A 42,219-nucleotide genomic window follows, 5' to 3' on the forward strand; every position below is an offset into this window, starting at 1 on the left:
AGCTCCTTGAGCCTTTTTTCATCCACTACTGCGTCCATTGATAAACTCCTGATTTACAGTACATCAATGGGCAGTTACACAAATCTCAGGACAGTCCCGGAATACCGACCTGAGCCGGGATTTCGGTCTCCGGGATCAGCTGCAGCGATCGGCGGTTTCGGTGATGGCCAATATCGCCGAGGGGTTTGAGCGAAAGAATCCCAATGAATTCAGGCATTTCCTCCGTGTTGCGCGCGGATCGTGTGCGGAGGTGCAATCCCACTTGTACGCCGCACTGGATACGGGTCAGATCGAAACCGATCAGTTCGAATTCCTGCAAAAACAGGCAATTGGAACCGCGCGCCGGATCAGTGCATTTCAGCGCTACCTCAATACCAAGTAGCAACAAACCCAGACGCGCCGAACCAGCCAACAAGCGAACCAGCGAACCAGCAAACCAGCCAACCAGCCAACCAGCCAACCAGCCAACCAGCCAACCAGCCAACCAGCCAACCAGCCAACCAGCCAACCAGCCAACCAGCCAACCAGCGAACCAGCGAACCAGCCAACAAACCATCGCCGTCAGGCGCCACCCCCTCGGACTTTTCCACAAACGTGAAACCGGCTACAATGGCGGGCTTGCTCCGGCGGCCTGGTCGCGGGCTACCGGTTCTTCAACCCTGATAAAGAGACAACTGTCATGTCGAAGAAATACAAGATTCCGGCAGAAATGCGTACGGACGTGGGGAAAGGTGCGAGCCGCCGCCTGCGCCGTGCGGGTCGGATCCCCGCCGTGGTTTACGGCGGTGACCGAGATCCTGCCAGCATTACCATCGACCACGACTTCCTGCTGCACGAAGCCGAGGAAGAGGCGTTTCACTCCTCAGTCCTCGAGCTGAGCGTCGGCAAGAAGAAGCAGGCCGTCGTCCTGCGTGATCTGCAGCGCCATCCGTTCAAGCCGCTGCTGACGCACGCCGATTTCCTGCGCGTGTCCGAGGATCAGGAAATCCGCATGCACATCCCGCTGCACTTCACCAACGAGGAGAAGTCGCCGGCCGGTAAGGAAGGCGGCGTGGTCATTTCCCACCAGGTGGTCGAAGTGGAAGTCGAGGCCCTGCCGCAGAACCTGCCCGAGTACATCGAGATCGACCTGTCGAAGCTCGAGCCGGGCGAGAGCGTGATGCTCAGCGACATCAAGCTGCCCGAAGGCGTGATCCTGCCGGTGCTCGAGTACGAAGGCGAAGAGCACGACTACTCCCTGGTTTCCGCGCTCTACATCCGTGCCGGCCAGGGTACGGGTGAAATGGCCGCCGAGGCCGATGCCGCGCTGGGTGAAGCCGGCGAAGTCGAGACCATCGGCGACGAAGAAGAAGCCGAAGCCGCCGAGGGCGAAGAAGCCGAAGGCGAGGAAGGCGAAGAAGGCAGCGACGAGAAGTCCGAGGACGACGACGAGTCCAAGAAGGACTGAGTTTGTGGTCCTTCAGCCCGATAATTGCGAATTCAGCGTTCTTGTGGCGTTTCGCTGCAAGGCGCCGTGCGCAGGTAATGGCCGTCGCCCTTGGCAAGCGCGGCAACGCCGCAGCGGGACGCCACAGGAGCGCCCGAAGGGTTGGTCTGTCAGCGTCCATGGCGGCGTTCCGGCTCTTGGAAAGGGCTACGGCCATTCCCTGCGAGCCGCGCCTTGCCATGAACGCTGACAGACCAACTGAATCCGTAATTATCGGGTTGAAGGACCACTAGTGAGCGATCGCTGGCTGATCGTCGGCCTGGGCAACCCGGGCGCCAAGTACGAAAGAACCCGGCACAATGCCGGGTTCTGGTTTCTGGACGCCCTGGAGCGCAAGCAGCCGCTGGGCCTCAAGCCCAACAAGAAACTGCACGGCGAGGCGGCAAAGACGCCGTTTGCCGGGGCCGACTGCGTATTCCTGCGCCCGGATACCTTCATGAACGAGTCGGGCCAGGCCGTGCGCGCGGCGGCCGATTACTTCGGAGTTGAACCCGAGCGCGTGGTCGTGGCCTACGATGACCTCGACCTGCCGCCCGGCACCGTCAAGCTCAAGCAGGGCGGCGGCCACGGTGGTCATAACGGCCTGAGAAGCACCTTCAGCCACCTGGGCAGCCAGAATTTCTGGCGCGTGCGCATCGGCATCGGCCATCCCGGCATCAAGGAGGCCGTCACGCCCTGGGTGCTGGGCCGCGCCCCCGCCGAGGACGAAAAGGCCATCCAGAGCGCCGCAGAGCGCGCTGCAGACGCCTTGCCGGACCTGCTCGAGGGCAACCCAGGCGAGGCCATGAAAAGGCTGCACACAAGGATATGAGTTGGCTGGTTTGCTGGTTAGCTGGTTCGGCATTAGCCAGCAATGCAAGCCAACGAGCCAACAAGCCAACAAGCCAACAAGCCAACAAGCCAACCGAGCAAAGCGAGTTTAAGTCATGGGCTTCAAATGCGGCATCGTCGGCCTCCCCAACGTGGGCAAATCGACCCTGTTCAACTGCCTGACCAAGGCCGGCATCCAGGCCGAGAACTATCCGTTCTGCACGATCGAGCCGAATGTCGGCATGGTGCCCGTGCCCGACCCGCGACTGGACGCGCTTTCGGCCATCGTCAAGCCCGAGAAAGTCATCCCGACGATGATGCAGTTCGTCGACATCGCCGGCCTGGTGGCCGGGGCGTCGAAGGGCGAGGGCCTGGGCAACAAGTTCCTGGCCCATATCCGCGAGACCGACGCCATCGCCCACATCGTGCGCTGCTTCGAGGATGACGACGTCACGCACGTTTCCGGCCGTGTCGATCCGGTCTCCGATATCCAGACCATCGACACCGAACTGTGCCTGGCCGATCTGGACGTGGCCGAAAAGGCGCTGGACAAGATCAGCCGCCAGACCAAGTCGGGCGACAAGGAGGCCATCCGCCAGGCAACGTTGCTCGAGCGCGTCGTCGCTCACCTGGGGGAGGGCAGTCCGCTGCGCACTTTCGAAATGGATGAGGACGAGCGAAAGACGCTGCGCACCTGGCAGTTCATCACCCGCAAACCGGTGCTTTACGTGGCCAATGTCGACGACAGCTCGAGCGAGGACAACGACCACGTCCGGGCGGTGCGCGAACATGCCGCGGCCGAAGACGCCGAGGTGGTCGTGCTGTGTGCCGCCATGGAAGCCGAGCTGGCCGAGCTCGACGAGGACGAACAGGCCGAGTTCCTGGCCGACCTGGGCCAGGACGAGCCGGGCCTGCACCGCCTGATTCGCACCGGTTACGCGCTATTGGACCTGCTCACCTTCTTTACGGCGGGCCCGAAGGAAGTGCGCGCCTGGACGGTCAGGAAGGGCTCGACCGCCCCGCAGGCCGCCGGGCGCATCCACACCGACTTCGAAAAAGGCTTCATTCGCGCTGAAGTCACCGCCTACGACGACTACATCGCCTGCAACGGCGAAGCCGGCGCCAAGGCCGCCGGCAAGCTCCGCCTTGAAGGCAAGGAATACATCGTCCACGAAGGCGACGTGATGCACTTCCGCTTCAACGTCTGACTATCTGTCGTTACGGCACCCCGAACCCTTGTCGTCCCCGTACGCCAAACCCCTGTCGTCCCGGAATTTGCGCCAGCAAATATCCGGGACCCCGCACGGTTCGGGGAGCACGGCCTTGCTCAGTGCCGGCACCGAGCGTGCGAGATCCCGGCTCTACGCTGCGCTCCGGCCGGGATGACAGGGAAACGCGGGCCAGATGCTCTGCGCCTGTCGTCCCGGAATTTGCGCCAGCAAGTATCCGGGACCCCGCACGCTACGGCGGGCACGGCCTCTCTGAAGGCAGCGCCCAACGTGCGAGATCCCGGCTCAAGGCCGGGATGACAGAAGGGCTTCCTCCACGAATTGCACCGGCTCCACGACCCGGGCCCAATCGGGCCCACATTCCAGCAAGAGCTGATCGCCGGTCACAAGCAAACCTTCGGGCAGCTCAATGAGCATCTGAAACAGAAACGCGTCATCGGGATCGGCAAGGTCGACTTGGCATTGACCGGGTTCGACCATGATGGCCGGAAGCGCCAGCTCTGTAAGGAAGTCGTTGATTGCCGCATCGGACAGGCCGTGTAGTCGGGCGACCTTGGGGTAGCGCAGCACGCGGTGATACTCCGCCAGAAGCTCCATCGAAAGCGCGAACCTGAATCGAGCAGTCAGCATGCCATCCACGATTCTGGCAGTCGGTGAATCCGGTCGACGAGTCAGAAGCCCCGCCACCAGTACGTTGGAATCGATGACGGCGACGCCGGTCATCGCTCATCAGCGCTGGGCGCTGTCGCCTCTGACTGCCCGGGTGGCCTCCACGCCCAGCGCGACTGCCTCCGCCTCTTCCAGGCCGGCATTCTCGCGCGCCTGGCGAATTAGCGCAGCGGCTTCCTGTCGAGTCTTGACGCCGTAGAACTCGAGGCTTTCCTCTACGAGCTCGCCCATTGTCTTGCCGCGCTCAGCCGCCGCCTGCTTGAGGGCTCGCTGCCGCTCTTCGGAGAGATTGATGGTGAGTCTGACCATGGATGCGATTGTACGACTATATGACAAAGCATACAAGCACGAGGCAATCAAGGCTTTATAGTCGCCCCGGCGCCCCGCGATAGCCTGTCGTCCCGGAATTTGCGCCAGCAAATATCCGGGACCCCGCGCTCTACAGCGGGCAGGGCCTCGCTGAGCAGCATCGTCAATTGTGCGAGATCCCGGCTCAAGGCCGGGATGACAGACTGCTCGCCAAGCTCTTGTTCCATTGGCAGCCTTGAATAGAATGACTATAATGAAATGGTCATTTCAGGAGGCGCCGATGAAAACCGAGATTTCCAAAACCCGCTTTAAGGCGCAAGCACTGAAGATATTTCGCCGACTCGAAAAGACCGGTGAGCCGCTGATCGTTACGGATCGTGGGCGTCCGGCACTGATCGTCCGTAAGTACACCCGTTCCCAGCCAGATCCTCTCGAGCGACTTCGCGGCTCGGTCCAACGATATGAGCAGCCATTCGAATCAGTCGGCGAAGATCATTGGGAAGCGCTGAATTGATCGTTCTCGATACGCATGCCCTCATCTGGTGGGTCAACGGCGACAGCCAGCTCTCGAGCCGGGCTGCCGCCACCATCGACGAGGCACTATCCGAGGAGCGGCCGGTCATGATTTCTACCATCACGGCATGGGAAATCGCCCTGCTGTTGGATAAGGAACGGTTGGTCCTGACCATGGACCTGGATGAATGGCTCGATACCGTTGACAGCATCTCGGGCGTCGAATGGGTGCCGGTGACCCGTCAGGTCGCAGTTGACTCTGTGAACTTGCCAGGAGAATTCCATCAGGATCCCGCTGATCGACTCATCGTGGCGCTGGCCCGACACGAAAATGCACAACTGATCAGTGCGGATGGCCGAATCCATGCCTACCCGCATGTCAGATGCCTCTGGTGAACCGGAAAGATGCGTTGCGCTTGCACTCTACGCATCCTACTGGGATTTCTGAGTTCAGCGCTTGACCCGGTTGCGCCAATACCCCGGCTTTCTGGAGTGGTGCGCAAATGCAACTACAATAATTTCTAGAGCGCTTTCAAGGACAACAATGTCAAACGGAAAGCGCCGAAGAATTAGTCGTTTCGCACCTTGCGAACCGGCACGGCCCGGCATGGGGGAGAGTGGAACAATCCCCTCCTCAATTAAGTAAAGCCCAGCATCAACAGCGTCGATGAAATCGGTTCCCAGGCCGCGTCGTTCAGTTTCGTACCAGGCAGCAGCTGCCTCTACTTCTTCGCTGGCCTGCCTGAGAACACGCACTCTTGGCACTAAGCGCTCTCGATTTTGGCTTGTAGCCGTCGTCGGAACTCAGCCCGGTCAATCAATTCAGCCTGCCCCTGCTCGATTTCATTGATGCGAAGCGTGATCTCTCGATCCCAAGCGTCTTCGACATCGTTGTCTCGGGGCGCATCCAGGCTTTGAAGTAGCTCATGAGCCAACTCTGCCCTATCGGCTTCGGAAAGCGCCAGAACCTCGGAACGTAATCGATGAAGTGGTTCTGTGGCCATGGGGCCTCCGGATCTTGATGGTGAGCCTATGTTATCGCCCATTTCCAGTCGCCACAATCGGCTCTCCCCACAGTGCCGCAGGATGCGTGAAGGCGAAGCCGTAACGCATCAAAACCAGCCAACCAGCCAACAAGCTAACCAGCAAACCCGTCAGGAATACAACCAAAACTCCACAATTGGCTCGCCCCACAGCAGGGCGATCCAGCCCGCGGCTGCCAGGTAGGGCCCGAAGGCGATTGGCACTTCCTTGCCCCGGCGCGTGGCGATCATGATGGCGATGCCGGAGATCGCGCCCACCAGTGATGCCAGCAGGATGACCACCGGCAGCACCTGCCAGCCCATCCAGGCGCCCACGGCCGCCAGCAGCTTGAAATCGCCGTAGCCCATGCCTTCCTTGCCGGTCAGCAGCCGGAACAGGTGAAACACCGCCCACAACGACAGGTAACCGGCCATGGCGCCGATCAGGGCATCTTCCAGGCTGGCGAACAGTCCCAGCCACAGGTTAAGCCCCAGGCCCAGCCACATCAGGGGCAGGGTGATCTGGTCGGGCAGCAATTGGTGGTCGAAATCGATACCGGTGGCGACGATCAGCATCCAGGTGAATACCAGCGCGGCCAGCCCCTCCGGCGTGGCGCCGAAATGCACGATCACCGCCGCCGAGAGAATAGCCGTGACCAGTTCGCCCAACGGATAGCGCCAGGAAATCGCCTCCCCGCAGTGCCGGCACTTGCGTCCCAGCACCAACCAGCTCACGACCGGAATATTGTCGTACCAGGCAATGCCCTTTTCGCACTTCGGGCAGCGCGAGCGCTGGACGACCAGCCCGGGCGGGGCCGCTTCGGCTTGGTCGATCTCCAGCAGCTCGCGGCACTGGCAGCGCCAGTCGTGAAACAGCCGCGCCGGCAGGCGCAGAATCACCACGTTCAAAAAGCTGCCCACGACCAGCCCGAAAACGAAAACGGCGGTCGCAAGGACCGCCGACGGCAATGCATTCAAGCTTTCAAGAAATTCCACCCAAATCACCCTCTATCATTGGCCACCGGAGCAAACGCCCCGGCGCCCGAACCCTTCACACTTAACACTTCACACTTAACACTATCTTCCTTACATCACCGCAGCCATCTGGAAGATCGGCAGGTACATGGCAACGACCAGCCCACCAACGATCACGCCGACGAACACGATAATGATCGGCTCGAGCAGACTAGAGAGCGCATCGACGGTATTGTTGACCTCTTCCTCGTAGAAGTTGGCCACCTTGTCGAGCATGGCATCCAGCGAACCGGCTTCCTCGCCGATGGCCGTCATCTGGATCATCATGGGCGGAAACAGGCCCGTTTGTTGCATGGCCAACTGCAGTGAGTGGCCTGTGGCGACATCTTCCCGAATTTGCATGGTGGCGTCTTCGAAGACCACGTTACCCGTCGAACCGGCCACGGTCTTGAGCGCCTCGACCAGCGGCACGCCCGCGGCAAAGGTCGTCGAAAGCGTGCTGGCAAAGCGGGCCAGCGCCGATTTTTCCAGCACCATGCCGATAACAGGAATCTTGAGCGACATGCGGTCCATGAAATGCGCGAATTTCTGGTTTCGCTTTCGTAGCTGGATAATGCCGACAATGGCGCCAATGAAAGCGACCAGGAGTAGCCAGCCCCGGGCTTGCATAAACTCCGACATACTGATAACCATACGTGTAAACGCCGGAAGGTCAGCTCCAAAGCTCTGAAAAATCTGCTCGAATTGCGGGATAACCATCACCAACAGCAGTGCAGTCACGCTGATTGCGACCCCGATGACGGCAGCTGGATAGAACAGGGCCTTCTTGATCTTGCCCTTGATGGTCTCCATACGTTCCTTGTAATTGGCGATGGAGTCCAGCACCTGGTCGAGCACACCAGCCGACTCCCCGGCCTCGACCAGGTTGACGTAGAGATCATCGAAATACAGGTGGTGCTTGCCCAGCGCTTCGGCCAGGGTGCTGCCCGATTCCACGTCATTCTTGATATCGTTGATCAACTTCTTCATGCGCGGGTTTTCGGACGCCTGACCGATGATGCCGAAGGCCTGGACCAGCGGAATGCCCGAGTAAAGCATCGTCGCCAGTTGGCGGGTAAAAATCGCGATATCCTTCGGTTTGATGCGCTTGCCGGCACTGCCGAACATCGGTTTGGGCTTGCGCTTGACCCGGCCGGGAACGATCCCCTGCTGTCGCAGCTCGGCCTTGACGATCATCTCGTTGCGGCCGAGCCGCTCGCCCTTGAGTTTCTTACCGCGCTTGTCTTTCCCTTCCCAGAGGAAAGTCTGCATCTGTTCCTGGGTTGTTGCCATCTGGCCGAGCTCCTGGATATTGACCTGCACGGCAGCAATTAAGATCAGCGTGCAAAATTGATTGTGCTTCGGTGATTTTGCGCAGTTTATGCATTAAATTCAAGCAGCCGAAAATTGATGTGATCAATCTAGCTGCCTTTGAATATACGAGCAACCTCTCTGAAGTCCGATGCCTTGGCCATCTGATAGGGCGTGCTGCCGGCCAGGTGAACGTTACCTCGCACATCCGGCTCGCTTTCGTTAAACGTCCGCAAGCTGGTTCTCGCGCCGCCGGCAATCAGCACGATTACCATGTCCGGATTATTGGCGCGTACGGCCGTGTGAAGTGGTGTTTCGCCGACCGCGTCATCTCGCACATTAGGGTTGGCGCCAGAAGTCAGAAGAACGCGAGCTATCGAAGTTTGACCATGCCAGGCGGCTACGTGTAGCGGTGATCTACCTTGCCGATCCTGAACATTTGGGTCAGCGCCGGCCTCGATTGCTTCATACGCCTTGGCGATATCGTCGGTTCTCGCCGACGCGAAGAGTTTGCGCTCGTCCAGGCTGATACTGAAGAATATGGACAAGCCCCAAGCGAGAAAACCGACGACGATCAGCGCCGGAATCAGCGAAATGATGGCCTTTTTGCGTTTCCGTTTTTTCTCTTCTTCGTACTCGTAGCCCCACACGGCACCGATCCCTCGATTTCGGTTAGCCCCTTGGAAACGTCACTTTGGCTTGGCTGCCGCCCCTCGGCTGGGCCACTATAACCGCAGACTATACCAGAGCCGAAACCCCAGGCGCACTCAGTCTTTGGTTACCCGGTTCATTTCCGCCAGGCTGATCTTGCCGTCCTTGACCTTGTTAAGCGCCGCCCGTCGCAGGTCGATGACCCCGTCCTTCGCGGACTGCTTCTCCAGCTCTAGCGAGCCGCCGCCTTCCAGGATGATCTGTTCCATCTCTTCCGAGATGGGCATAACCTGGAATACCCCCGACCGGCCCTTGTAGCCGCCAGTGCACTGGTCGCAGCCGCCGGCCTGGAATACCTTGATGCCTTCGCCCACCTCTTCCTCGGTAAATCCGAGCTTGAGCAGGGCGTCGTCGGGCACCTCCTCGGGCTTCTTGCACGAGTGCAGCGTGCGCGCCAGGCGCTGGGCCAGCACCAAGTGCACGGTCGAGACGATGTTGTAGCTCGGCACCCCCATGTTCATCAGGCGGGCCACGGAAGCCGGCGCGTCGTTGGTATGCAGGGTCGAGAGCACCAGGTGACCGGTCTGGGCGGCCTTGATCGCTATTTCGGCCGTTTCCAGGTCACGGATTTCCCCGACCATGATGATGTCGGGATCCTGCCGCAGGAACGAGCGCAATGCCGCCGCGAAGGTCAGGCCCTGCTTGACGTTCTGCTGGACCTGGTTGACGCCTTTCATGCGGATTTCCACCGGGTCCTCGACCGTGGAGATGTTGCGGCCGTCGTCGTTGAGGATGCCCAGGGCGGTGTAGAGGGTGACCGTCTTGCCCGAGCCGGTCGGGCCGGTAACCAGAACCATGCCATAGGGCTTGGAGATGGCCGCAAGGTAATTTTCCTGCTGCTCTTTCTCGAAACCCAGCTTTTCCGGGCCCAGGAAGGCTCCAGATGAGTCCAGGATACGCAGCACGATCTTCTCGCCCCACAGCGTGGGGCAGGTTGACACACGAAAATCGTAGGCCGAGCCCTTGGAGACGTTGAGTTTGATGCGCCCGTCCTGCGGCACGCGGCGTTCGGCGATGTCCAAGCTGGCCATCACCTTCAGGCGCGCCGATAGCCGGGGCGCCATGCGCTTGGGTGGGCGGACCTGGGTGACCAGCACGCCGTCGACGCGGAAACGAACCCGGTATTCATCCTCGTAGGGTTCGAAATGGATGTCCGAGGCGCCCTTACGGATGGCGTCCACAAGCACCTTGTTGACAAAGCGCACCACCGGCGCCTCGTCGGCACCCGCGGCTTCGCTGCTGTCTTCCTCCTGTTGCTCCCCGGAGTCGAACTTGAGGTTGTCGAGGTCGTCCTCGTCCTCGGTCAACTCGGTAAAGGCCTGCGCGGATCCGGCTAGCGCACGGTCCATGGCCGGTTCGATGGCGCTGTAGGGCGCCAGGATGGCTTCCACGGCCAGACCGGTCGAAAAGGCGATCTCGTCGATGCCCGCCTTGTTGCCCGGGTCGGCGACGGCGACGAAAAGCCGCTTGCCGCGCTTCATGATGGGCAAAATCAGGTGCTTGCGCACCAGGTCTTCACTGACCGCGTCCATCGGAGCGTGCTTGAGGTTGACCGCCGCCAGGTCGACCAGAGGCATGCCAAAGTCCTCGGCCGCCAGATGAGCGAAGCCCATGGCGTCCACGGCCTTTTCCCGGACGATGTGGCTGGTGAACGTGCGCCCCTTCTCCGTAGCCTTCTCGGCGACCTGCAGGGCCTTGTCTTCGGTCAACAGGCCGGCTTCGACCAGTTTGCGGCCGAGGGTGGGCAGTCGCATTAGTGAGGCGGGTTGGGCGGGCATAGGCCGGCGTCTGCGTGAGTCTGGGTCAAATCCTAGCTGTCAAGCTCTGATTTTGCAAAGGTTTCCCGCATTCTAATGGGAAGCCGTCGCATCCTTGATCAGATCAATCTGCGCACGCGCTCTCTCTACCCGCGTCTCGACCGGATGGAGCCAGTCCTTAAAAGCCGGATAGGGGGCCTCCCGAGCCAGCTGCAGCGCTTCTTTGGCTCGATCAAACTCACCGACCCGGGCAGCGAACAACGCCTCGTTGATCGCAACCTGCGGATCCGGCCTGGCCTCGAAGGATTCTCTGAATGCATCCAGCGCCAGACGGGGGTTATCGATGTCCAGAAACATCAACGCCAGTTGATAGTAGAGGTAGCCCACAGCATCGGTTCGCTTGGCAATTTCAGGGTTGTGAACGAGGTGAAGAACGAGTTGCTCGTATCTCTGTGGGGTAATCGCCTCGCCGCAATACTCTGAACCAATGTGTTCCCGCATGGCCGCGATGACATCCGGTATCACCCGACCCCAGTTTGTCTCGTCTGAAAACTGAATGAGTTGGTCGATGTCCTCGGCGCTGGCCTCTCCGTAGAGGCAGTCTAGCAATACCCGCTGATATCTCATCGCACCGGACTGCCGCAGGTCCCGGGCTCCCTCCGACAGGATTCTTCTCGCGGTCAGGTAGTCACCGATTTCCACGTACGCGGCGGCAAGGTTTTGCGTAGCCCGCATCGAATCAGGGTGCGATAGCTTCCACACTTCGGCCAGTTCTAATCTGTCTCCCCATGTTCTTGCGGTTTGGTGTGTAAGGAAGGCTGACAGCGATAACCAGCCGGCCAGGCCGATCAGCAGCCATCTTCGATTCTGTTTTCCGCAGTGAAATATTCCGGCAACGATCGCCAGGAAGGGTCCGAACATGGCGAGGTAGTTGCGGTGCTCGAAATACAGCTCGAGGGGGATGATCGTGGATTCAATCAGGTGTCCGGCCAGGAACCACAGCACGGCGAAGGCAAAGTAGGGGCGAGTTTTCCTCAGGAATATCGCCGCGGCCAGGAGGATCAGTAGTGCTGGGATAGCCACGGCCGTCGTCCAAGGATCGATCAGGCTCCGGGAAATCGGGAAATCATCGTGAAAGATGCTCGTATTCATATTGGGAAGGAGTATGTTGAATACATAGTCCCAAAGAACTCGCGCCTCCGTGAAAAGCCGCTCCATCAAGGTGAAGTCCCGGGTGGCATAGGCCTCGGACGGATCCCGGACATTCCAGAGCATCGCGAGCACCATAGCAACGGCCATCCCGGCCGTAGCCGTCCAGATTGCGAGCTGGTGGTTCCTGTGAAGTCGCGCGATGGTCGATCGGGCAAGTGTCAGGTTGATTGCAGTTGCGTAGGCAAAGATCAGCAACCCGTTTTCCTTTGTGAGAAAACCAAGCCCGCCGAAGACGAAAAGCGCCGTCACGGCGCCAAAAAACGGCAGCATTGACCGGCTGCTCTGTCGCGTCAGACACGTCAGATAGAGTAGAAGCCCGCCAACCATGAAACCGTTGGCAAGTATCGTCATTCGCTGCACAACCAGCATCGATGCCGACAGTTGGTAAGGGTGGAGCAGCCAGGCGGCCATGACCAGGAGGGCAACCGTCTCAGTGAGCTGCCGGCTGGCGCTCGGATCGTGCATTCGAAAGAGCAAGCGAGACAGTGAAAATACGCCGATACCGACTAGTAGGTGGAATAGCAGGTTGTTTCGCTTGAAAGCTTCAGGGTCAGATGGCCAGGCATGGTCCTCGATCAGAAAGCTCAGCGCTGCTAGTGGCCGACCCGGATTGCCCTGCCAGACAGCCAGATAGCGGCCCAGTGATTCGCGCGTAAACTGATCGCCTAGTTCGCCCAGGTTCTTCAGGTTGGTGAAATCATCGAAAATGAAAGGGCCTGAGAGGGCTGGCCACGCCAACCACAGGTAGGCGGGCAAAAGCAATATGAGTAGGGCGGCAATTGAATTTACACGGGTTAGCGTGTGGAGGCGCGAACTTGTCATTAAGAGATTTAGGTCGTAGAAAAAAACAGGGGCCCGAAAAGGCCCCTGTAAATCAATATGTTGATTTCTTGATTCTTACCGACAAGCGGACGGGAGATATTTGTCGTCAACACCGTCGCCAGCGCACGTCCACGAAACTGAGCCACCTTCATCGTTCGGGGTGAAGGTAATGGATTGGGTGTCAATTGCTGGATTAGCATCATTGCCATAAGTGACGGTGATGACGCCACTTGCGCCAACGCCGACTGACGCAGTGTAATTACCCTGGATACTCCCGGACGCAGGGAGACCGGCCGATGCATTTGATCCCGGGAAATTGCCAGTTTCGTCAAAAACCTGGGCCACGGACATCTTGGCTGAGGAGACAAGGTTGGCGCCTTCGGACACCTGACTACGAATGGTGTAATCCTGGTAGGCCGGAATAGCGATTGCCGCCAGAATGGCGATAATGGCAATCACGATCATCAGTTCGATAAGCGTGAAACCTGACTGTTTGCGCATGGTGTTCATCTTTTGCTCCTTTAGAGGTATTGCTCTGTCGTACAACGTTAAATCTGGCTGGGGAACCAGTTCGAAGGGAATCTTTCCCTCTCAGGGATGATTGTTGCACAACTCGTGCCAACTGTGGCAACAGCTTGAGTGGCCGGCCGAATATTCGCTGCGGAATGAATTCATTCTGCAGTTAATGAGGGGAATTGGCCACATTTCCGGGGGTGGGGTGACAAAAAATGTCACTTTTTGACGAGATAGGTCAAAACGCTGTCCTCGTGGCGGCGGATTTTGTGAAATGCCTCACATGATGTGGTGGGAGAAACATCTTCGGGATTCTCCCGCCCATAGAGGCTTCCGGCCTCAGGATGAGGCATGTTCGAAGGCATCGATGCAGCTCTTGGCGATAGGACTGTTCTAACGAGGGTAATCGTAGAGCATCTCAAAGTCGTCGAAACTAGAGGAGCGAGCCCAGCTATCGATGGCTACTCTCAATCGGCGAACCCCCGCGGCATGGTGTACACGACTACCCTGGGCGGATGTGAGTCCCGGATCCTGGCTGGTCTGGTCCCGTGGTGGCTTGTAGACCTATGCGTAGAAGCCGCTTCGCGAGACCCTGAGCACCCAACACATGGTCGCCACCCTGTATTGGTCGCGGTGCTCGAAGATTAATTGGTAAAATACTCGGGCTGCATTGCAAAGTAGCGCGCAATCCTTGTAACGATGTCGCAATCTTCTTCCGTGCGCCGCAGCTGGTCACGGAACTTGAGAACCTCGCTGCGGGCTTCGATCAGTTCCGAGGCCGCTGCTCGGTGTTGTCAGCTTGACCGGCTTGACTCACTGATACAGGCTGTAGGAAGACATGCCAAGCCGCCCCGATACCTCGGCAACCGAGTGCCCGCGATGGACCACCTGGCGAACCGCTCCGCCCTTGAAATTTGGGGAATTACTTTGACTGATTACATCACTTCCAGCTTTGTTCAATTATAGTACAGAAGTTCTGCGAGACCGAAGGAAGTGTGGTTCAACGGTGAGCAGGATCGCAAAGGTTTACGATGCAAACTACAAGGCCTGACACTTGTCCCATCAAAAATGCAGCTATAGTCCTTGTGACCACGTCTTTTCCAACTTCGGGTGATGGAAGCGAGGCCGCCGGCTCTTTTGTCGTTGACCTGGCCGAGGAAATTGCACGGAATGCTCCTTGCCACGTCGTGGCGCCGGGCGCTGCTCCCTCATTGGAAGAGTTTGGGGCAAATCTTAAGGTTTTTCGATTCAAGGTCCCTGGGCAGCCACGGTCGACCCTAAAGCCGTGGTTTCCGCGAGATTTAGTTCAAATTATCAAGGTCATGCGCGTTGGGAGACCCGCAACCTCGGCGGCCGTCACCGCAGGACCAACCCGAATGATTCTGGCGCTTTGGGCATTTCCCGGCGGCCATTGGGCTCGTCATTGGCAATGACTGAAAAGTTACCTATGTGGTTTGGGCGCTAGGAAGCGACATCTGGTCGTAGGGGCGCATTCCCCTCGTGCGAGGCGCGATCAGGCGCGTGCTTCGGGACTCGAAAACCGTTTGTTCTGACGGAATCCGCCTTGCCGAAGACGCTAGCGCGCTCTCCGGTCGAAATGTCGAGTTCCTGCCGAGCACTCGCTCCATCGATCGCTCCAGGGCCCAACCGTCCCGCGAGAGCGCGCTATATCGAATGGCATTTCTTGGCCGCTGGCATCCGAACAAGGGCATTGACCTGCTTCTGGAGGCTTTGGAGGGTCTCAATGCGTCGGATTGGGAAGGTGTCGAGTCTTTTCATATCCACGGCGGTGGCCCGCTGGAATCTTAGGTTCACCGCCGCGCCGCCGAGAATCATGCCGTGGCCCTAGATACGGCCCAGATAATGATTGACAAGCTCAAGGATTATGAAACTGGTCAAGGCCGCTGAACTGGTCGAGACCAGTATCGGAGAGACGCTGGCCTACTAAAGCTTTCCGTGAACGCATTGGCGCTAGATCCGGACCAACAATCCGCTTGAACAGATCATGCGAGATGTCCGGCGACGAACAAAGGCGGTTGGCGCTTTCCCTGACGGTGAGTCAGGCCTGATGCTGTGTGCCGCCAAGCTCAGACATGTCGCGGGCACCGTGTGGGGAATGCGTCGCTAGCTCACCGTGAAAGCACACAAACAACACGAAGCGGAGAAGCAATCGGTTGCCTCAGAATCAGACTGGAACCGCCGCCTCCGAGAAAGTGCGCAAGAATCGTTGCACTACCCATGCAAATCCAGCACCTCGGCAATTGTCCTGGTGGCGACATGCGTGCAGCCCTCAGGGAAAGTCCATCGAAAAGTTCTGTAACTCGCGGTCTCGATTGCTCCTTGGCTTGCCCGGCTTCCCACGGATTATGTTCTACTGATAGATCACACCTAGCGTTACAGTATTATCCTGTGCGGCGAGGGAGGACAGTAGCCCGGCGCCTTGTTGGCGTCTAGGAAACATACCCCGATGAAAATTTGCTTCCGATTCGACATAGATACGGCGAAATGCCTACAGCAAGGCGTTCCAGCCCTGCGCCGGTTATCCACGAGCCTTGGCGTACCGTTCACGTTCTATTTCAATCCCGGGCGCGCGGTGTCCTGGTCGAGCCTGATGAGGCGCCGCCACCGGCCGGCGCCTTTCGCACCCAAATTGAAGCCCCTGAGAAAACTGGGTGTTCGCGAATGGCTGAGAACCGCCCTGCTCAATCCGGAGCTTAGGAGGCTGGCCGGAGTCTCGGAGCTGCTCGCGGCTGCTGAGTCAGGGCATGAAATCGGCTTGCATGGTGGCAGGAATCACGCCCAGTGGCAGCTAAATGCGCAATTGTGGTCGCGCGAGCGCCTCGAGTCAGAGATCAATTGGGGGATGGATGCCTTCCGGCGGTTGCATCTGCCCCCCCCGGTGAGCTTTTCCTCTCCGGGCTGAAACGGACCGGTGGCCCTGCCGGAGGTGCTTGCGGGGATAGGGATCAATGCCTTGGCAGATCGCCGGTCGCCGGACGGGCACGCGGTTGCACGATCGGAGAAAGGCCCCGTCGCCCTGATTTCAACTCAGTTTGCAGGAGAGCCGGGCGGGGTCGGATTCGTCGAGAATGCGGTCGCCGATGGAAAGTCGGTTGCGGAGACGGTTCGCAATTTCCTGGCGCAACTTCGTGGGATCGATGCGCCGTCCTGCGTTCTCTACGACCATCCCTGTTTCGCCGGTGGAGAGGGGCAGGGCTACCTGCGAGCACTCGTTGAGGCCTGTCAGTCCGAAGGCGTCGAGTTGACGACCATTCGCGATATCTCGCGCGAGGTCCTTGCCCGGGCCGAGCCGGATCAGGTGTAACCGAGCTCCCGATCCACGGCATTGAGCTGGTCCCGCAATGAAGAGTCGATCCTTGCCATCCGTGTCTCAATCTCATCGGCCATTCGACGGTGCTCTGAGTCAGGACGCGCGTTGACGCGTGGTAGCCCGGCTGAACCTAGCTGGAGGCGGCTTGAATCAGGGCCATCGATGAATCTGGCGATCTTTTCGAATTCCTCGCCCGGCTTCAAGGCGAGTCTTTCCAGGCTGACTCTCAGTACGGGGGGCGCGCCTGTCTTTCTAAAATGCCCGAGCGTCGCCCGCTGAATAGCCATCCACTGAAAGCAAACGACTTCGGCGAGAGGGTGCGAGCGCAATTCCTCCCAGCCACGTGGCAGTGCGAAGTTCCACTGATCGAACGGATAGTCGGGGATCTGCAGCCCGCCGGGAAGTTCGTACGTGAAAAATCGCTGCGGGTTGAGCCACCCGGAAATCATGGACGGAACGGCCGAGGCGGAGCGCCTGGTAATGTGAATGAATCGGGCATCCGGAAAAACCTGCTGGACCAGATCGAGGAATAATGGTGCATGCACGGATTTGTCCACGATTCGAAGTGGTTCGGCAGAGTGACTCGAAGCGGACCTTATTCGGTTGGTGACTGAAGCAAAGGCCTTGTAGCCGGCCTTGAGGACGGGACGGAACAGGCGCGATTTCTGGAGTCTCTGGACTCCGATTGCATTGCTCCTTCTCCAGACGCTTGCCGGGACGGCATATTCGTCGAAGCGGAAATGAAAACTGGCCTTCTCTTCTCGGGTTATCTGGCGGCCGTTCCATCCCTCGAACGACCAATCATTGTTCTCCGGATGAGTGTAGGGTTGCCAGATGAAATCTGATTCCTTGGCGACCGAACGGAAACCATCGCATTCGCGAACAATTTTCTGGAGAAGCGAAGTGCCAGAGCGCGGCGCGCCGATTATGATGACCGGATCCATCCTCTTCATTTCCCTTGCCCTGTCCCGCGATCATGAGAATCGTTCCAAAGCGCCTGGGGATTGACCAAGAAATTCATCAGTAGGGCGATGGGGGTAATGACCATCAGCCCGGTGATCCGGTTCAGGGCGGCGGCGACGAAGGCCGCTGCTGGCGCCACACCGACCAGTGCTGCCAACCCGGCGGCCGTCAGTTCCGTCAAGCCCAATCCCGCCGGTGCAATACCAACAAAAGCCGAGGCAACCGGGGCGAACAGGAGCACGAGGATCTGATCGAAGGCTGCAACTTCACCGAGCGCCTGAAAGCAGAAATAGAGCCTCAACCCACCTGTGATTGCGAGCCCGAACTGGGTGGAAGCCAACGCGCCGAGATGAATGACACCTGAATTGTTGAAACCTCTTAAACCCGAAAGGGCGATCGTTGCGGCAACGGAGGCCAGGAGAGCGGCGATGAAACCGTAGGAGTGCAGTTCAAGAAAAAAGAAGCCGGCCGATGCAATGGCTGCTGCGATTCCCAGCCACGCCATTCCCACCAGCAGTGTGAGCGCAACGGCTCGCTTGTACCCGATCCCGTCAGAGGCCAGCGCGACTGTCCGCACGGCAGCGCCACCTGGCAGCGGAAGGAGATTTGCTGCGGTGCTCATGATCGTGACCACCAGGGCGCGTCCGGTATTCATTCGAACCGAACCGACACGCGCTGTGATCAGGAATACGAGGGCGTTCATGCATATCGTGACCAAGACCAATCCGACAACCATCAACCAGGCGTCGATGGCAATGTCATCAAAGAGTCCCGGTTGCGCCCTATGCGCCAGCCAGAGGCCGCCCGCAAATAGAAGCGTAGCGACGACTAGTGCGACTCGCCTGAATTCGGGCTTCTTGACGAATGCGCTTCGACTCCGAATGAGACCGAGTAACTCCTGTGTCCGTTGGGATGGATTCCGGATCATCTCTTATGGCCGACGTTGCGGATGTGCTCTACGATGAAGTCGGACGGGGAAGGTGAATTCGATATGCGTAAACGGTCTGAATTGCCGGACAAGGCTTGTGAGACGAACGACCTCAGAGCATTGAAGTCGAAGCTGCACAGCAGAGCGAGATCACCGATCCCTTCTTGCCTTTCGGTTGTATCCCGCAGCAGTAGGGTCGGTTTGCCAAGGTAGTGCAGCTCTTCCTGGTTGCTTCCGCCGTCCGTTATGACGAATGCGGCACCTCTCAGGAGCTGGACGAACGGGATGTACGACATCCGGTTCCGAGTGCGGATCCCAGGCAACGAATCAATCGAATCCCGCAGCCCATAGTGTGCCAACCGCTTTTCCGTCGCCGGATGCAGAATGAATTCCACGTTGACCTTTGTGGCGATCCAGGCCAGGGCTTTCGCCAGCCAGCGCATTCTTTGGCGTGAGAAGATGTTCTCGAATCGGTGGATGGATACCACGCAGTAAGGCATGATAGGTTGCGGGTCTGGAATCAGAACCGCGCTGGCAAGCGCATGGCGAAGCGAGTCGAGCAGGGTGTTTTCCCGAGTATCGACTAGCAGGCCCCGTTGTCCAGGGAGATTGCCAGCCGCCCAGGACCCGGGTGCATAGTGAAGCTGAGTAAAGCGGGAGACCAGAATCCGCGTCAGCTCCTCTGGGAAGGGGTCAGTGAGTTTGAACGACCGCAGGCCGGCTTCGATGTGTGCTACCGGGCACCCTGCCAGTCGACCGGCTATCGCTCCCGCCAGCGTCGAAACAGTGTCGCCATGGACGAGCACGAGGTGCGGGTTGCCCGATCTGTCACGAAGAATACGGTCCCTGAGTCTGAACAATCGAAGCACGACTTGCGGTAGCCAGAGCAGCATTTTTCCGATTCCGCTGATTTCCGTGCCCGGGAAGAGTTCTGTTGGTTTCGTTTCAATCTCGAAATCCGCAAGAATCTCGGGGATCGTGATCTGGTGTTGGCCCGTCAGAACCAGCTGATACGGGTGCTCGTGCGCTTCGAGACTTCGGAGAACGGGGGCCATCTTGATGGTTTGCGCCCGGGTGCCAAGAACCACGGTAACAGCCCGCTCTTTAGTGCCAAGCCATCTTCGCAGGGATCTGCCGCGCGGATAGCTGGATCTGGTTCCGGCTTCTTCCCGCGCGATTGTCATTCAGTAAGCTCCCTTGAGATCGTTGACATACAGGCTAGGTACCCAAGTTTTCTGGGGGGGGTCATGCCAATCGAGATTGGGTGTGGCTCAATCAAGAATCGCGTTCTTCGGGCTATTTCGTGTCGACAAGGGATGTGACGACTTTTCGGAAATAGGGCATGTCCCCTTCGATCAGCAAGCATTCCGTATTGTCGAGCAATTGCGAGAAAGTGTCTCGTTCGTTATCGATAGCGTCCCGTACCTGGTTCGTGTCGTGCAGGTAGTCGAATGCGCAAAACAAGGGGCTGTTCATGAACGTGAACTCGGTCCGGTTGGAAGCCGTCAGTAGGGAGTGTGCTGTGTCCGACTCGATTGGTCTTGTCGAACAGGTGGGCGAACGTCTCAGAAAGACGACGTGGGTGGCTTGCGTGGGTTGCGCCATTTTTTGCTCACCGACATGCGAACAGATGGGGATGCGTTTGGTGGGGCCGAAGTTGCCGTAAAAGGGAATATTCCTGAACAGCCATTGAGAGCCCCTCGAGCCCAGGCTGGAAAGTTCGCTCGGAGATACATTGGTTGCCGTATAGGGGCAAGCATAGATGTTTCTCCCGTCGGTGGCCACAAGGTCGTCGCCAAAAAGTTTGCATGGTCCGTTCAGAGTCAGGTCAAAAGAAGTAGTCGACTTGCCGGTGTTCGAGAGCCCGACTGCGACCACGCACGCCGTGTCACTCTGTATCGCTGCTGCATGCAGCAGTGCAAAGTGCTTTAGGAGGAGTTGGATATTCAGGAGGTCCCTGAGGAGCCAACCCACCGAATGCATATTCCCCAATGTCATGCGACCCAGCTTGTGATACGTCGGGTTGACTTCGAGGGTGGCGCGTCCCGGTTGGTTCGTATAACTGCACTCGATCTTTGCGAACCGGCTGATCGGCACCTCGATGGATATCTTATTCCTAGCATCACGTCGATATAGTTTTCCAGCCGGAATCAGCTTGTTATCCTGAGGTGTTCTGACTTGATAAGCCAGGTTGATCCCGGCCTCTCGACCCTCCACTCGTATTTTCGGCAGTTCGCTGATTCGACTGCAGGCAAGCGGGAAGTTAGGGATTCTCTGCCGATTTGACCGGAGGTTTAGCACGCCTGGGATCAGGTCGATTTCGAATTCAGCGCTTTCCGTGTTGGCAGTCATTGGCGAGTGTTCGGATATCCGCTCATGGTGAGGTCGCAAGTTTCCGTCGTGCGAGCTCGTTCAAGGTCGGTCTTGGTAGATCAAGGTCGTTATCTGTTCGGAAATGAGGCCGATCAGGAAAATTATGACGGCCGCGCTCATCAGGAGTACTGTCATGTTCGTGAAGCGGCCCATCTCGAGGAAAGTATAGATGTAGTATCCCAGTCCGATCAGGAAGAACACCCCACTGGCTGGAAGGAATAGCTTGAGAGGCGAATAGAGCGTGGCGATTTTGAAAATGATCAGCAAAAATCGTATGCCGTCTCGTATGGGGCGAATATGGCTCCTCCCCGTACGCTGAGCAGTCTGGATCTCGACGAATTCCACTGGAAAGCCCGAACGCATGAATGCCATGGTGATGGTGGTCGGGTAGGAAAATCCGTTGGGTAGCAGGTACAGGAACTTCCGAAATTTTCTGGAGCGCACGGCGCGAAAGCCAGAGGTGAGATCTGGAATCGTGTGGCCGGTGACGATCGAGGCGACGAGATTGTAGATGCCGTTGGCCATCAGGCGTCCGGCGTTGGCGTGGGAGCTGGCGCTGGAACGCGCGCCCACGACCATGTCGAAGCCCTGGTCAAGCTTTTCGAGCAGGCGCGGGATGTCGGTCGAGTCGTGCTGACCGTCGCCGTCGAGGAAAACCAGGATTTCTCCTGTTGCTCTGCGGGCGCCGCGTTTGACGGCCGCACCGTTGCCGAGTGCGTGCGGGTGGCGCTCCACAGTGGCGCCGGCTTTCTGGGCGATTTCTGCCGTTTCGTCGGTGGAGCCATCGTCGACGACGATGATCTCGGCTTCCGGCAGATGCTTGCGTACGCCTTCGACGACCTGTCCGATGGCGGCTTCTTCGTTCTTGGCCGGGATGATGACCGAAATGCTGCCTGGGGCTGGTTCCATGCTCGCCTGCGTTATCTAGAGTTGCGCGTCTGTTTCCTGCGCCGGGAAGGCACCCTTGACATCGTAGACGACGTGGCGCGGCTGGGCCAGTGTTTTGATGGCCTGGATGCCGTTTTCGATGAAGCAGTTGTGGGCGACGGCGATGACGATGCCGCCGTAGGTGCCGGCCTGTGGTGTGTTGACCATTTCGATGCCGTACTCGTCGCGGGCGTATTCGGCTTCCACCCAGGGGTCGTAGACATCGACTTTGATGTCGTAGGTCTGGAGTTCGCGGACGATGTCGATTACGCGCGTGTTGCGGATGTCGGCGCAGTTTTCCTTGAAGGCCAGGCCCATGACCAGCACGCGGGCGTCGCGAGTGTCGATGTCCTTTCGGATCATGTGCTTGACCAGCTCGCCGGCGATGTAGCGGCCCATGCCGTCGTTGATGCGCCGGCCGGCCAGGATTACCTCGGGGTGGTAATCCACCGCTTCGGCCTTGTAAGTCAGGTAGTAGGGGTCGACACCGATGCAGTGGCCGCCGACCAGGCCTGGCCGAAAGGGCAGGAAATTCCACTTGGTGCCGGCGGCTTCCAGGATTTCCGTGGTGTCGAGATTCAGGCGGTTGAAGATCAGCGCCAGTTCGTTGACCAGGGCGATGTTGAGGTCGCGCTGGGTGTTTTCGATGACCTTGGCGGCCTCGGCCACGGCGATTGAGCTGACGCGGTGGGTGCCGGCCTCGACGACGCTGTTGTAGAGCGCGTCGACGAACTCGGCGGCTTCGGGGGTGCTGCCGGCTATGATCTTGACTACGTTGCGCAGGCTGTGGGCGGTGTCGCCGGGGTTGATGCGTTCGGGGCTGTAGCCGACGAAGAAATGTTGGCTGGTTGGCTGGTTAGCTGGTTGGCTTGTTGGGGTCGGCTCGCCTTCGGCTTTGCCGTCCGGCCCGCTGTTCCAGGCGCAATGGAGGCCGCTTTCGTTTTCCAGTATGGGGATGCAGACTTCTTCGGTGCAGCCGGGGTAGACGGTGGCTTCGAAGATGACGAGGTCGCCGGGTTTCAGGTGGGGCGCGATGGCCTTGCAGGCGCCTTTCAGCGGCGACAGGTCGGGCCGTTTGTTGAGCGTGACCGGTGTGGGGACGGCGACGATGTAGACCTGGCAGTCGGCCAGGTCTTCGGTGTTGGCGCTGAAGCTCAGCTGCGTTGCGCCGGCGAGCAGCTCCGGGGTGACCTCGCGCGTGGCGTCCTTGCCCGCCTGGAGTTCGCTGATGCGCCTCGTGTTGATGTCGTAGCCGAGGGTCGGCTGGCGTTCGCCGAAGGAGATGGCCAGCGGCAGGCCGACGTAGCCCAGGCCGATAATGGCAATCCGGGTCTCGTCGGGACGGGACAAGTGGTCATTCATTGGCTTGAATTCGGACGTCTGAAAACCGGGACGAAGTGTATGACAGAAAACCGCCAAGGGCCACAGGAGCTATTTTCCGGTCCTGATGCGAGGGTATATTTTTCGGAAAAACATAAAGTTACAAAGCTTTTGTGATGTGCTTCACAATCTGCTATTGTCAACGCCTTGAAGGCGGCTGACTTGGGAGGTGGCTGCAATGCTGACTCGCGTAAGCACTCCGGTGAGGGAAAATGAGGATCATCAGCCGATGACACGGGACAGGGATCTGCTCGGCCCGGCAAGGGATCTATGGAAGGGCGTCGGTGGTGACGAACTGTCGAGCATGCTGCTCGATGTTATGCCGGGCATCTTCTACCTGGTGGATACGCGCGGGCGGATTCGATTGTGGAATACCCACCTTGAAGCCATGACCGGCTACAGCGGCGATCACATCGCCCGCATGTCCGTACTGGAGTTCTTTGCCGAGGCCGACCGGGATTCGGTCGAACTCGCGCTGGAAAAATGCCTGGTGGACGGCCAGTCGGCGATCGATGCATCGGTTTTGACCGCGCGTGGTGCGAGCCCGCCGCATCATTTCCAGGGCCGCAGGGTCGAGCTCAACGGCGAGCAGATGGTCGCCGGCGTGGCGCTGGATGTCTCGCGCCTGAAGGCCGTGGAGGCCGACCACGCCCGGCAGCGCATCCAGCTCGAGCGCCTGGCCAACCATGTGCCCGGTGCGGTCTACCAGCTTCAGCGCGACGTCGATACAGGCCGGCTGTGGTTTCCCTATGCCAGCGCCAAGTTCCACAAGGTGTTCGGGTCCGACTTTTCTGCGGTGGCGGAAGATGCGATGCCGTTGTTCGAGCGCATCCACGAGGCCGACCACGATCGAGTGATGAGCGCCGTCAGTCGCAGCGCCGAGACGCTGGAGCCGTTTTTCGAGCAATTTCGAATGTTCCCCATGAATCGGCCGAGAAACGAGCAAAACCTCGAGTGGGTGGAAGTCGATTCCGGGCCGGAGAAATTGTCCGACGGAAGCGTCGTGTGGCACGGCTTCGCGCGGCTGGTGACCAAGCGCCGGCAACTCGAGCGCAAACTCACGCGGCTGGCCTACTATGATGATCTGACCGGTCTGCCCAACCGGGCCCACCTGCAGTCGACCCTGCGGGACGAGATTGCCATCGCGGCCTCGGCGCGCGAAGAACTGGCCGTACTCTATCTCGACCTGGACAATTTCAACGACATCAACGATGCCTGGAGCCACACCGCCGGCGATCGCCTGCTCAAGGAAGTGGCCGAGCGGCTGGATTCCCTGCTTGGCGACGACGGCCTGCTTGGACGCGTCGGCGGTGACGAGTTCCTGATCATCCTGCGGGGGCGTGGCGTGCGCAGCCGGGCCGAATCCCTGGGCGACGAGATCTGCCGCACCATGGAAGCCCCCATGCGGATCGACGAGCGCCAGGTTCGCATGACGATTTCCATCGGCATCAGCCTGTTTCCGGACGATGCGGATTCGGCCGAAGACCTGGCTCGGCATGCCGATGCCGCGGTTTATAAAGCCAAGTCGCTGGGGCCGGGTCGTTGGGCGAGGTACTCGCGCAAGTTGACCGAGGCGGCGCGTGCCCGTCGCTATCTTGAAACCGAATTGCGCAATGCCATCGAGCGCGAGCAGATCCAGGTGGCCCTGCAGCCGATCGTTGCACTGGCCGACGGCAGGCGGGTTGCCGTCGAGGCGCTGGCTCGCTGGTACCACTGGGAGGACGGCTGGCTCTCGCCGGATCGGTTTGTCGCCATGGCCGAAAAGCGCGGACTGGTGGCGGCACTGGGTGAACAGGTCTATCGGCGTGCCATGCAGGCCGTGGCGGGCATGGACGGCACCAACCTGGCCATCAACGTGGCCCCCGGCCAGCTGCAGGATCCGGATTTCTGCGTGCGCTTGCTCGAGATGGGCGAAAAGGCCGGTCTCGGGCCGGAGCGAATCGAAGTCGAGATTACCGAGCGCGCCTTCATGCGTGACAGTACCGACACGCTCAAGCAGATCAACCGGCTTCGCGAGGCCGGAATCAGTGTGACCATCGACGATTTCGGCGCGGGGTTTTCCTCGCTGGGGTACCTGCGGCGCCTGCCGGTGCAGCACCTGAAGATCGACCGTATGTTCGTGCGCCACATCGAGGACGACAACGCCAGCGCGGCCATCGTCCGCGCGGTGACGAGCCTGGCGCACGACCTGGGCATGGCCGTCACCGCCGAGGGCGTGGAGACTGCCGCAGAAGCGGATTTCGTGCGAAGCGTGGGCTGCGACTACGCCCAGGGCTGGTACTACGGACGGCCGGATTTGGTGGAGTAGTCAGGTTGGCTGGTTAGCTGGTTGGCTTGTTTCCGCGTTCTGGAAACGCTATTCCATCCTGTCATCCCGGAAACGCCTCTCCAGACTGTCGTCCCGGAAACGCCGCAGGCGTTATCCGGGATCTCGCACGGTTCGAGTGGCACTCAGTTGAAGCCCGGACGACAGGTGAGGGGGCTTTACGCGGGCTCTCCGGCCGGGACGGCGCGGGACTCGGGTGCGCGCCGCGCCCGCCACTGGCATTGCAGGCAGCGGGCGATGGGGTCGACCTGGCGCGACGCTTGGCTGGCAAGGAGCGATTCGGCCGGCGGTGCCACGTGGTCCGGGTTGCTGGCGGTACGGAATCCCAGGCGCTCCCAGACCTTTTCATGGAAGAAGTAGGCAATGGTGTTGACGGCCGGCTCGATCATGGCCACGGCGCCGCCAAGGGCCAGGCTGCCGGTCATCAGGTAGACGACGGCGAAGGCCACGGTCATGTGCATGATGGCGAATGTGAAAGTTTTCCGGCTGGCCATTTTCGATATCTCGTGGAGCTTGAATTGGAACAATAACGATTCTCGCTCATACAGACAAATGATTATCGGGATTGTTTCAATAGCATCAGTCTATTGACCGGTTGTGAGGCGGCAACTCACGGATGACCCGGCTCGCCGTCTGGCGTAGCATTTCGCCTCACACCGCTATCTGAAGGCCGACGCCATGACCGAATCCCTCGAAATCCGCCCGGCGCGACACGGCGATGAGCTGCTCCTGCTCGATCTCATTCGCGAGCTGGCCGTCTACGAAGAACTGGCCGACGAGGTGGCGGCTACGCCGGATGATCTGGCCGAATCGCTGTTCGGCGCGAGCGCGGTGGCCGAGGCGGTGGTTGCCGAGTGGGACGGCGAGCCGGTGGGTTTCGCGCTGTTCTTCCGTAATTACTCCACCTTCGTCGGGCGCCCGGGCCTGTACCTGGAAGACCTGTTCGTGCAAGAGCCGTATCGCGGCAAGGGCATCGGCAAGGCACTGTTGCTGCACCTGGCCGGCATTGCCAGGGCGCGCAATTACGGTCGCATGGAGTGGAGCGTGCTCGACTGGAACCATCCGGCTATCGATTTCTACAACAGCCTCGGGGCGCGGCCGATGTCGGAGTGGACGGTGTTCCGGCTCGACGAGAAGGCGCTGGCGGATTTGTAACCGCGTTCGATGCGCTCCCGCATCCCACGAATGCTGTCGTCCCGGAAACGCCGGAGGCGTTATCCGGGATCTCGCAGGGACCGTTTGGAACTGAGTTGAGGCCGTGCCTGAAGTTAAGTGCGAGGTCCCGGATATTCTCTATGCGAATTCCGGGACGACAGATTGGGGGGGCAGCTTAAGCGTGCATTAAGGCAGAATGTGGCACACTGCGTATCTCCAATTAAACGAAAAATCGGGCGCGATCGTGTCGACTTCGCAGGATGTCATTTCGGAAGGGGAGGTGACGAGGATGCTTTCGGAGCTGCGTGAGCAGCCCGATACGATTGATCGCATCCTGCCCTTGATCTACGACGACCTGCGCGAAGTCGCACGCTGTCAGCAGGCGCGTTTCGGATCCACCCCCACGCTGCAGACCACCGAGCTGGTGCACGAGGCCTTTCTGAAGCTGCGTAACAGCGCTGATCAGAACATCCGCAACCGGATGCATCTCAAGCGCCTCAGCTCCCTGGCCATTCGCCAGCTCATCGTCGACCATGCCCGCAGCAAGCTGGCGGCCAAGCGCGGCTCCGGCCAGACGCCCTTGAGCCTCAATGAGGAACTGGCAGGTGCCGCCAACGGCAGCGAGGAGACGGTGCTGATGATCGACGAGGCCCTGGCCCGCCTCGAGGAAGCCAACCCCAGATTGGCCGAAGTGGTCATCGCGCGCTTTTTCGGCGGCCAGACGGCCGACGAGATTGCCGAAATGCTCGATGTTTCCGTGCGCACGGTGCAGCGCGACTGGGAGCGCGCCCGCGCCTGGCTGCTGGTGGAAATGCAGAGCTGAGGCGTTGTGGACCGGACTGATCGCAAGCCCACCGGACGCCTGACTCCAACCCGCCGGCGTCTGCTCGACCGCCTGCTCGACGATCTTTTTGATCGCCCCGAAAACGAACGCGAAGCCGCGCTGGCGCAGGTGCGCCAACGCGCGCCGCGACTGGGCGCCTGGCTGGAGCGCCTGCTGGCCGCCAGCACGGAACCCGGTGGCCTGCTCGACGAATCCGCTCGCCCGCTGGTTGCCGACGCTCTGGATGCGAAAACGCGCGGGAGTGAACCGGCGCTGGAACCGGGCACGCGCCTGGGGCCGTGGCGACTGACCGAGCTGGTCGGTACCGGCGGCATGGGCGAGGTCTACCGGGCCGAGCGCGCCGACGGTACTTTCCGTATGCAGGTGGCCGTCAAGCTGATTCGCAGCCACAGCGACGACCTGGCGCGCCTGCTGACCTACGAGCGCCAGACCCTGGCGATGCTCAATCATCCCGGAATCGCCCGCCTGCTCGACGGCGGGGTCACCGAAGACGGGCGGCCCTACCTGGTGATGGACTGGGTCGAGGGCGAGACGCTCGACGAGTGGATTGAGAATCAGCGCCCGGAGCCGGCCGAAATACTGCGCATTTTCCGGGAAGCCTGCGAGGCTGTCGCCGCGGCCCACCGCGAGCTGGTTGTCCATGGCGACATCAAGCCGGCCAATCTCAAGGTGACCGATAGTGGGCGGGTGTGCCTGCTGGATTTCGGCGTGGCCCGGCTACTCGATCGAGACTTTCAGACGGACCTGCCGGCGGCGGTGACGCCGGGCTTCGCGGCACCGGAAGTGCTCGAAGGCCAGTCGGTTTCCACGGCGGCGGATATCTATGGCCTGGGCGCGCTGCTGCACTGGCTGGTTTACGGTTGTTCGCCGGAGCGCCGGGCGGATCGGCGAGTCGCCGCCCGCTGGCGCGGCTACCGGCGCCGGCGGGATCTCGATGCCATCGTCGCGCGCGCCACCGATGCCGACCCGGCCATGCGCTATGCCACGGTCAACGCCCTGGCTCTGGACGTCGGTCGGCTGCGGGAAGATCTACCCGTTCGCGCTCGCCGCGTGGGTCTGGTTGAACGCACCATCCTGTGGTCGCGCCGCCATGTCGTCGGTGCGGCACTCGGCGCCCTCGCGGTCGTATTGCTCGTCGGCGGCGTGTCGGCCGTCGCCTGGCAGGCCCGCGTAGCGGCGGTCGAGCGCGATCTCGCGCGCGCCGAGGCGGCGCGGTCCAATGCCCTGCGCGAGCACCTGACCCTGCTGTTCCGCGAAGTCGGCAGTTTGTCGGAAGACACCGAGAATTTGACCGCGCGTGAGCTGCTCGATCGAACCGCCGATGTTGCGGGCGAGTGGCTGGCCAATGATCCGGACCTGCGCCAGCAGGTCAACGCCGTGCTGGGCGAGATCATGATCGCGCTCAACGATTACTCCGCGGCCGAGCCACTGCTGGCCGATTTTGCCGAAAGCGACGAAGGGACGAACAACCCGCTGCTGCACTCCATTGCACTGCTGGACATGGCGCAGGTCCATCATCGCAAGGGCCGGGTGCAACCGGGCCTGGCGGCCGCCGAAAAGGCGGTGGCCATTCTCGAGTCGCTGCCGGGCACGCATCCGGCGCGGATGTCCGATGCGCTTCAGATCCGCGGCCGGATCCGGCGCGACCTGGGCCAGTGGGAAGGTGCGCTGTCGGATCTCGAGCGCGCGCGCGAACTCGCGCTGGACGTTTCGGCCGGCCCGCGCCCGCTGATGGCGCGGGCGGAAAACAACCTGGCCACGACCCTGCTCATCGGCGGCCGGCTGGAAGCCGCCGCGCAGCATTTCGAGGCGGCCGAGGCATTGTGGTTGGCGCTCGACCGTGGCGACGCCAGCGACGCGCTGTCGGTGACGGCCAATCTTGCCTCGGTGCTTGATCGACTGGGCCGTACCGAGGAAGCCGAGCAGCGCCTCAAGCGCGTCATCGAAATTCGGAAGGAACAATACGGCCCGTCAGGAGCAATGGCCGCGGCCCGGCTCAACCTGGGGCGGCTGCTGGTGGTTCGCGGCGCCCTGGACGAAGCTGAAACGAACCTGCGGCGTTCCAGTGAGGTGTTCGCGCGTTTTATCGGCGACGAGACGCCGGATTACGCCGCCGCCCAGTTGGGGCTGGGCGAGCTCGCGGAAGCCCGTGGTGATCTGGAGCGGGCCCGGGAGCGCTACCTGCGCTCGCGCGAGATCATGACCGGGTTGCTCGGAGAGCGTCATCCTTACAGCCTGCAGACGCGATTGTCCGTGCTCAACGTACGGCGTCGACTCGAAGGTGAGTTCGACCCGGAGGCCTATGCCACGCTCGCGGCCGATGCGGAGGCGGCCGGAGGCGCCGCCCGTTCGGTGCTTTCCTCCATTACCTGTGATCGTGCCCGGTTCGAGATGGAGCGCGGAAGGCGGGAAGCGGCCCTGGCGCAGGCCCGCCAGTGCCTGGAATTGCGCGAGAGTCTCGGGCTCGGCGGCTGGCGCATTACCGAGGCCCGGGCGTTGATCGCCGCGGCCGATTCGCCCGCCGGGCCCAGCGGGGAGGGATCCAGCGAAGTGATCGAGCGCCTCGCGCAGGAAATGAATCCCGATCATCCGGCCGTCACCTGGTTCGGGCGCCGCTTGAGTTCCGGATCGTGACCCTCATTCAATAGGCAGCGAACCAAGTTTCCCCAGGCGGTTGCAGGCATGAAATTCAAGGATTACTACAAGACGCTGGGCGTCGAACCGGACGCCTCGGCCGATGACATCAGAAAGGCCTACCGCAAGCTGGCGCGCAAGTACCATCCCGACCGCAACAAGGAATCGGGATCGGAGGACCGGTTCAAGGAAGTCGGCGAGGCCTACGAGGTTCTCAAGGACTCTGAAAAGCGCAAGCAGTATGACCAGCTGCGTGCCGGCGGCTGGCGCGGGGGCGAGGACTTTCAACCGCCGCCGGGCTGGTCGGGCGGCGCCGGCGGGCAGGCGCGCGGTGGCCAGGGTTTTGGCGACTTCGGCGATTTCAGCGATTTTTTCGAAACCCTGTTCGGCGGCGGTCTGGGCGGTATGGGCGGTGGCATGGGTGGGCGTGCCCGCCGCCAGGCACGAGCCAAGGGCCGCGATATCACCGCCAGTGTCGAGATTGACCTGGATACCGCCTTTCACGGCGGCAAGCGCCGCATCACCCTCGATCGCGGCGGCCAGCGCCAGAACCTGGATGTGAACATTCCGGCCGGCGTCACGCCCGGGCGAAAGATCCGCCTGTCCGGGCAGGGCGAGCCGGGCGTCGGCGGCGGTCCCTCCGGCGACCTGTACATGGAGGTGAAGATCGCGCCGCACCCGCTTTTCCGTCTGGAGGGTCGCGACATCCATCTCGATCTGCCCATTGCGCCGTGGGAAGCCGCGCTGGGCGCGGAAGTGCGCGTTCCCACGCTCGGCGGCAAGGTCACCACCAAAGTCCCCGCCGGCTCGTCCAGCGGCAAACGCCTGCGCCTGAAAGGCCGAGGCCTGCCCGGCAAGCCCGCTGGCGACCAGATCGTCAACCTCAAGGTGGTCGTGCCCGAGCCCAAGACCGAGCGGGAGCGGGAGCTCTATGAAGAGTTGGCTGAAGCCAGCGGCGAAAATGTCCGGAAGGGGCTGTGACTGAAAATCAAAACCTTTGAAACGCAAAGACGCAAAGCAGCAAAGGACGCAAAGAGAAACAAAACCCAAAAATTGAACACCAATAACCACGAAAAACACGGAAGCCACACTGTTTTCCGTTGTCATCTGTTTTTTATATTTTCCAATCTTGGCGTTCTTTGCTGCTTCGCGTCTTTGCGTTTTAAAGATTTTCCCTGACGACCTTGATGATCGGAAACCGACTTTCCTAAAACCTCCCGTCCTTCCCCGGGCATAATGGGGGCCCTTCCATACGCCAAGGTATGCCGTGACCGAAGCCACCCCCGCCGCCTACCCAAACATCTTCCGTCCGCTCGATCTCGGGCATGTGACGCTGCCCAACCGGATCCTGATGGGTTCGATGCATACGGGGCTGGAGGACCGGTTGTGGAACTGGCCGAAGCTGACTGCCTACTTTGTCGAGCGTGCCCGTGGCGGCGCCGGGTTGATGGTGACCGGCGGTATCGCCCCCAATCGGCGCGGCTCGCTGGCGCCGCTGGCCTCCAAGCTCACCAACCGGCTCGAGGCCCGTCGGCATCGGCGCATGACCGAAGCAGTCCACGAAGCCGGCGGGCGCATCTGCATGCAGATCCTGCATGCCGGGCGCTATGCCTATCATCCGTTCTCGCTCGCGCCTTCGGCCATCCAGGCGCCGATCAATCCCTTCAAGCCCAGGGCGCTGACCTCGAAGGGTGTCGAGAAGCAGATTCGGCATTTCGTGCGCGCGGCGAAACTCGCGCAGCGTGCCGGCTACGACGGCGTGGAGGTGATGGGCTCGGAAGGCTATTTCATCAACCAGTTCCTGGTGCCGCGTACCAACAAGCGAACCGACGAGTGGGGTGGGGCGTTCAAAAATCGCATGCGCATTGCCGTCGAAATCGTGCGGCGTACGCGCGAGGCGGTGGGCAGTGACTTCATCGTCATCTATCGCCTGTCCATGCTCGACATGCTCGAAGACGGCAATAGCTGGGAGGAAGTGGTCGAGCTGGGCAAGGCCATCGAAGCCGCGGGTGCGAGCATCATCAACACCGGCATCGGCTGGCACGAGACGCGCATACCCACGATCGCCACGTCCGTGCCGCGCGCCGGCTATGCCTGGGTCACGCGCAAGTTCCGCGACACGGTAAAGATTCCGCTGGTGACCACCAACCGGATCAACATGCCGCACACCGCCGAGGAAGTGCTCGAGCGTGGCGATGCCGACATGGTGTCGATGGCACGGCCCTTCCTGGCCGACCCGGAGTGGGTCAACAAGGCGCGAGCAAAGCGCGCCGACGAGATCAATACCTGCATCGCCTGCAACCAGGCCTGCCTGGACCACGTATTCGAAAACAAGAAGGCGAGCTGCCTGGTCAACCCACGCGCCGGGCACGAGACCGAGCTGATCATCCGCCCGGCGGAGAAGAAGAAGCGCGTGGCGGTTGTCGGCGCCGGTCCGGCCGGCCTGGCCGCGGCCACCACGGCTGCCGAGCGCGGTCACGATGTCGTGCTGTTCGAGGCCATGGACCGTATCGGCGGTCAGTTCAACATGGCCAAGCGCATTCCCGGCAAGGAAGAGTTCGTTGAGACGCTGAGATACTTCGGCCGACAGATCGAGCTCAACAACGTCGACCTGCGCTTGAATACGAAGGTTGATGTGGCGGACCTGAAAGAAGAAGGCTTCGACGAGGTGATCGTCGCCGCCGGAGTGCTGCCGCGCGATCCGGGGATTCCCGGCGAGGATCATCCATCGGTGCTCGGCTACATCGACGTGCTGCTGCACGACAAGCCAGTGGGCAAGCGCGTTGCCGTCATTGGTGCCGGCGGCATCGGCTTCGACGTTTCCGAGTTCCTGGTCCACGGCGCGGTGCCGGGCGAGCCCGATCCCGACGAACCCACGCCGGAGAATTTCTTCGAGCAATGGGGCGTGGATATGTCGATCGAGCGACGTGGCGGCGTCGAGGGGCTCGAGCCCGACTTCCACGAACCGGCGCGGGAGGTCTACCTGCTTCAGCGCAAGACCACCAAGCACGGCAAGGGCCTGGGCAAGACCACCGGCTGGATCCACCGCAAGTCGCTCAAGGAGTTCGGCGTGAACATGCTCGGCGGGGTGAGCTACGAATCCATCGACGACGAGGGCCTGCACATCCGCATCGACGATGAACGGCGGGTGCTGGAAGTCGACAACATCGTCATCTGCGCCGGCCAGCTCTCGCGCACCGAACTGGTCGAGCCGCTGGAGGCCGCGGGCATGAACGTCCACGTCATCGGCGGCGCCCACATCGCCGCCGAACTGGATGCCAAGCGCGCCATCGCGGAGGGCACCCGTCTCGCGGCCGAGCTTTAGGCCGGGCAGGAAAACCTTTGGAACGCAAAGACGCAAAGCAGCAAAGAACGCTAAGAAATAAAAAGCAACAAGGCAGGTAACCACGGAAGAACTGTAAGGCTGGTGTTAACCCAGTTCGGTGTTTCTTGGTTTTCTTTTGATCATTCAACTTTTTGTTTTTCTTTGCGTTTTAAAGATTTTTATCCCGCTCAGTCGTCCGCCGCGGATGCGACTGCAACCTATGCCAACCGCGCGCCCGGCGCATCGACTGGGGACATGATGGCGGTGGCCGCCAGCCCGGGCTTTTCGAAGGCCTCGACCATGGCTGGTGCGGCGACATGGGCTTCCGGGGCACTGCCGAACCAGGCGAAAACGCTTGGCCCGGAGCCGGACAGGCTGGCGCCCAGGGCCTGGTGATCGAGCGCTGCTTGCTTGACGGTCTCGAAGCCGGGAATCAGGCCGGCGCGTCGCGGCTCGACCAGCACGTCCTTCAGGCCCGCGCGGATCAGGTCGAGATCGTTGCCGTAACAGCCCGCCAGGACGCGCGCCAGGTTGGCCTGGGCGGCGGTGATATCGGTCAGTTTGAACGGTGCCTCCAGTGCTTGCCGGGTTGCCCGCGTTTCGATCGTCATTTCCGGTGTGACCACGACGGCCGTCAGTCCGTCGGGCACGGGAATGCGAATCAGGTCGGCGCCGGCGGCCAGCAGCAGGCCGCCGAGTAGCTGCGGCCCCACGTTGTCGCCGCAGTCGGCGCCCGAAGCCACCCGTTCGCCTTCCAGTGCGTAGGGGTAGAGCGCTGAATGCGCCAGCGGTTCGTCGAGCAGCGCGTTCGCGGCCACCACGGCCGCCACGGCACTGGCCGCCGAGCCGGCCAGCCCCGATGCCAGCGGGATGCCCTTGTCGATGAGGAGTTCGATGCCGGCGTCCGGCGCGTGGTCGGCCAACAGCGAAGCCACGGCGCGCGAAGCGGTGTTTTCGTCGCAGGCGGTTGGCAGGTCGGTGGCCACGCCCGTGATCTCGACGATGCGTACACCCGGTTCGTTGGCAAGGCGCGCCGTAACGCGATCACCAGGGCCTTCAATGGCATGCCCGAGCAGGTCGAAGCCGACGGCGACATTGCCGACGCAGGCGGGGGCGGTTGCCGTTGCGGTTGTCGTTGCCGTTCGATTGTTTGTCATCGTGCTCTGCTCCGCGATTTCTTTCGACGGTTCGCTGGTTGGCTTGTTTGCTTGTTGGCTAGTTCGACATCCGAGCGATCAGGAGAGCGGCCTCGCCGCGTGATCCCTTGAGACAGACTGACAGGTCGACGCTCAGGTCGGTGGCATCTCGGCATTTGCGGCGTAGCCGCCCCGCAATGCCATCCGCGCCGAACCAGCCAACCAGCAAACAAGCGAACCAGCGAACCAGTCGTCCGGCTAGCGTCTACCAGCCAATATAAGTCTCCGCGTATCTACGTGTAATTGATCCAGATGACGGATGTGCCGAACATGATCGCCGCGGCGGTGACGGCTGCCACGGCCGGTTTCCAGCCGTGGGCCTTGAGTTCGGAGGGTTGCACGGTTGTCGCTAATGCCGCCATGGCCATGGCGAAGGCGAACATCGAGGCCTGGGCCACCACGGTCAGGAATCCATTCCAGAGTGCATGATCGGGGCCGAGCAGGGCATCGACGCCGCTGCGTACACCCGAGAGCAGGATGAAAGCGACGATGAACAGCGGCAGGCTGACTTTAGTCGAGCCGCCTTCGTGCCGACGCGAATACAGCCAGACGAGGCCGGGGATCATGACCAGCATGCCGGCGTTGCGCATCAGCTTGGCCACGGTGGCGGCCACCAGCGTGCCCTCGGATTCCCAGGCTTGTTCATGCAGGGCCGCGGCGGCGGTGACCTGGGCGGTGTCGTGGATGGCCACGCCCATGACGAAGCCGATCTCCTGCGGTGTCTCGAACAGGTGATTCAACGCCCAGGGGTAGAGCAGCGTCGCGGCAAGGCCGATCAGTGCGATGCAGGCGATGGCATAGCAGATCTCGTCGCTTTTCGCCTTCAGTCCGGGTGCGGTGGCGGCAATGGCCGAGGCGCCGCAGATGGACGTTCCGGCGGCCAGCAGAATACCCAGTCGTGGTGCGGCACCGGCCAGGCGGGCGAGCAGCAGGGTCACGCCCAGCCCCACCAGCACCACCAGGATCACCAGCGGCAGGGCCTGCGCACCGAGTTGCCCGAGATCGGCGAGGCTCAGGCGCAAGCCGATCAGCGCCACGGCGGTCTTGAGCAAGGGGCCGCGGGCGAAATCCAGCCCCGGCTTCCAGGCAGGCCGACGCTGGACCGGTCCGGCCAGTACAAGCCCGGTGACGATGGCTACGAGCATCATGCTCAGCGGCAGCGAACCCACCGGCGGCGGCAACAGGGCGACCAGGCGCACCACCACCCAGGCGCCGACGGCAATGCCCAGGGCGAGCGTCAGCCCCGAGAGCTTGTCGGAAGCGGTCATTATCGTGAAGTCAACGCAAGTACAAAGGCATGATAGGTTATTCGACATCATGAGTTTGCTGGTTGGCTTGTTTGCTGGTTAGCTGGTTCGGCATCCGCGAGAATTGGAGGGCGGCGGTGCCGCGAACGCTCTGGTGCTTACCGAGCGAAAAATGCCCGCCAAACGTCTCGCGGCGCAGCCGCCCCGCAAGGCCATGGGAACCGAACCAGCCAACCAGCCAACCAGCCAACAAAAACGGTAGAACGGATTCAAATGGACACAAAACAGAGCATCGTCGAAAACTGGTTGCCGCGTTATACCGGCACCGAGCTGGGCGACTTCGGCAAACACATTCTCCTGACCAACTTCGACAATTACGTCGACAAGTTCGCTGCCGCCATGGGGGTGGAGGTGCAGGGCAGGGATCGGCCCATGCGCACCGCGACTGCCGAGGACATCACCATCATCAATTTCGGCATGGGATCGGCCAATGCCGCAACGATCATGGACCTGCTTTCGGCCATTCATCCGCGTGCCTGCCTGTTCCTGGGCAAGTGCGGTGGACTCAAGAAGAAGAACAAGCTCGGCGACATGATTCTACCGATCGCCGCGATTCGCGGTGAAGGAACATCGGCTGACTATTTTCCGCCCGAAGTCCCGTCGCTACCGGCCTTCAAACTGCAGCGCGCGGTTTCCTCGACCACGCGTGACCATGGCCTGGACTATTGGACGGGCACGGTCTATACCACCAACCGCCGGGTGTGGGAGCACGACAAGGACTTCAAGAAGTACCTGCGCAAGACGCGCTGCATGGCCATCGACATGGAAACGGCCACGATCTTTACCACCGGCTTCGCCAACTCCATTCCGACCGGTGCGCTGCTACTGGTTTCCGACCAGCCGATGGTGCCCGACGGCGTCAAGACAGACGCCTCGGATCGAGCCGTTACGCAGCACTACGTCGATAAGCAGATTGCCATCGGCGTCGACGCACTCAAGGAAATTCGTGACGAGGGGCGTTCGGTCAAGCACCTGCGCTTCGACTGATGAGCGAGGCCGGCACGCTGTGGGTCGTCGCCACGCCGATCGGCAATCTCGACGATCTCTCCCCACGCGCAAGATCCCTGCTCGAATCGGTGCCGGTGATCGCCGCCGAAGACACGCGCGTTTCTTCCCGCTTGCTGTCAGGTCGCGCAGAGCGGGCCGAGCTTGTCAGCCTGCACGAGCACAACGAGGCGCGCGTGGTCGAGCATTTGATCGAACGGCTGGCCTCGGGCACCGACATCGCCCTGGTCAGTGACGCCGGAACCCCACTGATTTCCGATCCGGGCTATCGCCTTGTCTCGGCTGCGCATGACGCCGGCGTTCCCGTACGCACCGTGCCGGGCCCCTGCGCGGCCACAGCCGCGCTCTCGATCGCCGGCCTGGCGACCGACCGATTCTGGTTCGAGGGTTTCCTGCCGGCGAAATCTGGTGCCCGGCGCAAGCGCCTGGGGGCGTTGGCCGGGCAGATGGCTACCCTCGTTTTTTACGCCCCGGCACGCGACCTACCGGACGTGCTTCGGGACATGATCGCCGCCTTCGGCCCGCAACGCCGCGCCACCCTGGCGCGTGAGCTGACCAAGCTGCACGAGACCGTCAGACGCGACGAACTGCAAGCGCTACACGACTGGATCGTTGCCGATGCCGATCAGCAGCGCGGCGAGGCCGTCCTGGTCGTCGCCGGCAGCGAAGATGCCCAGCCCGCAGTCGACCCCGGCGTCCTGGCCGAGGAACTGGCTCGCGAGCTGCCACCGTCGCGCGCCGCGAAGGTGTTGGCCCGCCTCACGGGTCTTAATCGCCAGGAGGCGTTTGAGCTGATCGAAGCGCGGCGGAGATAGGAACCAGCCAACCAAATCACCCCTGCCTGCTAAAATCGCTTTACCTTCGGACCCACCGGCCGCATCCGCCGCCTCCATGCCCATCGTCATACTGATCTTGATCGCCGCCGTCGTGTTCCTGCCTCAGTGGTGGGTCAAGCGCGTGCTGGCTAAATACCGCAAGCCCGACGATCGCTATCAGGGCACCGGTGGCGAGCTGGCGCGGCACCTGCTCGACCGGCTGGGGCTCGAGTCGGTCGCGGTCGAGCAGACTGATTCGGGAAGTGATCACTACGACCCCGAAGCGCGCGTCGTCCGGCTGAGCCCGGAACACTACGGCGGGGCTTCGCTGACGGCGGTGACGGTTTCCGCGCACGAGGTGGGCCACGCCGTCCAGCATGCCGACGGCTACCGGCCGCTGCTGTGGCGAACCCGCCTGGTCAAGACGATGCAGCGTTTCCAGCGCTTCGGCATGGTGCTTCTCGTGCTCGCGCCCGTCGCCATGCTGGCTCTGCGCCTGCCGCGCGCGGGCCTCATCCTGCTTGCCATGGCGGTAGCCTCCCTGGCTTCCGGGGTTATCGTGCACCTGATTACGCTGCCGACCGAGTTCGACGCCAGTTTTCGTCGTGCTCTGCCAATGCTCGACAAGGGTGGCTATTTAAAGCGCGAAGATCGTGGCGCGGCGCGTCGTATTCTTACCGCCGCGGCCTTTACCTACGTTGCCGGGGCACTGATCGGCGTGGTCAATTTCTGGTGGTGGATGAGGCTGCTCGGGCGATAAAGCGTCCTGCGCGTTGGCTTGTTCGCTGGTTTTCTGGTTGGCTGGTTCGGCGCGGATATGGTTGCGGGGCGGCTTGGCCGCGCAAGGCTCAAGGCAGGTAACGAAGTTCGGTCTTGATTGAGATCAAGAGACGCGCGGGTGTCCTTTCCTAACATGTGCGCCGGCTAATATTCAGGAAGAAAATCGACATGTCCGAGACCTATGCGGACGTGCAAGCCAGTTATGGTCGTTGCACGCGAAAGAGGGGATTCATCACGCGCTTCTACGAGCTGCTTCTGGCAAGCGACGAGCGCATGGCGCCGATGTTTTCCCATACCGACTGGACCCAGCAGAACAAGGCCTTGCGACGAGGGATCAGCATTGCCTTGACCTACGCTGGGGGCTCGAAGATCGTCGAGCGCCCGCTCAAGGAGATGGCCGATGTTCACTCGCGCTCCGGCCGTGTCCCGGTCGAGCCCGAGCTCTACGGCTTCTGGCGTCAAAGCCTGCTTCAGGCCGTGCGGGAACATGACGACCGACTGACTCCGCAGTTGGAGGAGAAATGGGCCGAGGCGCTGAAGAAGACGACGGATTTCTTTGTCGAACGGTACTAGCCCTTCTCAGTTTTGTCGTCCCGGCCTCCGAGCCGGGACCTCGCAAGGGCCGGGTAGCACGGCCTTAATGCATTGCTTCTCGAGCCGTGCGAGACCCCGGATAATCACGCGCTACCGGCATTCCGGAAGCCCTTCTTTCGCCTGACGGCGAAAACCGGCCTTCCTCCATTGCCTGCGCTGCGCGATTTCCGGGGCGACAAAGTTTCCCGAACCCCGAACCCAGAAGCCTGAAACTTTTAGATCCACCCGCCCGTTATAATCGTCCCATGACTTCGATCAACGCCCCCCGCGCCGCCTCCGGCCGAATTTTCCTGATGATCGTGATCGCCCTGGCGGCGATCGCCACGGGTATTGTGGTCTCGTCGATTCTGTTCGATCGCACGCAGACGATGCGCGCCGCGCAGGCGTTTCCCGAAGCCCGGCCGCTGACGGACTTCGAACTGCGGACGGCGGCAGGGGAGTCGCTTACCCCCGGGGATCTGAAGGGGCAGTGGTCGTTGTTGTTCTTCGGGTTTACCAACTGCCCGGATATCTGCCCGGACACCCTGGCCGTGCTCGATGCCGCCATCGAGGATCTCGACACCATGGGCGCCACTTCAAGGCCCCGCGTGGTGTTCGTTTCGGTCGATCCGGGGCGTGACGATGCCGAGGCGCTGCGCGACTACGTGAGCTGGTTCGACGAGTCCTTCATCGGCGCCACGGGTTCGGAGGCTCAACTGAAATCCCTGACGAAGAATCTCGGCATCTACTACGCCCTCGATGAGCCCGACTCCGAGACCGGCTTCTATACCGTGGACCACTCGGCCTCGATTCTGATCGTCGACCCCGAGGGTCGGCTCTACGGCCGTTTCGCGCCCCCGCTGGATCGTCAGGCCATCGCGGCCGACCTGTTTTCCCTGGCCCGATGAAGGGGCCGCTCTCGGTGCGGCTGCGGGTTTGGCCGCAGTACGTTCTTCCACAGAAACTGCTCACCGCCATCGCCTGGCGCCTGTCCTCGTGTCGCTGGCGCTGGTTCAACCAGCCGTTCATTCGCGTTTTCACGAGGCTGTTCGGCGTGGATCTTTCGGAAGCCGAGCGCAGCGATCCGATCGAGTACGACTGTTTCAACGACTTCTTTACCCGTTCGCTCTCTGAAAGTGCGCGCCCCATCGCCGACGAGCGGCATCGCCTGGTTTGCCCGGCCGACGGCACCGTCAGCCAGCTCGGCCGTCTCGAGGACGACGCCATCGTCCAGGCCAAGGGCATCGACTACACGGCGACCGAATTGCTGGGTTCGGCCGAGCGAGCCCGTCCGTTCGAGGATGGTCACTTCATCACTGTTTATCTCTCGCCGAAGGACTATCACCGCGTGCACTCGCCCGTTGCGGGAAAGGTCGTCGAGGAAGTGCGTGTGCCCGGACGCCTGTTCAGTGTCTCGGCCAACACAACCCTGGCCGTGCCACGGCTGTTCGCGCGCAACGAGCGTATGGTGGCCATGCTCGAGACTGAACAGGGTCCCGTGGCCGTGGTGATGGTGGCCGCGATGCTGGTTGCCGGCATCGAAACGGTCTGGGGCGGTCCGGATGACAGGCGCCCGGGTGGAGACATTCGAAGCCGATCCATCGATGGGTTCGAGCTGGCCCGCGGCGGGGAACTGGGGCGATTCCACTGGGGGTCCACGGTCATCATCCTGACCCCGAGGGACTTTCCCGGCTGGTTGCCCGACCTCCGGCCCGAAGCAAGAGTGCGCATGGGGCAGGCGCTGACCTGAGAAAACCGGGTAACCACGGAAGGCACGGAAATCACGGAGAAAGAGCACCATTCCGGTCTTTCGGAGGTTATCGATTTTCCGTGCCTTCCGTGAATTCCGTGGTTCCAGGTTTTTGCTTCATCCCAATGGCACAATGGCGGTGAACTAACCCGACCCTGAACACGTCCAATTGCGCATGAAAAAGATTACTGCTATCGCATTGATGCTCCTGGCGCTGCCCCTGGCGGCGCAGGAAGGCACCGAATCCGACGAGTCGGAAGAAAACGAGCCGATCACCACCCCGTCGCAACGCGCGGCCGAGGCGGATTACGTTGTCCTGGCCCAGCTCGATATCTACAAGTACGAGGAAAAGCGCGAAGTGCCCATCGAGGGCGATTCCTGGTTCGATGTGTTGGTGCCCTACAAGGTGCCGATGCCGATCGAGCGTTTGAAGGTGGTCGAGGAAGGCTTCGGCGAGGGCAAGTGCTACTTCGAAGACGCCGAATTGTTTACCGAAATGCCGCGTTACCTGCTATTCCTGGTCGACTACGAAGAAGGGGATGCGGGAGAAGTGCGCGGTCATCCCGACGGCTGTGCCCTGCCGGTCGTGACTACCACCGACAACCAGTACGTGGTGCGCTGGCCGATCGAGAACATGCGCTTCGAGGGTGATGTGGAATCTCTCGTGCAGGAATTCGAGTTCCAGGGCCCCGGATCTTTTATCGATCTCAGCGACCTCGTCAGCTATCGCCGCGAGGAGGAAATCGAGCGGCTCCACCTGGTGCCGGCCAAGGACGACCGCCGTCGTCGTGAAATCTATCGTTATACCCGCGGTATTCCCCTGGGTACTTTCCGCGAGGCGTTAATCGGCACCGACAACCTCACCCGGGACCGCATCCAGCGGGGGAATTAGGGCAACCGTCGTCCCGGAGGCGCCGAAGGCGTTATCCGGGATCTCGCACCTGCGAGGAGCGTATCTGTCAGACTGAGCCGTGCAGATTTTCAGCGCGCGAGGCCCCGGCTCTTCGCTTGGCGGAGCTTGCCCCGGACGTGATCCGGGGGCCGGGTGGACCGCCCCCGAAAAAGTAGACACCTCAATTTTGACAGATGGAGAGGTGTTTATGACCAAGCATTTAAGGCGTTCATTTTCTGAGGATTTCAAGCGTAAAGCGGTCGATCAGTCGTTCGAGACGCCCGAGACTGTGCAGGCTGTGGCTGGTAAATTGGGCATTCATCCTGTCCTTTTGAGT

The 42,219-nt window shown here is 61.1% G+C and carries 43 protein-coding genes; 23 read left to right on the top strand and 20 right to left on the bottom strand.

Going from position 1 to position 42,219, the window contains the following annotated elements; all coding sequences use genetic code 11:
• Window positions 1-139 precede the first annotated feature (139 nt).
• From ACDC66_RS14565 to ychF, 4 genes are all read left to right on the top strand, one after another.
• Window positions 140-382: a four helix bundle protein gene (locus ACDC66_RS14565; RefSeq protein WP_376697508.1), complete on the top strand. Its 243-nt coding sequence runs from the start codon at window positions 140-142 to the stop codon at window positions 380-382.
• Between the two features lie 297 nt (window positions 383-679).
• Window positions 680-1,447 carry a 50S ribosomal protein L25/general stress protein Ctc gene (locus ACDC66_RS14575; RefSeq protein WP_376697468.1) on the top strand — a complete coding sequence of 256 codons (768 nt, stop codon included), beginning with the start codon at window positions 680-682 and terminating at the stop codon, window positions 1,445-1,447.
• A gap of 271 nt (window positions 1,448-1,718) precedes the next feature.
• Window positions 1,719-2,297: an aminoacyl-tRNA hydrolase gene (gene pth / locus ACDC66_RS14580; RefSeq protein ID WP_376697469.1), complete on the top strand. Its 579-nt coding sequence runs from the start codon at window positions 1,719-1,721 to the stop codon at window positions 2,295-2,297.
• A gap of 115 nt (window positions 2,298-2,412) precedes the next feature.
• Window positions 2,413-3,504 carry a redox-regulated ATPase YchF gene (gene ychF / locus ACDC66_RS14585; protein WP_376697470.1) on the top strand — a complete coding sequence of 364 codons (1,092 nt, stop codon included), beginning with the start codon at window positions 2,413-2,415 and terminating at the stop codon, window positions 3,502-3,504.
• A 306-nt stretch (window positions 3,505-3,810) separates the two neighbouring features.
• On the opposite strand, the gene ACDC66_RS14590 is transcribed toward ychF, so the two are convergent.
• The gene (locus ACDC66_RS14590; RefSeq protein ID WP_376697471.1) at window positions 3,811-4,248 is read right to left on the bottom strand and encodes a putative toxin-antitoxin system toxin component, PIN family; all 438 of its coding nucleotides are present in this window, start codon (window positions 4,246-4,248) and stop codon (window positions 3,811-3,813) included.
• A gap of 6 nt (window positions 4,249-4,254) precedes the next feature.
• Complete coding sequence (locus ACDC66_RS14595; RefSeq protein ID WP_376697472.1) at window positions 4,255-4,503, bottom strand: ribbon-helix-helix domain-containing protein; 249 nt, start codon at window positions 4,501-4,503, stop codon at window positions 4,255-4,257.
• A gap of 280 nt (window positions 4,504-4,783) precedes the next feature.
• Here ACDC66_RS14595 and ACDC66_RS14600 point away from each other — a divergent pair, with 280 nt between their 5' ends.
• Both ACDC66_RS14600 and ACDC66_RS14605 read left to right on the top strand, forming a co-directional pair.
• Window positions 4,784-5,017: a type II toxin-antitoxin system Phd/YefM family antitoxin gene (locus tag ACDC66_RS14600; protein ID WP_376697473.1), complete on the top strand. Its 234-nt coding sequence runs from the start codon at window positions 4,784-4,786 to the stop codon at window positions 5,015-5,017.
• Window positions 5,014-5,412: a type II toxin-antitoxin system VapC family toxin gene (locus ACDC66_RS14605; RefSeq protein WP_376697474.1), complete on the top strand. Its 399-nt coding sequence runs from the start codon at window positions 5,014-5,016 to the stop codon at window positions 5,410-5,412. Before ACDC66_RS14600 ends, ACDC66_RS14605 begins: the two co-directional genes overlap by 4 nt.
• A gap of 54 nt (window positions 5,413-5,466) precedes the next feature.
• Here ACDC66_RS14605 and ACDC66_RS14610 read toward each other — a convergent pair whose 3' ends face one another.
• The 9 genes from ACDC66_RS14610 to ACDC66_RS14650 all read right to left on the bottom strand — a co-directional run bounded on the left by ACDC66_RS14610 (window position 5,467) and on the right by ACDC66_RS14650 (window position 14,338).
• The gene (locus tag ACDC66_RS14610; protein WP_376697475.1) at window positions 5,467-5,781 is read right to left on the bottom strand and encodes a hypothetical protein; all 315 of its coding nucleotides are present in this window, start codon (window positions 5,779-5,781) and stop codon (window positions 5,467-5,469) included.
• Window positions 5,781-6,020: an addiction module protein gene (locus ACDC66_RS14615; RefSeq protein WP_376697476.1), complete on the bottom strand. Its 240-nt coding sequence runs from the start codon at window positions 6,018-6,020 to the stop codon at window positions 5,781-5,783. Before ACDC66_RS14615 ends, ACDC66_RS14610 begins: the two co-directional genes overlap by 1 nt.
• Before the next feature lie 150 nt (window positions 6,021-6,170).
• Window positions 6,171-7,016, bottom strand: coding sequence for a prepilin peptidase (locus ACDC66_RS14620; protein ID WP_376697477.1), 846 nt, complete (start codon window positions 7,014-7,016; stop codon window positions 6,171-6,173).
• Window positions 7,017-7,124: 108 nt separating this feature from the next.
• Window positions 7,125-8,345, bottom strand: coding sequence for a type II secretion system F family protein (locus ACDC66_RS14625; protein WP_376697478.1), 1,221 nt, complete (start codon window positions 8,343-8,345; stop codon window positions 7,125-7,127).
• 128 nt (window positions 8,346-8,473) lie between these two features.
• Window positions 8,474-9,013: an ankyrin repeat domain-containing protein gene (locus tag ACDC66_RS14630; RefSeq protein ID WP_376697479.1), complete on the bottom strand. Its 540-nt coding sequence runs from the start codon at window positions 9,011-9,013 to the stop codon at window positions 8,474-8,476.
• A gap of 117 nt (window positions 9,014-9,130) precedes the next feature.
• On the bottom strand, window positions 9,131-10,828 hold the full coding sequence (gene pilB, locus ACDC66_RS14635; protein ID WP_376697480.1) for a type IV-A pilus assembly ATPase PilB: 1,698 nt from the start codon (window positions 10,826-10,828) through the stop codon (window positions 9,131-9,133).
• Between the two features lie 96 nt (window positions 10,829-10,924).
• A complete protein-coding gene (locus ACDC66_RS14640) occupies window positions 10,925-12,799 on the bottom strand; it encodes a hypothetical protein (protein ID WP_376697481.1) in 1,875 nt (624 codons plus the stop codon).
• Window positions 12,800-12,940: 141 nt separating this feature from the next.
• On the bottom strand, window positions 12,941-13,375 hold the full coding sequence (locus ACDC66_RS14645; RefSeq protein WP_376697482.1) for a pilin: 435 nt from the start codon (window positions 13,373-13,375) through the stop codon (window positions 12,941-12,943).
• An 816-nt stretch (window positions 13,376-14,191) separates the two neighbouring features.
• Window positions 14,192-14,338 carry a transposase gene (locus ACDC66_RS14650; protein ID WP_376697483.1) on the bottom strand — a complete coding sequence of 49 codons (147 nt, stop codon included), beginning with the start codon at window positions 14,336-14,338 and terminating at the stop codon, window positions 14,192-14,194.
• 1,015 nt (window positions 14,339-15,353) lie between these two features.
• On the opposite strand from ACDC66_RS14650, the gene ACDC66_RS14655 reads away from it, so the two are divergent.
• From ACDC66_RS14655 to ACDC66_RS14665, 3 genes are all read left to right on the top strand, one after another.
• Complete coding sequence (locus ACDC66_RS14655) at window positions 15,354-15,506, top strand: transposase (protein ID WP_376697509.1); 153 nt, start codon at window positions 15,354-15,356, stop codon at window positions 15,504-15,506.
• Between the two features lie 339 nt (window positions 15,507-15,845).
• Window positions 15,846-16,301: a polysaccharide deacetylase family protein gene (locus tag ACDC66_RS14660; protein ID WP_376697484.1), complete on the top strand. Its 456-nt coding sequence runs from the start codon at window positions 15,846-15,848 to the stop codon at window positions 16,299-16,301.
• 51 nt (window positions 16,302-16,352) lie between these two features.
• Window positions 16,353-16,703, top strand: a complete 351-nt coding sequence (locus ACDC66_RS14665) for a hypothetical protein (protein WP_376697485.1) — start codon at window positions 16,353-16,355, stop codon at window positions 16,701-16,703.
• Here the strand turns inward: ACDC66_RS14665 and ACDC66_RS14670 are convergent.
• The 6 genes from ACDC66_RS14670 to ACDC66_RS14695 form a co-directional block, all read right to left on the bottom strand.
• Window positions 16,694-17,653, bottom strand: coding sequence for a sulfotransferase (locus tag ACDC66_RS14670; RefSeq protein ID WP_376697486.1), 960 nt, complete (start codon window positions 17,651-17,653; stop codon window positions 16,694-16,696). The two genes, ACDC66_RS14665 and ACDC66_RS14670, sit on opposite strands and share 10 nt — an antisense overlap.
• Before the next feature lie 5 nt (window positions 17,654-17,658).
• Window positions 17,659-18,375, bottom strand: a complete 717-nt coding sequence (locus ACDC66_RS14675) for a hypothetical protein (protein ID WP_376697487.1) — start codon at window positions 18,373-18,375, stop codon at window positions 17,659-17,661.
• Between the two features lie 221 nt (window positions 18,376-18,596).
• Window positions 18,597-19,784, bottom strand: a complete 1,188-nt coding sequence (locus ACDC66_RS14680; protein ID WP_376697488.1) for a UDP-N-acetylglucosamine 2-epimerase — start codon at window positions 19,782-19,784, stop codon at window positions 18,597-18,599.
• 112 nt (window positions 19,785-19,896) lie between these two features.
• Window positions 19,897-20,952 carry a hypothetical protein gene (locus ACDC66_RS14685; protein WP_376697489.1) on the bottom strand — a complete coding sequence of 352 codons (1,056 nt, stop codon included), beginning with the start codon at window positions 20,950-20,952 and terminating at the stop codon, window positions 19,897-19,899.
• A 60-nt stretch (window positions 20,953-21,012) separates the two neighbouring features.
• Window positions 21,013-21,882, bottom strand: a complete 870-nt coding sequence (locus ACDC66_RS14690; RefSeq protein ID WP_376697490.1) for a glycosyltransferase family 2 protein — start codon at window positions 21,880-21,882, stop codon at window positions 21,013-21,015.
• A 15-nt stretch (window positions 21,883-21,897) separates the two neighbouring features.
• Window positions 21,898-23,262, bottom strand: a complete 1,365-nt coding sequence (locus ACDC66_RS14695) for a nucleotide sugar dehydrogenase (protein WP_376697491.1) — start codon at window positions 23,260-23,262, stop codon at window positions 21,898-21,900.
• Window positions 23,263-23,509: 247 nt separating this feature from the next.
• Between ACDC66_RS14695 and ACDC66_RS14700 the strand changes: the two genes are divergently transcribed.
• Entirely contained in the window at window positions 23,510-25,588 is a 2,079-nt protein-coding gene (locus tag ACDC66_RS14700) for a putative bifunctional diguanylate cyclase/phosphodiesterase (protein ID WP_376697492.1), read from the top strand.
• A 176-nt stretch (window positions 25,589-25,764) separates the two neighbouring features.
• On the opposite strand, the gene ACDC66_RS14705 is transcribed toward ACDC66_RS14700, so the two are convergent.
• Window positions 25,765-26,100 carry a DUF2061 domain-containing protein gene (locus ACDC66_RS14705; protein ID WP_376697493.1) on the bottom strand — a complete coding sequence of 112 codons (336 nt, stop codon included), beginning with the start codon at window positions 26,098-26,100 and terminating at the stop codon, window positions 25,765-25,767.
• Between the two features lie 184 nt (window positions 26,101-26,284).
• Here ACDC66_RS14705 and ACDC66_RS14710 point away from each other — a divergent pair, with 184 nt between their 5' ends.
• From ACDC66_RS14710 to ACDC66_RS14730, 5 genes are all read left to right on the top strand, one after another.
• Window positions 26,285-26,761: a GNAT family N-acetyltransferase gene (locus ACDC66_RS14710; RefSeq protein WP_376697494.1), complete on the top strand. Its 477-nt coding sequence runs from the start codon at window positions 26,285-26,287 to the stop codon at window positions 26,759-26,761.
• Window positions 26,762-26,957: 196 nt separating this feature from the next.
• Window positions 26,958-27,584, top strand: a complete 627-nt coding sequence (locus ACDC66_RS14715; RefSeq protein WP_376697495.1) for an ECF-type sigma factor — start codon at window positions 26,958-26,960, stop codon at window positions 27,582-27,584.
• Window positions 27,585-27,590: 6 nt separating this feature from the next.
• The gene (locus tag ACDC66_RS14720) at window positions 27,591-30,239 is read left to right on the top strand and encodes a tetratricopeptide repeat protein (protein ID WP_376697496.1); all 2,649 of its coding nucleotides are present in this window, start codon (window positions 27,591-27,593) and stop codon (window positions 30,237-30,239) included.
• Between the two features lie 48 nt (window positions 30,240-30,287).
• The gene (locus ACDC66_RS14725) at window positions 30,288-31,220 is read left to right on the top strand and encodes a DnaJ C-terminal domain-containing protein (protein ID WP_376697497.1); all 933 of its coding nucleotides are present in this window, start codon (window positions 30,288-30,290) and stop codon (window positions 31,218-31,220) included.
• Between the two features lie 286 nt (window positions 31,221-31,506).
• A complete protein-coding gene (locus ACDC66_RS14730; protein WP_376697498.1) occupies window positions 31,507-33,564 on the top strand; it encodes an oxidoreductase in 2,058 nt (685 codons plus the stop codon).
• Between the two features lie 218 nt (window positions 33,565-33,782).
• Here the strand turns inward: ACDC66_RS14730 and ACDC66_RS14735 are convergent, their stop codons facing one another.
• Window positions 33,783-34,721, bottom strand: coding sequence for a homoserine kinase (locus ACDC66_RS14735; protein WP_376697499.1), 939 nt, complete (start codon window positions 34,719-34,721; stop codon window positions 33,783-33,785).
• 272 nt (window positions 34,722-34,993) lie between these two features.
• Window positions 34,994-36,028: a YeiH family protein gene (locus tag ACDC66_RS14740; protein ID WP_376697500.1), complete on the bottom strand. Its 1,035-nt coding sequence runs from the start codon at window positions 36,026-36,028 to the stop codon at window positions 34,994-34,996.
• Window positions 36,029-36,280: 252 nt separating this feature from the next.
• Between ACDC66_RS14740 and ACDC66_RS14745 the strand changes: the two genes are divergently transcribed.
• The 8 genes from ACDC66_RS14745 to ACDC66_RS14780 all read left to right on the top strand — a co-directional run.
• Window positions 36,281-37,054 (top strand): AMP nucleosidase, encoded by a 774-nt coding sequence (locus tag ACDC66_RS14745; RefSeq protein ID WP_376697501.1) that lies wholly within the window; start codon window positions 36,281-36,283, stop codon window positions 37,052-37,054.
• Window positions 37,054-37,887 carry a 16S rRNA (cytidine(1402)-2'-O)-methyltransferase gene (gene rsmI / locus ACDC66_RS14750; RefSeq protein WP_376697502.1) on the top strand — a complete coding sequence of 278 codons (834 nt, stop codon included), beginning with the start codon at window positions 37,054-37,056 and terminating at the stop codon, window positions 37,885-37,887. Before ACDC66_RS14745 ends, rsmI begins: the two co-directional genes overlap by 1 nt.
• A gap of 76 nt (window positions 37,888-37,963) precedes the next feature.
• Window positions 37,964-38,647 carry a zinc metallopeptidase gene (locus ACDC66_RS14755; protein WP_376697503.1) on the top strand — a complete coding sequence of 228 codons (684 nt, stop codon included), beginning with the start codon at window positions 37,964-37,966 and terminating at the stop codon, window positions 38,645-38,647.
• A gap of 188 nt (window positions 38,648-38,835) precedes the next feature.
• Window positions 38,836-39,240, top strand: coding sequence for a globin (locus tag ACDC66_RS14760; RefSeq protein WP_376697504.1), 405 nt, complete (start codon window positions 38,836-38,838; stop codon window positions 39,238-39,240).
• A gap of 266 nt (window positions 39,241-39,506) precedes the next feature.
• The gene (locus tag ACDC66_RS14765) at window positions 39,507-40,148 is read left to right on the top strand and encodes an SCO family protein (RefSeq protein ID WP_376697505.1); all 642 of its coding nucleotides are present in this window, start codon (window positions 39,507-39,509) and stop codon (window positions 40,146-40,148) included.
• A 14-nt stretch (window positions 40,149-40,162) separates the two neighbouring features.
• Entirely contained in the window at window positions 40,163-40,990 is an 828-nt protein-coding gene (asd, locus tag ACDC66_RS14770) for an archaetidylserine decarboxylase (protein ID WP_376697506.1), read from the top strand.
• Window positions 40,991-41,165: 175 nt separating this feature from the next.
• The gene (locus ACDC66_RS14775; protein WP_376697507.1) at window positions 41,166-41,882 is read left to right on the top strand and encodes a hypothetical protein; all 717 of its coding nucleotides are present in this window, start codon (window positions 41,166-41,168) and stop codon (window positions 41,880-41,882) included.
• Window positions 41,883-42,090: 208 nt separating this feature from the next.
• Window positions 42,091-42,219, top strand: a 129-nt coding sequence (locus tag ACDC66_RS14780; protein WP_376697359.1) for a transposase, incomplete at its 3' end; no start/stop codon positions are given.

The organism is Wenzhouxiangella psychrophila, assembly GCF_042310375.1.
Lineage (GTDB): Bacteria > Pseudomonadota > Gammaproteobacteria > Xanthomonadales > Wenzhouxiangellaceae > Wenzhouxiangella.

What these genes read in the sequence shown, in the direction of transcription:
- ACDC66_RS14765 (WP_376697505.1), top strand. Translation starts at nt 39,507, where the DNA reads ATGACTTCGATCAACGCCCCCCGCGCCGCCTCCGGCCGAATTTTCCTG.
- ACDC66_RS14705 (WP_376697493.1), bottom strand. Translation starts at nt 26,100, where the DNA reads ATGGCCAGCCGGAAAACTTTCACATTCGCCATCATGCACATGACCGTG.
- ACDC66_RS14685 (WP_376697489.1), bottom strand. Translation starts at nt 20,952, where the DNA reads ATGACTGCCAACACGGAAAGCGCTGAATTCGAAATCGACCTGATCCCA.
- ACDC66_RS14735 (WP_376697499.1), bottom strand. Translation starts at nt 34,721, where the DNA reads ATGACAAACAATCGAACGGCAACGACAACCGCAACGGCAACCGCCCCC.
- ACDC66_RS14690 (WP_376697490.1), bottom strand. Translation starts at nt 21,882, where the DNA reads ATGGAACCAGCCCCAGGCAGCATTTCGGTCATCATCCCGGCCAAGAAC.
- ACDC66_RS14615 (WP_376697476.1), bottom strand. Translation starts at nt 6,020, where the DNA reads ATGGCCACAGAACCACTTCATCGATTACGTTCCGAGGTTCTGGCGCTT.
- ACDC66_RS14595 (WP_376697472.1), bottom strand. Translation starts at nt 4,503, where the DNA reads ATGGTCAGACTCACCATCAATCTCTCCGAAGAGCGGCAGCGAGCCCTC.
- ychF (WP_376697470.1), top strand. Translation starts at nt 2,413, where the DNA reads ATGGGCTTCAAATGCGGCATCGTCGGCCTCCCCAACGTGGGCAAATCG.
- ACDC66_RS14745 (WP_376697501.1), top strand. Translation starts at nt 36,281, where the DNA reads ATGGACACAAAACAGAGCATCGTCGAAAACTGGTTGCCGCGTTATACC.
- ACDC66_RS14740 (WP_376697500.1), bottom strand. Translation starts at nt 36,028, where the DNA reads ATGACCGCTTCCGACAAGCTCTCGGGGCTGACGCTCGCCCTGGGCATT.
- ACDC66_RS14660 (WP_376697484.1), top strand. Translation starts at nt 15,846, where the DNA reads ATGAAAATTTGCTTCCGATTCGACATAGATACGGCGAAATGCCTACAG.
- ACDC66_RS14645 (WP_376697482.1), bottom strand. Translation starts at nt 13,375, where the DNA reads ATGAACACCATGCGCAAACAGTCAGGTTTCACGCTTATCGAACTGATG.
- ACDC66_RS14700 (WP_376697492.1), top strand. Translation starts at nt 23,510, where the DNA reads ATGACACGGGACAGGGATCTGCTCGGCCCGGCAAGGGATCTATGGAAG.
- ACDC66_RS14680 (WP_376697488.1), bottom strand. Translation starts at nt 19,784, where the DNA reads ATGACAATCGCGCGGGAAGAAGCCGGAACCAGATCCAGCTATCCGCGC.
- ACDC66_RS14755 (WP_376697503.1), top strand. Translation starts at nt 37,964, where the DNA reads ATGCCCATCGTCATACTGATCTTGATCGCCGCCGTCGTGTTCCTGCCT.
- ACDC66_RS14725 (WP_376697497.1), top strand. Translation starts at nt 30,288, where the DNA reads ATGAAATTCAAGGATTACTACAAGACGCTGGGCGTCGAACCGGACGCC.
- rsmI (WP_376697502.1), top strand. Translation starts at nt 37,054, where the DNA reads ATGAGCGAGGCCGGCACGCTGTGGGTCGTCGCCACGCCGATCGGCAAT.
- ACDC66_RS14625 (WP_376697478.1), bottom strand. Translation starts at nt 8,345, where the DNA reads ATGGCAACAACCCAGGAACAGATGCAGACTTTCCTCTGGGAAGGGAAA.
- ACDC66_RS14590 (WP_376697471.1), bottom strand. Translation starts at nt 4,248, where the DNA reads ATGACCGGCGTCGCCGTCATCGATTCCAACGTACTGGTGGCGGGGCTT.
- ACDC66_RS14675 (WP_376697487.1), bottom strand. Translation starts at nt 18,375, where the DNA reads ATGAACGCCCTCGTATTCCTGATCACAGCGCGTGTCGGTTCGGTTCGA.
- ACDC66_RS14760 (WP_376697504.1), top strand. Translation starts at nt 38,836, where the DNA reads ATGTCCGAGACCTATGCGGACGTGCAAGCCAGTTATGGTCGTTGCACG.
- ACDC66_RS14695 (WP_376697491.1), bottom strand. Translation starts at nt 23,262, where the DNA reads ATGAATGACCACTTGTCCCGTCCCGACGAGACCCGGATTGCCATTATC.
- ACDC66_RS14600 (WP_376697473.1), top strand. Translation starts at nt 4,784, where the DNA reads ATGAAAACCGAGATTTCCAAAACCCGCTTTAAGGCGCAAGCACTGAAG.
- ACDC66_RS14775 (WP_376697507.1), top strand. Translation starts at nt 41,166, where the DNA reads ATGAAAAAGATTACTGCTATCGCATTGATGCTCCTGGCGCTGCCCCTG.
- pilB (WP_376697480.1), bottom strand. Translation starts at nt 10,828, where the DNA reads ATGCGACTGCCCACCCTCGGCCGCAAACTGGTCGAAGCCGGCCTGTTG.
- ACDC66_RS14575 (WP_376697468.1), top strand. Translation starts at nt 680, where the DNA reads ATGTCGAAGAAATACAAGATTCCGGCAGAAATGCGTACGGACGTGGGG.
- ACDC66_RS14715 (WP_376697495.1), top strand. Translation starts at nt 26,958, where the DNA reads ATGTGGCACACTGCGTATCTCCAATTAAACGAAAAATCGGGCGCGATC.
- ACDC66_RS14710 (WP_376697494.1), top strand. Translation starts at nt 26,285, where the DNA reads ATGACCGAATCCCTCGAAATCCGCCCGGCGCGACACGGCGATGAGCTG.
- ACDC66_RS14670 (WP_376697486.1), bottom strand. Translation starts at nt 17,653, where the DNA reads ATGGATCCGGTCATCATAATCGGCGCGCCGCGCTCTGGCACTTCGCTT.